The organism is Streptococcus sp. HF-1907, assembly GCF_015594605.1.
Lineage (GTDB): Bacteria > Bacillota > Bacilli > Lactobacillales > Streptococcaceae > Streptococcus.
Genome location: NZ_JADNQT010000001.1, coordinates 346,029 through 390,148, shown reverse-complemented (window position 1 = coordinate 390,148; position 44,120 = coordinate 346,029). Strand labels below are relative to the sequence as shown.

Annotated in this window: 39 protein-coding genes and 2 pseudogenes (1 of these 41 only partly in view); 28 read left to right on the top strand and 13 right to left on the bottom strand. The window is 40.7% G+C overall.

All coding sequences use genetic code 11. The features are described from left to right. Window positions 1-72 (bottom strand): annotated as a pseudogene (locus IYQ92_RS01805) (transposase); the annotation flags it as partial. A 158-nt stretch (window positions 73-230) separates the two neighbouring features. Between IYQ92_RS01805 and IYQ92_RS01800 the strand changes: the two are divergent. The 6 genes from IYQ92_RS01800 to IYQ92_RS01775 all read left to right on the top strand — a co-directional run bounded on the left by IYQ92_RS01800 (window position 231) and on the right by IYQ92_RS01775 (window position 5,644). Further along, window positions 231-2,393 carry a Tex family protein gene (locus IYQ92_RS01800; RefSeq protein WP_195675045.1) on the top strand — a complete coding sequence of 721 codons (2,163 nt, stop codon included), beginning with the start codon at window positions 231-233 and terminating at the stop codon, window positions 2,391-2,393. Then, the gene (locus IYQ92_RS01795) at window positions 2,380-2,817 is read left to right on the top strand and encodes a SprT family protein (protein WP_195675044.1); all 438 of its coding nucleotides are present in this window, start codon (window positions 2,380-2,382) and stop codon (window positions 2,815-2,817) included. The genes IYQ92_RS01800 and IYQ92_RS01795 overlap by 14 nt, the downstream gene beginning before the upstream one ends. 84 nt (window positions 2,818-2,901) lie before the next feature. Next, the gene (locus IYQ92_RS01790) at window positions 2,902-3,171 is read left to right on the top strand and encodes a PspC domain-containing protein (RefSeq protein ID WP_195675043.1); all 270 of its coding nucleotides are present in this window, start codon (window positions 2,902-2,904) and stop codon (window positions 3,169-3,171) included. Window positions 3,172-3,531: 360 nt separating this feature from the next. Next, entirely contained in the window at window positions 3,532-4,464 is a 933-nt protein-coding gene (gene hprK / locus IYQ92_RS01785; protein WP_195675042.1) for an HPr(Ser) kinase/phosphatase, read from the top strand. Continuing rightward, complete coding sequence (gene lgt, locus IYQ92_RS01780) at window positions 4,461-5,234, top strand: prolipoprotein diacylglyceryl transferase (RefSeq protein WP_195675041.1); 774 nt, start codon at window positions 4,461-4,463, stop codon at window positions 5,232-5,234. The genes hprK and lgt overlap by 4 nt, the downstream gene beginning before the upstream one ends. A 14-nt stretch (window positions 5,235-5,248) precedes the next feature. Then, window positions 5,249-5,644: a DUF948 domain-containing protein gene (locus tag IYQ92_RS01775; protein WP_195675040.1), complete on the top strand. Its 396-nt coding sequence runs from the start codon at window positions 5,249-5,251 to the stop codon at window positions 5,642-5,644. An 81-nt stretch (window positions 5,645-5,725) separates the two neighbouring features. Here IYQ92_RS01775 and IYQ92_RS01770 read toward each other — a convergent pair. Further along, window positions 5,726-6,942: pseudogene (locus tag IYQ92_RS01770) on the bottom strand (IS110 family transposase). A 314-nt stretch (window positions 6,943-7,256) separates the two neighbouring features. Here IYQ92_RS01770 and IYQ92_RS01760 point away from each other — a divergent pair. After that, window positions 7,257-7,718 carry a YtxH domain-containing protein gene (locus IYQ92_RS01760; protein WP_195675039.1) on the top strand — a complete coding sequence of 154 codons (462 nt, stop codon included), beginning with the start codon at window positions 7,257-7,259 and terminating at the stop codon, window positions 7,716-7,718. A gap of 64 nt (window positions 7,719-7,782) precedes the next feature. Here IYQ92_RS01760 and IYQ92_RS01755 read toward each other — a convergent pair whose 3' ends face one another. Continuing rightward, window positions 7,783-8,070 (bottom strand): DUF3270 domain-containing protein, encoded by a 288-nt coding sequence (locus IYQ92_RS01755; protein WP_195675038.1) that lies wholly within the window; start codon window positions 8,068-8,070, stop codon window positions 7,783-7,785. A gap of 161 nt (window positions 8,071-8,231) precedes the next feature. Between IYQ92_RS01755 and IYQ92_RS01750 the strand changes: the two genes are divergently transcribed. The 3 genes from IYQ92_RS01750 (at window position 8,232) to IYQ92_RS01740 (ending at window position 11,284) form a co-directional block, all read left to right on the top strand. Then, a complete protein-coding gene (locus IYQ92_RS01750) occupies window positions 8,232-9,158 on the top strand; it encodes a peptidase U32 family protein (protein ID WP_195675037.1) in 927 nt (308 codons plus the stop codon). Between the two features lie 243 nt (window positions 9,159-9,401). Beyond that, window positions 9,402-10,691, top strand: coding sequence for a peptidase U32 family protein (locus tag IYQ92_RS01745; protein ID WP_195675036.1), 1,290 nt, complete (start codon window positions 9,402-9,404; stop codon window positions 10,689-10,691). A gap of 368 nt (window positions 10,692-11,059) precedes the next feature. Further along, window positions 11,060-11,284: a YdbC family protein gene (locus IYQ92_RS01740; RefSeq protein ID WP_195675035.1), complete on the top strand. Its 225-nt coding sequence runs from the start codon at window positions 11,060-11,062 to the stop codon at window positions 11,282-11,284. Window positions 11,285-11,328: 44 nt separating this feature from the next. Here IYQ92_RS01740 and IYQ92_RS01735 read toward each other — a convergent pair whose 3' ends face one another. The 4 genes from IYQ92_RS01735 to lysS all read right to left on the bottom strand — a co-directional run bounded on the left by IYQ92_RS01735 (window position 11,329) and on the right by lysS (window position 17,394). Continuing rightward, window positions 11,329-11,874 carry a biotin transporter BioY gene (locus tag IYQ92_RS01735; RefSeq protein WP_195675034.1) on the bottom strand — a complete coding sequence of 182 codons (546 nt, stop codon included), beginning with the start codon at window positions 11,872-11,874 and terminating at the stop codon, window positions 11,329-11,331. A gap of 84 nt (window positions 11,875-11,958) precedes the next feature. Beyond that, the gene (locus IYQ92_RS01730; RefSeq protein WP_195675033.1) at window positions 11,959-13,305 is read right to left on the bottom strand and encodes an Nramp family divalent metal transporter; all 1,347 of its coding nucleotides are present in this window, start codon (window positions 13,303-13,305) and stop codon (window positions 11,959-11,961) included. 139 nt (window positions 13,306-13,444) lie between these two features. Next, entirely contained in the window at window positions 13,445-15,799 is a 2,355-nt protein-coding gene (locus IYQ92_RS01725; protein WP_195675032.1) for an HAD-IC family P-type ATPase, read from the bottom strand. Between the two features lie 104 nt (window positions 15,800-15,903). Then, the gene (lysS, locus tag IYQ92_RS01720; RefSeq protein ID WP_195675031.1) at window positions 15,904-17,394 is read right to left on the bottom strand and encodes a lysine--tRNA ligase; all 1,491 of its coding nucleotides are present in this window, start codon (window positions 17,392-17,394) and stop codon (window positions 15,904-15,906) included. A gap of 233 nt (window positions 17,395-17,627) precedes the next feature. On the opposite strand from lysS, the gene IYQ92_RS01715 reads away from it, so the two are divergent. The 3 genes from IYQ92_RS01715 to IYQ92_RS01705 all read left to right on the top strand — a co-directional run bounded on the left by IYQ92_RS01715 (window position 17,628) and on the right by IYQ92_RS01705 (window position 20,573). Continuing rightward, on the top strand, window positions 17,628-18,842 hold the full coding sequence (locus tag IYQ92_RS01715; protein ID WP_195675065.1) for a LysM peptidoglycan-binding domain-containing protein: 1,215 nt from the start codon (window positions 17,628-17,630) through the stop codon (window positions 18,840-18,842). A 13-nt stretch (window positions 18,843-18,855) separates the two neighbouring features. Then, complete coding sequence (locus IYQ92_RS01710; RefSeq protein ID WP_195675030.1) at window positions 18,856-19,335, top strand: hypothetical protein; 480 nt, start codon at window positions 18,856-18,858, stop codon at window positions 19,333-19,335. Between the two features lie 335 nt (window positions 19,336-19,670). Beyond that, window positions 19,671-20,573, top strand: a complete 903-nt coding sequence (locus tag IYQ92_RS01705; RefSeq protein WP_195675029.1) for an HAD family hydrolase — start codon at window positions 19,671-19,673, stop codon at window positions 20,571-20,573. Window positions 20,574-20,640: 67 nt separating this feature from the next. On the opposite strand, the gene IYQ92_RS01700 is transcribed toward IYQ92_RS01705, so the two are convergent. From IYQ92_RS01700 to IYQ92_RS01685, 4 genes are all read right to left on the bottom strand, one after another. After that, on the bottom strand, window positions 20,641-21,258 hold the full coding sequence (locus IYQ92_RS01700) for a histidine phosphatase family protein (protein WP_195675028.1): 618 nt from the start codon (window positions 21,256-21,258) through the stop codon (window positions 20,641-20,643). A gap of 21 nt (window positions 21,259-21,279) precedes the next feature. Beyond that, window positions 21,280-21,759 carry an aminoacyl-tRNA deacylase gene (locus IYQ92_RS01695; protein ID WP_195675027.1) on the bottom strand — a complete coding sequence of 160 codons (480 nt, stop codon included), beginning with the start codon at window positions 21,757-21,759 and terminating at the stop codon, window positions 21,280-21,282. A 64-nt stretch (window positions 21,760-21,823) separates the two neighbouring features. Next, window positions 21,824-22,654 carry a peptidoglycan recognition family protein gene (locus IYQ92_RS01690; protein ID WP_229311259.1) on the bottom strand — a complete coding sequence of 277 codons (831 nt, stop codon included), beginning with the start codon at window positions 22,652-22,654 and terminating at the stop codon, window positions 21,824-21,826. A gap of 197 nt (window positions 22,655-22,851) precedes the next feature. Continuing rightward, window positions 22,852-23,706, bottom strand: a complete 855-nt coding sequence (locus IYQ92_RS01685) for a glycoside hydrolase family 25 protein (RefSeq protein ID WP_195675026.1) — start codon at window positions 23,704-23,706, stop codon at window positions 22,852-22,854. Between the two features lie 232 nt (window positions 23,707-23,938). On the opposite strand from IYQ92_RS01685, the gene IYQ92_RS01680 reads away from it, so the two are divergent. The 4 genes from IYQ92_RS01680 to IYQ92_RS01665 all read left to right on the top strand — a co-directional run bounded on the left by IYQ92_RS01680 (window position 23,939) and on the right by IYQ92_RS01665 (window position 27,497). Beyond that, complete coding sequence (locus tag IYQ92_RS01680; protein WP_195675025.1) at window positions 23,939-25,042, top strand: vitamin B12 independent methionine synthase; 1,104 nt, start codon at window positions 23,939-23,941, stop codon at window positions 25,040-25,042. A 170-nt stretch (window positions 25,043-25,212) separates the two neighbouring features. Next, complete coding sequence (locus IYQ92_RS01675) at window positions 25,213-26,337, top strand: 5-methyltetrahydropteroyltriglutamate--homocysteine S-methyltransferase (protein WP_195675024.1); 1,125 nt, start codon at window positions 25,213-25,215, stop codon at window positions 26,335-26,337. A gap of 265 nt (window positions 26,338-26,602) precedes the next feature. Continuing rightward, window positions 26,603-27,127: an ECF transporter S component gene (locus tag IYQ92_RS01670; protein ID WP_195675023.1), complete on the top strand. Its 525-nt coding sequence runs from the start codon at window positions 26,603-26,605 to the stop codon at window positions 27,125-27,127. Further along, window positions 27,111-27,497 carry a DUF4430 domain-containing protein gene (locus IYQ92_RS01665; protein WP_195675022.1) on the top strand — a complete coding sequence of 129 codons (387 nt, stop codon included), beginning with the start codon at window positions 27,111-27,113 and terminating at the stop codon, window positions 27,495-27,497. The genes IYQ92_RS01670 and IYQ92_RS01665 overlap by 17 nt, the downstream gene beginning before the upstream one ends. Before the next feature lie 39 nt (window positions 27,498-27,536). On the opposite strand, the gene IYQ92_RS01660 is transcribed toward IYQ92_RS01665, so the two are convergent. Together IYQ92_RS01660 and pepF are read right to left on the bottom strand one after the other, a co-directional pair. After that, entirely contained in the window at window positions 27,537-28,013 is a 477-nt protein-coding gene (locus tag IYQ92_RS01660; protein WP_195675021.1) for a glutathione peroxidase, read from the bottom strand. Then, window positions 28,006-29,805 (bottom strand): oligoendopeptidase F, encoded by a 1,800-nt coding sequence (gene pepF, locus IYQ92_RS01655; protein WP_195675020.1) that lies wholly within the window; start codon window positions 29,803-29,805, stop codon window positions 28,006-28,008. The genes IYQ92_RS01660 and pepF overlap by 8 nt, the downstream gene beginning before the upstream one ends. Window positions 29,806-30,093: 288 nt before the next feature. Between pepF and ppc the strand changes: the two genes are divergently transcribed. From ppc to IYQ92_RS01600, 11 genes are all read left to right on the top strand, one after another. Next, the gene (ppc, locus tag IYQ92_RS01650; protein WP_420705736.1) at window positions 30,094-32,808 is read left to right on the top strand and encodes a phosphoenolpyruvate carboxylase; all 2,715 of its coding nucleotides are present in this window, start codon (window positions 30,094-30,096) and stop codon (window positions 32,806-32,808) included. Between the two features lie 141 nt (window positions 32,809-32,949). Further along, on the top strand, window positions 32,950-34,218 hold the full coding sequence (gene ftsW, locus IYQ92_RS01645; RefSeq protein WP_195675018.1) for a cell division peptidoglycan polymerase FtsW: 1,269 nt from the start codon (window positions 32,950-32,952) through the stop codon (window positions 34,216-34,218). A gap of 75 nt (window positions 34,219-34,293) precedes the next feature. After that, window positions 34,294-34,803, top strand: coding sequence for an RNA polymerase sigma factor (locus tag IYQ92_RS01640; protein WP_195675017.1), 510 nt, complete (start codon window positions 34,294-34,296; stop codon window positions 34,801-34,803). Beyond that, window positions 34,787-35,782, top strand: coding sequence for an anti sigma factor C-terminal domain-containing protein (locus tag IYQ92_RS01635; RefSeq protein ID WP_195675016.1), 996 nt, complete (start codon window positions 34,787-34,789; stop codon window positions 35,780-35,782). Before IYQ92_RS01640 ends, IYQ92_RS01635 begins: the two co-directional genes overlap by 17 nt. Window positions 35,783-35,939: 157 nt before the next feature. Then, window positions 35,940-37,136 (top strand): elongation factor Tu, encoded by a 1,197-nt coding sequence (gene tuf, locus IYQ92_RS01630; RefSeq protein ID WP_195675015.1) that lies wholly within the window; start codon window positions 35,940-35,942, stop codon window positions 37,134-37,136. A gap of 188 nt (window positions 37,137-37,324) precedes the next feature. Beyond that, the gene (gene tpiA / locus IYQ92_RS01625; protein WP_195675014.1) at window positions 37,325-38,083 is read left to right on the top strand and encodes a triose-phosphate isomerase; all 759 of its coding nucleotides are present in this window, start codon (window positions 37,325-37,327) and stop codon (window positions 38,081-38,083) included. A 148-nt stretch (window positions 38,084-38,231) separates the two neighbouring features. Further along, the gene (locus IYQ92_RS01620) at window positions 38,232-38,924 is read left to right on the top strand and encodes a phosphoglycerate mutase (RefSeq protein ID WP_195675013.1); all 693 of its coding nucleotides are present in this window, start codon (window positions 38,232-38,234) and stop codon (window positions 38,922-38,924) included. A gap of 129 nt (window positions 38,925-39,053) precedes the next feature. Next, window positions 39,054-41,096: a penicillin-binding protein PBP2B gene (pbp2b, locus tag IYQ92_RS01615; protein ID WP_195675012.1), complete on the top strand. Its 2,043-nt coding sequence runs from the start codon at window positions 39,054-39,056 to the stop codon at window positions 41,094-41,096. Window positions 41,097-41,113: 17 nt separating this feature from the next. After that, window positions 41,114-41,710 carry a recombination mediator RecR gene (recR, locus tag IYQ92_RS01610; protein ID WP_195675011.1) on the top strand — a complete coding sequence of 199 codons (597 nt, stop codon included), beginning with the start codon at window positions 41,114-41,116 and terminating at the stop codon, window positions 41,708-41,710. A gap of 154 nt (window positions 41,711-41,864) precedes the next feature. After that, entirely contained in the window at window positions 41,865-42,911 is a 1,047-nt protein-coding gene (locus IYQ92_RS01605; protein WP_195675010.1) for a D-alanine--D-alanine ligase, read from the top strand. Window positions 42,912-43,080: 169 nt separating this feature from the next. Continuing rightward, window positions 43,081-44,120, top strand: partial view of a UDP-N-acetylmuramoyl-tripeptide--D-alanyl-D-alanine ligase gene (locus IYQ92_RS01600; protein ID WP_195675009.1) — the 5' portion only. Its footprint extends 328 nt past the window's final position; 1,040 of the gene's 1,368 nt are visible here — the first part of the coding sequence; its start codon is at window positions 43,081-43,083; the stop codon falls past the right edge of the window.

Genomic DNA, 44,120 nt, shown 5'->3' with positions numbered 1-44,120 from the left:
AAGCTGTCTAAAGCTCTCTCCTTGCTTTCTCAATTCATATATTTGAACTTTATCTTCATAAGTTAATTTCATTATAAAACACCCCAAAAGTTAGATTTTTTCTGTCTAACTTTTGGGGTGCAGTTCAATTATGCCGTTTTTATTTTGCTCTCATAAAAGCATACGGACTGATATTTGTAAACTGCCAGATTTTCCTCTTCAGCCCCATTTTATGCTATAATAGACACACTATGGAAAACACAAACACTACACAAATCGCCCAGGATTTGGGCATCAAGGCATCGCAGATTGATAAGGTTTTGGAGTTAACGGCTGAGGGCAACACCATTCCTTTCATCGCGCGTTATCGTAAGGAAATGACGGGAAACTTGGATGAAGTTCAGATTAAGGCTATTATCGATTTGGACAAATCCTTGACTAACTTGGCTGACCGCAAGGCGACGGTGCTGGCTAAGATTGAAGAGCAGGGTAAGCTGACTCCTGAACTCAAAAAAGCTATCGATGAAGCGACTAAGCTGGCAGATGTTGAGGAACTTTATTTGCCCTACAAGGAAAAACGTCGCACCAAGGCTACCATTGCCCGCGAAGCTGGACTTTTCCCGCTGGCTCGTCTCATTTTGCAAAATAAGGCAGAGCTTTTGACAGAAGCGCAAGCCTATGTCACAGAAGGCTTTGAAACTGCCGATAAAGCCCTAGCTGGCGCAGTCGATATTTTGGTCGAAGCTTTCTCTGAAGACAACAAGCTCCGCTCATGGGTCTATAATGAAATTTGGTCTTACAGCTCGCTAGTGTCAAGCGCCAAGAACGAAAGCCTAGACGACAAGCAAGTCTTCAAAATCTACTATGATTTCGCTGAAAAAGTCGGCAAACTCCAAGGCTACCAAGTCCTGGCCCTCAATCGTGGGGAGAAAATGGGTATTCTTAAGGTCGGTTTTGAGCATAATATCGACAAAATGCTGCGCTTCTTTGCCGTGCGCTTCAAGGAAACCAACCCTTATATTGACGATGTGATTGCTCAGGTCATCAAGAAGAAAATTGTCCCAGCCATGGAACGCCGTGTCCGCAGTGAGTTGTCAGAAACAGCAGAAGACGGGGCTATTTCTCTCTTCTCAGAAAACCTGCGTAACCTTCTCTTAGTATCACCGCTGAAAGGTAAGATGGTGCTAGGCTTTGACCCGGCCTTTCGTACAGGTGCTAAGCTAGCGGTCGTTGACCAGACTGGAAAACTCATGACCACCCAAGTCATCTATCCAGTCCCACCAGCCAATCAAGCCAAAATTGCACAATCTAAAGTTGATTTGGCAAATCTCATCAAAGAATTCGACGTGGAAATCATCGCCATCGGTAACGGAACAGCTAGCCGTGAGTCAGAAGCCTTTGTGGCAGAGGTTCTCAAGGACTTTCCACAGGTCTCTTACGTCATCGTCAATGAAAGTGGTGCTTCAGTTTATTCAGCATCAGAGCTAGCCCGCCACGAATTTCCAGATTTGACCGTTGAAAAACGCTCAGCCATTTCCATTGCCCGTCGTCTTCAAGACCCATTGGCAGAGCTAGTTAAGATTGACCCCAAGTCTATTGGTGTCGGTCAGTACCAACATGACGTCAGCCAGAAAAAACTGGCTGACAACCTAGACTTCGTAGTTGAAACCGTAGTTAACCAAGTCGGCGTCAACGTGAATACAGCCAGCCCAGCCCTCCTTCAACACGTGTCAGGACTTAACAAAACCATTTCTGAAAACATCGTCAAGTACCGTGAAGAAAATGGGGAAATCAAATCTCGTGCTGAAATCAAAAAAGTCCCAAGACTCGGTGCTAAATCCTTTGAACAAGCAGCAGGTTTCTTGCGTATTCCAAATGCCAAGAATTTCCTAGACAACACTGGCGTTCACCCAGAATCTTACCCAGCAGTTAAAGAACTTTTGGCTCAACTTGATATTAAAGAAGTTGACGGAGAAGCAGCTAATAAGTTGAACAGTCTTGACTTGGCAACTACTGCTGAAAAATTAGGCATCGGTCAAGAAACCCTTAAAGACATCATCGCTGATTTGCTTAAACCAGGTCGTGACCTCCGTGATGATTTTGATGCGCCAGTCCTTCGTCACGATGTTCTTGATGTGTCTGACCTCAAAATTGGTCAAGAACTACAAGGAACCGTCCGTAACGTTGTCGATTTTGGTGCCTTTGTTGATATCGGGGTTCACGAAGATGGACTTATCCACCAATCTCGCATCATTGAGCGCAAACGCGACAAGAAAACAGGCAAAATGCCCCCAATGCCGCACCCAAGCAAGTATTTGTCAGTCGGTGACATTGTCACTGTCTGGGTAGTCGAAGTAGATGCTGAGCGCAGCCGTATCGGACTCAGCCTTATCAAACCAAATGGACTTGACTGAGTACGTTCGTAGGGTTTCCCAGCAGGACTTCGGCAAGGAGTTTAAGCACACTGCTCTGTGGAACTCACGCCTGCGTTCGACGGGTGGGCGCTTTTTCCCAGCGAATGGCCATCTTGACTTCAATCCCCACCTCTATGCGGAACACGGCGCAGCCATTTTCCGCCAAATCGTCCGCCATGAACTCTGCCACTACCATCTCTACTTTGAGGGCAAGGGCTACAAGCACGCAGATAAGGATTTTAAGGATTTACTTAAGCAGGTCGATGGCTTGCGCTATGCTCCCAAAAGTGCCAAAGCTAGCGCCATACATCACACTTACCGCTGTCAGTCCTGTGACCAGCTCTACCAACGCAAGCGCCGTGTCGATACCAAGAAATACAGATGCGGAAAATGTGGTGGCAAACTTATCAAAATTCAAGCATAAAAATCGGTCTCAGGACCGATTTCTTTTTTGAGGGAAATTTAATAGAATAGAAGCATAGGAAATGTATAGAAAGAGGATGAGCTCATGAAATCAAGCTTTTATAAAAAACGCCAAGGTAAGCTGGTGTGCGGGGTTGTTGCAGGTCTGGCCGATAAGTACGGTTGGGATATTGCAGTAGCGCGCGTGCTAGCAGGGCTATTGATGTATTTTACAAAGTTTGGCTTTATACTCTACATCTTGTTGGCTGTCTTTCTTCCTTACAAAGAAGATTTAGACGAATACAATTATGGTCAAGGTCCTCGCAAACGCAAGGATGCTGAGGTTGTTGATGATAAGGACGGCTGGTTCTGGTAAGTTGCATAATCTCCTCAAACTGCTAGAATCATTCCCAGAGTTTCTAAAAAACAGGATAGAAAACTCACGATGACAGAGTTAGGTTGATAAGCCTAGCTCTTTTATTATTGATGGCAAATAGAGCAAATATAGTGAGCTAAACAAGATATTTCGCCCTAGTATAAATTGGTGGTTGAAATCATTGATAAACTTGCTACGTTAGAAAATATCAAAATAAAAAACGAGCATAGAGTTTCTTTTCAGAAAAGACAGTAATCGCTTACTATTACATGGTTTTATGATATAATGTAAGCAACTAATAGTGTAATCGTCAGTGGATTTTCACGATGTGAAATGAAAGTGGCAGTAGAAGGAGGCTACATGGCAGTTACTGTAAAAATGCTAGTCGATAAAGTCAAATTGGATGTTGTTTATGGCAATGATGACTTGCTAGCTAAGGAAATTAAAACAGCTGATATCTCACGTCCTGGACTTGAAATGACAGGCTATTTTGACTATTATTCACCAGAGCGTGTGCAGCTTTTAGGGATGAAAGAATGGTCTTATCTGATGGCCATGACAGAGCATAACCGCTATCAGGTATTAACGGAGATGTTTCGTCCAGAACCCCCAGCCATCGTTATTGCGCGTGATTTGGAAATTCCAGAGGAAATGTACCGAGCAGCCAAGGAGAATGGCATTGCTGTTTTGCAAAGTCATGTGCAGACCAGTCGCTTGTCGGGTGAAATGTCTTTGTATTTGGATTCTTGCCTAGCAGAGCGGACCAGTGTTCACGGTGTACTCATGGACATCTACGGTATGGGGGTTCTCATTCAAGGTGACTCTGGTATCGGTAAGAGTGAGACAGGTCTTGAATTGGTGAAACGCGGTCACCGTCTGGTAGCTGATGACCGAGTGGATATTTTTGCTAAAGATGAAGAAACCCTTTGGGGAGAACCAGCTGAAATTCTCCGTCACTTGCTTGAAATTCGTGGTGTCGGTATCATTGATGTCATGAGTTTGTATGGAGCTAGTGCTGTTAAGGATTCATCACAAGTGCAGCTTGCTATCTACCTTGAAAATTTCGAAACGGGCAAGGTTTTTGACCGCCTCGGTAATGGCAATGAAGAGATTGAATTGTCTGGTGTTAAAATTCCACGTGTTCGCATCCCTGTTAAAACTGGTCGTAACATGTCCGTTGTTATTGAAGCGGCAGCCATGAATCATCGTGCTAAGGTTATGGGATTTGATGCCACTAAGACATTTGAAGACCGTTTGACCAAATTGATTAGCCAAAATGAGGCTAGCAAATGATCAATCCAATAGCCGTTCAACTTGGTCCCTTCGCCATTCGCTGGTATGCCATCTGCATCGTGTCAGGCTTGATTTTAGCTGTTTACCTAGCTATGAAGGAAGCGCCGAGGAAGAAGATTGACCCTGATAGCGTCATTGATTTTATCCTGATTGCTTTTCCCTTAGCGATTATCGGAGCACGAGCCTATTATGTCGCCTTTGAGTGGTCTTATTATGCCAAGCATCTGGATGAGATTATCGCCATTTGGAACGGGGGAATTGCTATCTACGGTGGCTTGATTACGGGGGCTATCGTTCTGTTGGTGTTTTCTTATAACCATCTGATTAAGCCTTTGGACTTTTTGGACATTGCTGCGCCGGGAGTCATTATTGCGCAAGCTATGGGCCGTTGGGGAAATTTCATCAACCAAGAAGCCTACGGTAAAGCCGTCAAATCATTGAATTACCTGCCAGACTTTATCCGCAAACAAATGTATATCGACGGTGCCTACCGCGTCCCCACCTTCCTTTACGAATCATCTTGGAATCTGCTTGGTTTCATCTTGATTATGTCCTTGCGTCACCGTAAGAATTTCTTGAAGCAAGGAGAGGTTATCTTCTTTTATCTCATTTGGTACGGTTGCGGGCGATTTGTCATCGAAGACATGCGCACGGATAGCTTGTATTTCATGGGCTTGCGCGTATCCCAATGGGTATCAGTTGTTTTAGTCATCGTGGGGTTAGTTATGACCATTTACCGCCGTCGTCAAAAAGAGATTCCATATTATTAAGTTAAAGGAGTATTATGATTGAAATTGCAGTCTTGATTATCGCTATTGCCTTTGCAGTGCTGGTAGTCTATCTTGTACTTACCTTGAGGAAAGTAACAGAAGCAGTCGAAGAAACCAAGTCAAGCATCCAAGTCTTGACTAGCGATGTGAACGTTACCCTACATCAAACCAATGAAATCTTGGCTAAGGCTAATGTTTTGGTTGAAGATGTTAATGGCAAGGTGTCAACTATTGACCCACTGTTTGTTGCCATTGCTGATTTGTCAGAAAGTGTTTCTGATTTGAACTATCATGCTCGTAATTTGGGGCAAAAAGCTGGTAGTGCAACGGTTAATGCTACCAAAGCTGGTTCGGCATTTGCTATCGGTAAAGCAGCCTCAAAATTATTCCGTAAGAGAGGAGAAGTTTGAAAAAAATAAGGACTAATTGATTTATTGTTTACCCTGATTTTGAGCACACTAAAGAGAGGTCTTGAAACCTGATTTTTGACATTAATTGACATTGAATCCGTGTTGTTGTGCAAAACGAATAGCGTCTTGAATAGACATTGTTTTGTCAGGATTTCTGATTTCGGTTAGTCCTTGTAGAAGAGGATTGTAATTTTCTTGTTTTAAGAGGACTTGGTAAATAGAAACGGGTAATCTTCGGCAATAGCGATAACTGCTTTTCGGTATCCACGGCGCTTCTTGAGTTTAAGATACTTATTTCTCAATTCTGAATGCTTGTCAGACTTGACGACAGCGTTGGCAATTTGAACCAGGAAGGGTTTGAGGTATCTCCCACCTTTAGAAATACGAGTAGAGTATTTCCTCCCAGCACTTTCATTGTTAGCTGGGACTAAACCTGCCCAAGAACAGAGTTTTCCTGCAGAGTCAAAGAATGTCATGTTTGCACCGATTTCAGAGATGACTCGAAGAGCAGAAAGTTCCTCTTTGAAACCAGGAACGGTTTGGATAAGTTCAACCTCTTGGCTATATTCAGCCCCTAGTTCCCGAATCATCTGCTCTAAATCCTCTTTACAAATAGCGAGAGCATCGTAATGAGCTTTGATAACTCTGATTTTCTCAGCTTGTTCAGGTGTTAAGGCACCTTCCATAGCGATTTCCAAGTCTTGGAGTTTATTCTTCATTCTCTTGTGAACCAGTTGCTCAATGTTTGGTTTGTTTTCCGAATTGTCAAGGATGCTTTTGATAATAGCTTGAGCACTTTTTCCGAACACATCGGAAACGACACTTGCAATTTGAAGGTTAGACCAAGTGAGACAATTTTGATAACGATTTTTCTCACTGACTTGAAGCTGTGTTAATTTCATGCGATAGCGAAAGAGGTCACGAAGTTGTCTGATTTTTAGCGGAGGGATAAAGCTAGAAGCCACTAAGTCGTGCTTAAAGAGGTCAGCTATCCACTGAGCATCTTTCTTGTCGGTCCTCTTTCCTCAAATCGCTTTGACATACTTGGGATGAGCCAAGCAGATATTGCAGGCTTCTTCGAGGATATTGAAAACAGGAATCCAGTACTTACCAGTCGATTCCATACAGACATCGAAGCAGGAATAATACTCCAACCAATCGCGTAGCTGAATGAGACCATTGGTAAAGGTTGAGAAGCGTTTACGATGGTACTCAGTGATTCCTTGCTTGTTGGTGATGACAATAACCGCTACGACAAAGGTTTTATGGACATCAATCCCACAACAATTAGGGTAAATAAGATTAACATGAGGGGTCTCCCTTCACTAAATAATTGAGAAGCCCCTATCCCTTGACTGTTCTTCCCTTTCACAAACGAGTCGCTTATCCAATTATAAGTTTACGTGCTCTTAGTCACAGTTAGTTGTGCTTGATAGGAAGAACTACACCTATGAACATGCGAGGTAGTGGCTATACCACTCACTTATTCACTTCCCCGTGATTTGTAATAGTGATAGAATTTCTCAACTCTATTGTAAACTAAAATAAAGAGCACAACACCTTTTCATTTAGTGTTGTGCCTTGAGTGAAACGAAAGGAATGAATTATAAGAATGAATAAATTTGTTAAAAATCTAATCGTAGGTGCCGCTTCAGGTGCAGCGGCAGCTTATTTCCTAACAACTGAAAAAGGAAAAGAATTCAAACAACGCGCGGAAAATGCCTATAAGGCCTACAAAGAAAATCCTGATGAGTATCATCAAATGGCAAAAGAAAAAGCCAATGAATATTCAACATTGGCTAAGGATACCTTTAACGATTACAAGGAAAAATTTGAATCAGGCGAGTTGACAAAAGAAGATGTCCTCTCAGCTGTCAAAGAAAAAAGTGACGAAGTGGTAGATTTCGCTTCTGACCTTGTGTCACAAGTCTCTTCAAAATTCTCTGATATCAAAGACAAGGTCGTTGACGATGAGGTTAAAGAAGAAGCACCAGCTAACGACGATATCATCATCGACTACACTGCTGATGAAGTAGAGGAGAAAGATAACAAGGAAGACAAACCAGCTGAATAAGAAAAAAGACTTGAGGTTCTTACTTCAAGTCTTTTTTGCAACAAAAAAATAAACCCCGAAGAGTTTATTGCTTTAATAGAGACCAAATGAATGCTGTAACAGCAGAGTTGATAGCTAAGCTGGATAGTAGGGCTAGGACAAATGCCCACATAGCTGATAAATTCAAGACAAGTAATAAAAAGGCGATTAAAACCGTAGTGACACTGAACAAAGCAATGCGAGCGAAGAACACAAGCTCACGCAACTTAGCACTATTACTATTAAATTCTTGGAACTCTTTATACTTTGGGCTAGCATCAGGTTGCAGATTTTCTTGCTCGTCATCATGATGCTGCTTTAATGGTGCAGGCATAGCTTTCTCCTTTTGATACTAGCCTATCATACCATAAAGAAAATCATTTGTCATCCTTTTTTGGAAATGGAAGGGCTTTCGCTCTCTTCATTTTTCATTTTGCTAAAAATCTCGGATAAGAACCCTCTCTTTCTTTTGAAAAATCTGCTATAATATAAGTTATGGAAAAAATTATTATTACAGCTACAGCTGAGTCAATCGACCAGGTCAAAGAACTTTTGGCTGCTGGCGTTGACCGCATTTATGTCGGTGAGGAAGACTACGGCTTGCGTCTTCCACATAATTTTACCTATGAGGAACTACGTCAAATCGCAGAGCTGGTACATGATGCTGGCAAAGAGTTGACCGTCGCATGTAATGCCCTCATGCACCAAGACATGATGGATAATATCAAGCCATTCCTTGATTTGATGAAGGAAATTAAGGTTGATTATCTCGTTGTCGGTGATGCCGGTGTCTTCTACGTGAATAAGCGTGATGGTTACAACTTCAAGCTCATCTATGATACTTCTGTCTTTGTGACGTCAAGTCGTCAGGTAAACTTCTGGGGACAGCACGGTGCTGTTGAAACAGTTTTGGCCCGCGAAATTCCTTCAGCAGAGTTGTTCAAACTCTCTGAAAATCTTGAATTTCCAGCTGAAATCCTTGTTTACGGTGCTTCAGTCATTCACCATTCTAAACGTCCTTTGCTACAAAATTACTACAATTTTACGCACATTGACGATGCCAAAACACGTGAACGTGGGCTCTTCTTAGCAGAACCAAGCGACCCAGAAAGTCATTATTCTATCTATGAAGACAAGCATGGTACTCATATCTTTATCAACAATGACATCGATATGATGACTAAGTTAACTGAACTTGTAGACCACAATTTCACACACTGGAAGCTTGATGGCATCTACTGCCCAGGGCACAACTTCGTTGAGATTGCTAAAATCTTTGTGGAAGTTCGTCGTTTGATGGAAGCTGGCCAATTTACCCAAGACCAAGCCTTCTTATTTGATGAACAAATTCGTAAACTTCATCCAGCAGGGCGCGGTCTTGATACTGGATTCTATGAATTTGATCCTAATACCGTAAAATAGTTTTCGATTTCTTACTTGCTATGAGAGAGTTTTCTATTTCAGGGCATAGCAAGTTACTTGAGACTCATTGAAGAGCTACTGGGTAACTTTTTCAACTGAGTCAGGTGTACTGAAAATACACCGCTATCTACTTTTTACTTTAAACATTGTCAGAGTTAGTCGACAGCTAGCTCTGCTATGACATGGTCTTTAGACCATGTTGTGAAGAATTATCTTTTATCTTGAAAATAGGAGAACATTTTAATGTCAAATACAACTAAAAAACGTCCAGAGGTCTTGGCGCCTGCTGGGACACTTGAAAAATTGAAAGTCGCTGTCGATTACGGTGCAGATGCTGTTTTCGTTGGTGGACAACAATACGGTTTGCGTAGCCGTGCGGGGAACTTCTCAATGGAAGAACTCCAAGAAGGGATTAACTATGCCCACGAACGTGGTGCCGACGTCCACGTTGCGGCTAACATGGTTACCCACGAAGGAAATGAAGAAGGTGCCGGTGAATGGTTCCGCCAATTGCGTGATATGGGTCTAGATGCAGTTATCGTATCAGATCCTGCCTTGATCATGATTTGTTCAGAGTACGCACCAGGGCTTAATATCCATTTGTCAACACAAGCTTCATCAACAAATGCTGAAACTTTCGCTTTTTGGAAGGAAATGGGCTTGACACGTGTTGTTCTTGCGCGTGAAGTCTCAATGGAAGAGCTTGCTGAAATCCGTAAGCGCACAGATTTGGAAATTGAAGCCTTCATTCATGGCGCTATGTGTATTTCTTATTCAGGTCGTTGTGTCCTTTCAAATCACATGAGCCATCGTGATGCCAACCGTGGTGGTTGTTCACAATCGTGCCGTTGGAAATATGACCTTTATGATATGCCATTCGGTCAAGAACGTAAATCCCTTAAGGGTGAAATTCCAGAACCATTCTCAATGTCAGCTGTAGACATGTGTATGATTGAAAATATTCCAGACTTGATTGACAACGGTGTTGATTCAATGAAAATTGAAGGTCGTATGAAATCAATCCACTACGTATCAACAGTAACAAACTGTTATAGAGCCGCTGTTGACGCTTACTTGGAAAGCCGTGAAAAATTTGAAGCCATTAAAGACGATTTGATTGATGAATTGTGGAAAGTAGCCCAACGTGAGTTGGCGACTGGTTTCTACTACCAAATACCAACTGAAAACGAACAATTGTTTGGTGCCCGCCGTAAAATTCCTCAATACAAATTTGTGGGTGAAGTCGTTGCTTTCAACGAAGATAATATGACAGCGACAATCCGTCAACGTAACGTTATTCTTGAAGGAGACCGTGTTGAATTTTACGGACCAGGTTTCCGTCACTTCGAATGCTTCATCAAAGATCTTCATGATTCTGAAGGAAATAAAATTGACCGTGCACCAAATCCAATGGAATTGCTTACTATTACAGTTCCACAAGCGGTGCAGCCTGGTGACATGATTCGTGCCTGCAAAGAAGGTCTTGTAAACCTCTACAAAAAAGATGGTTCAAGTCAAACAGTACGTGCATAATTAGCTAAAGAGAGTGGGACAGAAATCGGTAAGACGAAGTCTTCGATTTTCCCTCACGTCTTTATTTCTCGGTTCGGGCTGAAATAGTCTTTTCCCAGACTGTTTCACTTCCACCTCCGCAAAGTTGAGTAGGTCTCTAAGTGCTGGTTTATCAGCGCTTAGATGCCACTCAACCACTGCGACTCACAATTAGTCTGTACGAAAAATGAAAAGGTTGAGATTCTTCTCTCAACCTCTTTTATCTCCAAAGACCTATCCTAATTCATCAAAACTTGCTAAAATAGACTTACCATATTTTTTTGAAAAAATATCAAAAAATTACTTCTTTTTAAAATCTTTTACGAATAAGAAGATAGGAGGAAAAAATAATGTCAGAATTTACTTTTAAGATTGAAGAACACTTGCTTACTCTTTCAACCAGTGAAAAAGGTTGGACAAAAGAACTTAACCGCGTTAGCTTTAATGGTGGTGAGCCTAAATGGGATATCCGTTCTTGGAACCCAGACCATACTAAGATGGGCAAAGGGGTGACCTTGACTAACGAAGAATTTAAAATTATCTTAGATGCTTTCCGTGGTAATGGAGGGTATTAAGAATAAAAACAGCTATGGCTTGTTAACTGAGCCATAGCTGTTTTTTATGCTTTGAAATAATTGGTTTGTTTGAGACTTCTGAGAAGAGGTTGTCTTAACAGGACAATGAGAGTGATTTTCAGCGCATCTGATAATAAAAACGGCAGAGCACCTACTAGGAAGGCTTGTTGCCAAGTCAGATTGGCTAGGAAATGTAGGCTAGCAATACCGCAAGCGTAGACGAGAATGGTTCCTAAGAGATTTCCAAGGATAAGATTTAAGAGGTTTGCGTTACGCTTGACCATGGCAGAGCAGACGACTGCATAAGCCAAAAATCCCCAGAGAAAGCCAGCAGTTGGTCCAACCAAAGTAGCAAAACCGCTGGTACCTCCTGCGAAAACAGGTAAGCCAATTGCACCCAGTCCTAGATAAAGGAGGTTGGCGCCAAAGGCCTCTTTTGGTCTTAATAAGCTTGCCAGTAAGCCTACCCCCAGTGTTTGTAGGGTGAAGGGGACAGTACCCACAGGAACAACAATTTGTGAAAGCACAGCAATCATTGCTGCACCTAGTGCGATGATTAAAAGTGATGAAAGATTGGATTTATTTACCATAATTTACCTCGAAAACAAAATGAGTTAACCTTATTAAAAACTAAGGTTAACTCATTTTATCTCACTGTCTGAAATCTGTCAAGTTCAGAATAAACTCCAAATCAATCTTAGGTTGAGCAAGGTCAAAATAGTTGCCACAAGGTAACCTAGAATGGTGTTCCACTTGGCATTGACAAATTCTCCCATGATTTTCTTGTTGGATGTGAAGTAGACCAAAGGGTAGATGGAAAATGGCAGAGCCACAGAGAGGAAGACTTGTGAATAGACAATTAATTGGTCTAAGGTCTTTTCTTGTTGGCCAAATAGCAGTGCCACAATCATGACAGGGACTAGAGCAAGCAGACGAGTCACTAAACGAATAATCCATTGAGGCATCCGAAGATGAATAAAGCCTTCCATGACAATTTGCCCGGTGAGGGTTCCTGTGATTGTCGAATTTTGACCGCTGGCTAGCAGAGCTATGGCAAATAAGATTGAGAGGAAGGAGCTTGCAACAGCCCCAGCAATATGGTTATCCGCGAGGGCATTATACATCTGCGCGAAGGCGCTGATGTCACTAGCATGACCGTAAAAGAGGGATGCCCCCAAAATCAAGAGGAGGGAATTGACGATGAAGGCCAGTGTCAGCTGGATGTTGGAATCCCAAGTCATGAAGGAAACAGCCTTGCGAATGGATACCTTGTCCTTGTAGTTGACTTTTCTGGTTTGGGACAGAGAGGAGTGGAGGTAAAGATTGTGTGGCATGACGGTGGCACCGATGATACCTAGCGCCAGTGTCAGCCTGCTATTAGCGCTGCGATTGGCAAAATCAAAGATTCTAGGACTTGGGATGAAGCCTTCGACCATGGCTGCTAAATCTGGTTTTGAGACGATAACCAAGTAAAGGAAGATAACTAGAATCGTCATAATCAAGGTTGACACCAGAGCTTCAATTTTTCGGACGCCTAGCTTCATCAAGAGTAAAAGAAGGAAAACATCCAAAATTGTGATGAAAATGGAAAAGAGCAAGGGCCAACCAAATAGGAGGTGAAGGGCAATACCAGAGCCGATGACTTCAGCCAAATCGGTTGCCATCAAGGCCAATTCGATGATGACAAATAAAAGATAGCGGAGAGGTTTTGGCAAATAGGAGGCAGTTGCCTGTGACAAATCTTGTCTGGTGACGATGCCTAATTTTCCTGCCATTTGCTGCAACTGCATGGCCATGAGAGAGGAAAGGAGGACAACTGAGAGCAAGAGGTAACGATAAGTAGCACCACCTACGACGCTGGTAATCCAGTTACCAGGGTCCATATAGCCGACTGCTACTAAGGCGCCAGGACCTAAAAAGGCTCGCAAAGTTCTCAGAAATGAACTATTTTCCGGGACATCAACACTCTGGTTGACCTCACTGAGTGATTTTTGGGGTTCTTGTATGTTTTGGGTTTCCATGAGGAAGACACTTTCTAACTTATTTTGATTTAATTATAACATATTTCCAGAACAATGTTAAGCATACTTAATTTTTATAAAAAGGACACCTATATAAACTAAAAAAGCTAAATCAAGGATTCAACTTTTGTGATGATTATTAAATTTTTGCTTGGTCTCTTTGCTCAATATAGCGATCAGCCACAATGAAAATGATGACTGATAGGACTAGCAAGGTAATGAAAACTGGGAAGGTACTTGCGTTTATTAATCCAATGCTTAGGTATTTTTTTAGGAGAATAGCTGTGCTGATAAAGCCCAACAATGACCAGAAGAAGATGAGACCAGACTTCCACCAGTTGAGCGGCCAGTAAGCCTTGATAACAGATAAGATACTGATAAGTCCGAGTAGATAATAAGAAATGGTATTGAGGTCAATTTGACTCCAGCCAAGCAGTGGGGCTAGAATATTAGCAACTAAAACGCTGAAGCTGATGAGTAGTCCACCAGGTAAAGCTAGTCTGATAGCATGACCGAGGAAATCTTTTTCAACATGCTTATTGTTGCGCTCAAAACTTAAAACAAATGGTGGGAAGCCGTCAATGAACTGACTAACCAAGGTTAATTGCAGAGGCATGAAAGGGTAGACCAACAGGTATTTGGGACCTGCCACAACACTCAGTATACAAATGATTGCAATCGCAAATGAATAAACGGATTTGATGAGGAAAATTGGAGATACTTTGGCAATGTTATTGACCACACGGCGTCCTTCAAAGAGAATTTCAGGAACATCGTTGAAGTCAGATTGCAGTAGCACTAAATTTGAAACTTGTCTTGTTGCTGGGTCACCTTCGGCCATAGCAATGGAGCAATCAGCTTCACGAAGGGCTAAAATATCATTGACCCCGTCACCAGTCATGGCAACAGTACGACCAAGGCTCTTTAATTTTTGCACGATTTGTTTTTTTTGTTCGGGCGTAACGCGACCAAAAATAGTAGTTGTCGCTATAGCAGCATCAAGCTCATCATAGCTTAATGTTGAGCAATCCAAGTAACGTTGGTAAGAATCAAAACCTGCTTTACGGGCAATATTTGATACGGTCACGGGATTGTCCCCAGAAATGATGCGGAGGTCCACCTCTTGGCTCTTGAGATAATCAAGGGTCTTTTTAACCCCTTTACGAATAGGGTCAGAAATCACAATAATCCCCAGCAAGGTTAGGTCAATCGGCAAGATAGATTGACCAGACGAAATGGCCTTCTTACTGTGGCATAAAGCCAACACACGAGCCCCTTCTTCTTGTCCCTGACGCATTTCTGTAGTTCTTTCTTTAGTCAAAAGTTCGGGCGCACCTAGAAAGACACTGCCAAGCTCTGCAAAGGAAATCGCTCCCCACTTACGTCCACTTGAAAATGGGATGCTGTCTACAACTGTAAAATCACTTTGACGGTCGCCAAGGTATTGGCGGATAGCTTGCGCTGTGGGATTTTGGTCCTCACTAGCAGTCATATAAGCAGTAAGGTAATCCTCAAAATGATAAGCACCGATAGAAGGCATGTAAGAGATGGACTTCTCAACAGACATTTTCCCTTCGGTGATTGTCCCAGTCTTATCAAGACAAAGTGTGTCAACGTGTGCAAGAGTCTCTACCGAATACATCTCTTGCACCAAGACATTTTTCTGACCTAATTTTAAAACGGCAGTCAGTAAGCTACTGATAGTTAGTAGGGCGATTCCTTTAGGCAACATCCCCAGCATAGGCGCAGCCGTGTAAATAACAGCTTCCTTAACAGGGATGGCTTTGACGAAAATTGCTTCAAGCAGAAGAATGACTCCAAAAGGTAGCAGAATCTTTCCTGTAAATGAAGCAATCTTATCCAAGGAACTGATGATTTGAGACTGTGTCGGCTTGTATTGCTTGGCAGCGCGCATGAGCTGTGCAGCGTAATTATCATCACCGACCCTCGTCAAAATCACATAGATATGCCCGCTGGTTAGGTAACTACCAGATAGCACCTCAGCCCCCTTATCTTTTTTGACAAAATCGCTTTCGCCAGTCAGCATGGCTTCGTTGACTTCTGCAAAGCCTGCAATAACTTTTCCATCGCTAGGAACTTGCTCTCCAGCAGATAGTTCAATCAAGTCTCCCAAAACTAATTCTTCAGCCTTAATCTTGACTGTTTTGCTATCTCGAATAGTTCTCACAGGCTCTTTGCTGAGTAGATTCAGCTTGTCAACCATCCACTTGGCACGAATCTCAACCAAGATACCAGAAAGAGCATTGACAAGAATTCCCAGCATGAAAACCATATTTGACCATGCCCCAACCAATCCCAAAATGATGGCGATAATCAAGTTGAGTAAGTTGAAAAGCGAGAAAGCATTGCGCTTGATAATAGACCAATAATCATTTTGATTGACTTGAGTTATTTTATTAAGTTGGTCAGCGTGATAGGCTTCTTGCACCTCTGAATTCGACAGACCAGTAAAAGTTGTGACATCTTGTTTCATGTAACTAGTATAACATAATTGTCATATAAACTGCTTACAGAACTGTCATAATTGTGTCATAAAGGCATCAAAAAACACCAGCACTTAGGCTAGTGTTTGAGGTATTATTTCATCGTTGGGAACAACAAAACGTCACGAATAGTTGTTGTATCTGTCAACAACATGCAGAGACGGTCGATACCGATACCGAGTCCACCTGTTGGTGGCATACCGTATTCGAGTGCCTCAACGTAGTCGTAGTCAATGCCTGTCGCTTCGTCGTCGCCAAGTTCTTTGGCAGCAGCTTGCGCTTCAAAACGTGACAATTGGTCAATAGGGTCGTTCAACTCAGTGAAGGCGTTAGCATACTCTTTCTTAACAATGAAGAGTTCGAAACGGTCTGTGAATCGAGGGTCATCTGCATTTTTCTTAGCAAGTGGTGAGACTTCAACTGGATGTCCGTAAACAAAGGTTGGTTGAATCAAGGTTTCTTCAACAAATTCTTCAAAGAAAGCATTGATGATGTGTCCAACAGTGTTGAAGTGTTTTTCAAGTGGGACATTTTTCTCAGCAGCAAGAGCTTGCGCTTCTTCTAAGGTCATTTCTTTCCAGAAGTCTACACCAGTAACTTCTTTAATGGCATCAACCATGTGAACACGTTTGAATGGCTCGTTGATTTTGATTTCTGTACCTTGATAGATGACTGGTTCGTCACCTTTAACAGCTTTAGCGGCATGTTGGATAATACCTTCTGTCAAATCCATGATGTCTTGGAAATCAGCATAAGCTTGGTAAGCTTCGATAGAAGTGAATTCAGGATTGTGAGTAGCATCCATACCTTCGTTACGGAAGATACGTCCAATTTCATAAACGCGCTCCATACCACCAACAATAAGGCGTTTCAAGTGCAACTCAGTTGCGATGCGAAGCACCATATCGATATCTTGGGCGTTATGGTGAGTGACGAATGGACGAGCTGCAGCCCCACCAGCCTCGTTGTGAAGAATAGGTGTTTCAACTTCTAAGAAACCATTGCTATCCATATAACGACGGATTTCAGAAATGATTTTTGAGCGAGTAACAAAACGTTCGAAACTTTCACGATTTGAAATCAAATCAAGGTGACGTTTGCGGTAGATAGTTTCCACATCAGTCAAACCATGGAATTTTTCAGGAAGTGGGCGAAGGGCTTTAGACAAGTGAGTGATGTGGGTAGCTTTAATAGAAAGTTCTCCCATATCTGTACGCATGACTTCACCTTCGATACCGAGGAAGTCACCAAGGTCTGCTTTTTTGAAGATTTGGTAGTTTTCGTCACCGACCGCATCTTTACGTACGTAGATTTGGATTTGACCATCACGGTCTTGGATGTGGGCAAAGCCAACTTTACCTTTACCACGTTTTGTCATCAGACGACCTGCAATAGTAGCAGTATCGTTGATTTCGTGCAATTCTTCTTTCGTTTTATCAGCGTATTTATCTTTTAATTGACCAGATGTAGCTGTGCGTTCGAATCGCTTACCAAAAGGGTCGATTCCTTGTTCAGCCAAGGTCGCCATTTTTTCACGACGGACAATCTGTTGATCGTTTAATTCTTCCATGTGTTGATTTGACATGTTAGTCCTCCATAAAATAGTCGTTATCATTATAGTAGTTATCATTGTATCATAAATATCCCTCTAAAGATAGGAGAAATGGTCGAATGTCAGAGGGAAAATTCTCTATTTTTAGAAAAAATAGAGAGATAGCATTAATCTTTGATTAGAAAGTTACAGAATTTATTGACAAATCTATTAAGCCAGGTGTCCAATATCAGTGGAAGTTTCGTATTTAATAAGGAGAATATATGATGAAAAAGAAAAATTATGTTAGTAAGGCCCTTATGTTTGGTGCATTACTAGCACCTATTGGGATGCCAACAGTATCTGTTTTGGCAGATAGCTTTTATCAAAATCAAACAAGTGCTCATGCCGCTGACATCACAAACTGGATTGCTAGCACACCTGAACAAATTACAAATAATCTGACAACTCAAAACATCAATCCAAAACAATTGAATGGTCAACAATACGTCATTCAATGGGGAGATACTTTGTGGGGAATCTCTCAAGCTACTGGTATTTCAGTTGAAAAATTAGCTTACGATAACAATATTCAGAATATTGACCTTATCTATGCAGGTGATGTTCTCATCTTGAATCGTGATGGTCAAGTACCAACAGATTACCATGTGACTGGTAGTGGTCATCGTTGTGCTAACTCTAAAGTAGTTATCAACAACTACTATGGAGACCACAACCGTGTTGTCATCAAAAATACGACGTTTGTATCTGATGACCACTCTAAGAACACTGTTATCTATGCACCAGATAATTCTGACAACAGTCTTTCATTCTCAAATACTAACAATAACTCAGGTGACAAAGATACCAAAGATTCTAAAGATAGCAAGGATTCATCTTCATCATCATCAGAATCTAAGGAATCTAAAGATGCTTCATCAAGTACAGAAAGTTCTAAGGAAAAAGAATTGTCTGATGACGCTTTCCAAGATAAGGTTCAAAGCGAATTCGAACAAGTTTATCAACAAAAACGCTCAGGTAGCCGCCCAGCATGGTCTTTCTTCTCACATGTGACTGACACAGCAGGTGGTAACACTGAAGATAAGAAAGATGCTGAAAGCACAGCTCTCTACCGTCAAGGTGAAACACCTAAAGCAGAAGATATCGTTGATGGACCAAAAGATGGTGCCAAAACTGAATCTAATGCCAAGGCTCTTGCAGAAAAAATCTATGATGCCCTTAATAGAGACAGCAAGATGTCAGATTTAATCAAGGCAAAATATGCGCAAATTAAGGTAACTTACCAACGCGATAAATGGACCTTCAACATTGACGTTTACAAAGAAAAAGAAAGCTCATCATCAAGCTCTGAAAAATCATCTGAATCTAAGAATTCTTCAAATGATGATTCTCAAACAGAATCACGCATGAGCTCAAGTTCTTCAAGTCATAGTGATTCAGACTCAGATGCAACTTTTGATGATCTAAATGGTGATAACTAGAGAGGGGCACAGCATGTCAAAGAGAAATATCATTATTAGTGTGATTCTTGCCTGCCTTGTGATTACGGGTACTGGTTTCGGTGCTTTCTATTATTGGGGCACACACCATTTAGATAGTGTTGTACCTGGTAAGGTTTATCAATACTCAAGCTCACTAAACGGTGAGGTCAATAGCCGTGTCATGTATGTTGCCTTCCAAGAAGGTGGTAACAAGGCGATTGTCGGTCAGGACCGTACAACTGTTCTTAATGCCACTAAAAGTCAAGACGCTTTTGACAAGGCCTACAATGATCAATCAGCTAAATGGGAATATAGCGTAACGAAAACAACGCTTACCCTTGGTAAAAAAGAAAATGATCAAGTGTCACAATGGCAATATAACGAGGTCTTTGCTTATGGTGACCACTTCACATCAAAAGACTTTTTCTACCAAATCGCTAAAGGCGGTCAAGGTGAAGTTAAACAAAAAATGACCTTTAAAGAAATTCAATAAGCATTAGATTAGTTCAAAATGCTTGAAGGTTTGGGATCTGGTGTTCCAAACCTTTTTTAATGGCTCAACACCTTTAGAAAATAGACTAGATTTCCTAAGAGAAGTGAAGCGGAAAATTGAAAAGATAGATTAAAAACGATATAATAAAGCTGTTTGGGCAGTTGCATGCAGGTCAAAAAAGACAGGCAGGACTGGCTATGGACGGTTGACCTAAAGCTAACTTTTGCTGGGCTGAGAAACAGTTAGAAGGCTGGCTACTTTTTCTGTCAGTCAGTGTACTTACTAATGTGTTTAAGTCCCTGGAGAAGAGAATTGAATCAAGAAAGAATGGACAGATGATTACCTCTATTGTTTTTGACGTTGACGATACTATTTATGACCAACAGGCGCCTTATCGTATTGCCATGGAAAAATGCTTTCATGACTTTGATATGGCACACATAAATCAAGCATATATTCGTTTTCGCCACTACTCTGATGTTGGTTTTCCACGTGTAATGGCTGGTGAGTGGACAACCGAGTATTTCCGTTTTTGGCGCTGTAAAGAGACACTTTTGGAGTTTGGATACCGTGAAATTGATGAAGCGACAGGTGTGCATTTTCAAGAAGTTTACGAACATGAGCTAGAAAACATCACCATGTTGGATGAAATGCGTATGACCCTTGATTTTCTCAAATCAAAAGGTGTACCAATGGGGATTATTACAAATGGTCCAACTGAGCACCAATTGAAAAAGGTTAAGAAGCTCGGTCTTTATGACTATGTGGATCCCAAACGTGTCATTGTCAGTCAAGCAACAGGATTTCAAAAACCTGAAAAAGAAATCTTCAACTTGGCGGCAGAGCAGTTTGGCATGACCCCTTCAACAACGCTTTATGTTGGGGATTCATACGATAATGATATCATGGGAGCCTTCAATGGTGGCTGGCATTCAATGTGGTTTAATCACCGTGGACGTAGCTTGAAGCCTGGTATTAAGCCAGTTTACGATGTTGCTATTGACAACTTCGAGCAATTGTTCGGTGCGGTCAAGGTCCTGTTTGATTTACCAGATAATAAGTTTATTTTTGACGTCAATGATAAGAAAAACCCTGTTCTTGAAATGGGAATCAACAACGGTCTCATGATGGCAGCAGAACGCTTGCTTGAAAGTAACATGAGTGTTGACAAGGTGGTCATTTTACTTCGTTTGACACCACAACAAGAAAAAGTACTTCGCATGAAGTATACGAAATAATTAAAGAGGACTCGGTAGTAAAACTGAGTCCTTTTACTATTTAATAAACTGATACAGAAACAGTTTATTAAAGATAAGACTTATCATTCCAATCAAGACAAGTGAAATGAGTGAAGTCCTTAGTTTCTAAAATGGTGAGGCTGGCATTGTCAAGTCCACCGTTGCGACGTAAGTCACCGAGCTCATAACCCAATAAACTACGTATTGAGGCAGTTAAGTTAGCGCCATGACCAACCATTAAGACATTTTCAAAGCCTTGGTTTTGGCAAGATGCCACCAACTCTTGCACACGGTGAGTTGTTTCATAAACCGTCTCCGCCTCAAAAATATCGGGCTTAAAAAGAGCGAGATTATGGCGAAAAGCATCCATTTGCTTGGGGTAAATAGCAGTCATGGTAGTGATTTTACAACCTTCTAATTTGCCTAGATTCCATTCACGTAGATTTTTAGTGAGCGTGATGGCAGTTGGCTGACTATTTTCCTGCATCAATAGCTGCGCGCTATGACGAGCACGAGGAAGGTCACTTGAAAAGACCGCATCGAAATGGATATCAGATAAGTGACGCCCCAATAATTCTAGTTCTAGGATAGCTTCCTCTAGCAGAGACGAATCTCCATTTGCACCTTGGAAACGCCCTTCAAGATTCCATTGTGTTTTACCATGTCGGACAAAATAAAATTTCATATCTCATAAACCTCGTTAGTTTTATTCTTTTAAATCGGCAAATTCAGCTTGGACAAAGTCAGCTAGAATTTGACTATCAACACGAATAGAGCGACCGAGTTCACCAGCTGAAACAATCATTTTTCCCTTTTCAAGAGCAACCGTATCGATAAATATTGGAAATTGATGTTTTTGGCGAATACCGACCGGATTATTAGCGCCGTGGACATAGCCAGTCGTTTTTTGGAGATCCTTTTGAGGAATCATACTGACCTTTTTATTACCTGAGACCTTAGCCAATTTTTTCTCAGAAAGATGCTCGGTAATCGGAACAATCCCGATAAGAGGACCAGTTTTATCACCAATCAGAGCCAAAGTTTTAAAAATATCCTCACGATTGATATCTTCAGGAAGCTCCCCCTCTAAGCCATTAAAACTAAGACTATCATGGTCAATTTTAGCCTTGTCTAAGATTTGGTCGACAAGAGTTTTTTTCAATTTTACTTTTGATTTTTTTGCCACAAGCAACTCCAATCTTTCATATTTTCTAACAATCTCGTGAACGTTCTCCCCTTCATTATACCATTTACAAGCTATTATAGTAAGCCTGAATTAGTTCTATAAAGTCGTCAACATCATAGTCAACGCCAAATAATTGTTTGGCTGTCGATGACCAATAATCTGTTGGGTCAACGTGGTCTGTGCCACCCAGATAAAGCGAAACCATTTCATGGGTCCAAACAGTGCCAGAGCCATCTTTTTGCCCCTTAGTGACTGGTAAATGGTAGGTTTTGAGCATGAGAGCACTGTAATAAGCAGCATTTGCTAGTTGATTTGCAAAATAGGCTTGGGTATATACATGTGTCATTTCAAATTGAATGTAGTAGGGATTGGCTTTAGCCCCAGCTCCCTGAGCCATTTGACCTACATTGGCAATGTTTAAAATTTGACTTGAATCAATGAAAGTATGAACAAAAACGCCCGTTTCCTCATAAGAAGATTTCATATAGCTAACTTCAGCAGCAATCGTAGAGTCTTCCGTCCCTGTATCATGGATGACAATTCCTTTGGGATTACCCGAAGCGGTTTTGTAGCTAGATTGAGAGAAACCTTCATCCTTACTTTTGACCTTAACTTTAGGGTATCCCAGCTGGGTGACGTATTGATTGATAGTATTGGTTTGATTGAGAGTTAAAGAATCAGCCTTAACAAAATAGGTTTTATTACTGGCCGTAATCTTGGCAAGAAGAACCCTTTTGCCTTGCCGTTTAGTCAATTGGTAGTTCTTGACAGACACTGTTTGCGCCTGAAGTTTCTTAGAATTCAGTGAAAAATGACTGGCATAGACGACAGTATTATTAGCAATGGAAGCTGTCGCTGAAGTCGAGTAAGATTTGGTGACCCGAAAAACAAACAACCAGTGGGCCTGATAAAATGAAGAGCGGGCTAAAAAGACCAAGTAACAATTTCCAATTTAATCTTTTCTGACGTCGTTGGCGCCGTGATTGAGTTCCAGTTTTAGACATGGTGCTAAGCATAGCATAAAAAGCTAAAAAATTCTTTAATTAAGGTTACAAAAAAGATGCTGAGTATTCTCAACATCTGTCGTTTCATCTATTTTTTATCAACACTACCAAAGAGTTTCTTGTAGGTTTTCTTAGCATCCTTATTCACCGCAATTTGGTTCAGGTCTAAAGGATTACTAAATCCGTTAAGATAACCTTGTGAGGTGTACTGATGCAAGTCGTAATCGAGCTCAGTCTCAGGAGCAGCTTCATAGTAACCAGAATCGCTACCATAGGTAGGAATCCATACAGCATCAAAACCTTTGACAGATATTCTCTGCTCAGACATGAAGTAGGTTCCAATATAAATTCCAACATTCTTAGCACCCAAACGTTTGAGCTCTTCACGAAAGGCTTTGACCCCCTTATTCATATCGGTCATCGTCTGTTCTTCAACGTCAATCCAGTAGTAGGTCGGATTATAAGGAGATGCTGATTTATAAAAAGTTCTGGCTTCAGCTTTCATTTCTTTAACGCTTGACCCGAGTGCATAACTGTAAACGGCAACGGGAACCTTGCGCTTTTGTAATTCTTTAATGTGTGTCTTAAATGATTTATCAACTCCGGTCGTGTAGGCGGCATTATTGTCCACAGTGATTTGAGAACCTCCATAAACTCGAACAATGGCACCAGAAATATTTTTTGATAAAGTGTCATAATCAATCTCACTAGGAAGTTGCCAACCAGAAAGGTCGATAATTGGATTAAGAACAAACTCTTCTTTTTGGGATGATGTGGTTGTTCTTTTCTTCTTACTAGAGCTACTCACTTTCGGAATACTGTTACTCGCGTCAGCCAGTTGTCGCTTGAGTATGGCATCCGAAGAAAATTTACCGATAATTAAAATAAGAGCGAGTAAACCAAGAAAAATGATGACCACAATAGGCTTAATTCTTCTTCTCATTATTGATATTGTAACGTAAAAGCCCTAAAAAATCAAAGTTTACAGGCTTATTTACTTTATTTTAAAAAAGCGGTTGCTTTTTGTTATAAATGTTACGAAAATGTCATAATAAAAAAATATTTCAAAAGATGTTATAGATATTAACTATAACAAACAATAAAAAATATATATTTTACACCTATATCTGACAGTGGTAGAATAATGGCAACAAAAGTAATTGAGGTATTAATTAATGACAAAAATACATTTTCATTTTGACCATGTAGGAAGCTACCTTCGTCCGCAAGAATTGAAAGAAGCTCGTGAGCAGTTTTCAGAAGGAAAAATTAGTCAATCAGACTTGCTAGCAGTTCAAGACAAGCTTGTAAAAGATCTCGTTCATCACGAAGTTGAAAATGGCCTTCAAGTGGTTTCAGATGGTGAGTTCGGTCGCTCTTGGTGGCATTTGGACTTCCTTTGGAACCTAACAGGACTTGAAAGCTATCTTCAAAAGGATTCTTATAAATTCCACGGAGCAAAAACACGTACAACCAATGTTCGTATCAATGGAAAAATTGCTGAGAATCCAGAACACCCATTTTATCGTGATTTCCAATACCTCAAATCAATCACACCAGAAGGGGTTACACCAAAAGTAACCATTCCAAGCCCAAGTCTCTTGTTCCGTGATAACCGTTCTGACCAAGCTTTGGACCATTATGACACGTGGGAAGCTTACCTTGACGGTTTGGCTCAAGCTTATCACGATACTATTCTTCACTTTTACGATTTGGGTGCACGCTATGTGCAATTGGACGACACAACTTGGGCATTCTTGATTCAACAATTGTCTCAAGGTAGTGCTGAGGAAAAAGCACAAGCTGAAAAAAATGCTAAAGATGCTGTTTACTTGATTAACAAGGCTTTAGAAAATCTTCCTGAAGATTTGACAACAGCTACGCACATCTGCCGTGGTAATTTCCAATCGACTTACCTTTTTGAAGGTGGCTACAATGTTGTTGCAGAATATCTTGGTCAATTGAACTACGATATTTTCTTCCTTGAATACGATGACAGCCGTTCAGGGGACTTCTCACCACTTGCTACTATCTGGAATAACCGTCCAAATGTAGAGCTGGTTTTAGGTGTTATCACATCTAAGAAACCAGAATTGGAAGATATTGATGCAGTTATTGCGCGTATCAATGAAGCTGCACAGACTGTTCCACTTGAAAATCTAGGTATTTCAACCCAATGTGGCTTTGCTTCTACCGAAGAAGGAAATATCTTGACAGAAGAAGACGAGTGGAAAAAATTACAACTCATCAAAACGATTACAGACAAAGTTTGGGGATAATTTGACTAGAGAGGGCAACCTCTCTTTTTTCTTGTCCAGATATAGTTTAAAACTATATCTAAAAATAATTATATAGTCAAAAACTATAACAATAGATATAAAATATATATTTTACAGCTATACCAAAGATTGATAAAATGAGTTCAACAAATAAATAAAGAGGTAATCACATGACTAAAAAATACATTGAACACGTTGGCTCATTTCTTCGTCCAAAGGCTTTGCAAGAAGCTCGTGCAGGTTTTGAAAATGGAACTGTTACAGCTGAAGAATTAAAAGCAGTTGAAGATCAAGCCATCTTTGATTTGGTGGATAAACAAATTGTTGCGGGACTTGAAAAAGTGACAGATGGGGAATTCCGTCGTTCATACTGGCATTTGGATTTCTTCTGGGGATTCCAGGGTGTTGACCATGTCCAAGCAGCAGAAGGCTATCATTTCCATGGTGAAACAACCAAGGCTGACTCAGCAATTGTAGCGGGTAAAATTTCTGGTCAGAATCATCCTTTCGTTTCAGCTTATCAATTTTTGGCAAAAGCGGTAGAAGGCAAAGGTGTTGAAGCGAAATATACGATTCCTGCGCCAGCTCAATTTTACTTTGAATTGATTCGTGATGCAGAGCATGTTGAGCGACTCGCAGAGATATATCCTAATTTTGACGAGCTCCGCCAAGACATTAAAGCAGCCTACTTACAAGTTATTGATGATTTGGTAGCATCAGGTTTGAAAACTCTTCAAGTTGACGACTGTACTTGGGGATGTTTGGTTGATAAAAACTTCCTAGATGGTTGGGGAGCAGCTCAAGGAAAAACAGGAGAGGAAGTCCACAAGGAATTGTCACATCTCTTCTTAACTTTGAACAATGATGTTTATCAAAATGTTCCAGAAGGACTGACAGTTAACACTCACGTTTGTCGTGGTAATTTCCATTCTACTTGGGCTTCATCAGGCGGTTACGAAGCTGTTGCAGCAGATTTGTTTGGCAAGGAGGCTGTATCGTCTTACTTCCTAGAATTTGACACCGAACGCGCAGGTGGTTTCGAGCCTTTAGCAGAAGTAACAGAAGGCAAAGTTGCTGTGCTCGGTCTGATTACGACTAAAGATGGTCAATTAGAGGACAAAGAAGCTGTTATCGCTCGTATCCATGAAGCAGAAAAATACCTACCCTTGGAACAATTGTGGCTATCAACTCAATGTGGCTTTGCGTCAACAGAAGAAGGAAATACCCTAACAGAAGAAGACCAATGGGCTAAATTAGCTTTGGTAAATGATATTATCAAAGAAATTTGGGAATAGGGAATAATAGTAAAAAAGAGAGTGGAACAGAAATCGGTAAGACGAAGTCTTCGATTTTCCCTCACGTCTTTATTTCTCGGTTTGGGCTGAAACAGTCTCTCCCCAGACTGTTTCACTCCCACCTCCGCACAGTTGAGTAGGTCTCTAAGTGCTGATTTATCAGTGCTTAGATGCCACTCAACCACTGCGACTTGAGATTAGTTCAGACAAAATAAAGAGAGGTTAGGGAGTTTTATCCTAACCTCTTTTACTATATAATAGACCTATGACAGTTTCAAAATCTTTACAGCATCTCACTCGAATTGCTATTTTATCAGCACTCTGTGTGGTTCTCCGCTATGCCTTTGCAAGTTTGCCCAATGTGCAACCTATCACAGCTATCTTCCTCATCAGTTCGGTGAGTTTGGGATTAACAGATAGCATTTCAATAATGGCTATCACGATGCTCGTTTCTTCATTTCTGATGGGATTTGGTCCCTGGGTTTTCTGGCAAATTCTTTCATTCGCTCTTATCCTATGCCTTTGGAAATGGCTTTTATACCCACTGACAAAAGTCTTGAAATTTGGTAAAATAAATGAAGTTGTGCCTCAAGCACTGCTGGCGGGGATGATGGGGATTGTTTATGGGGTGGTCATTGATTCTTTTTATGCCTTCATTTATAGCATGCCTTGGTGGACCTATGTTTTAGCGGGGGCTAGTTTCAATTTAGCGCACGCCCTATCGACAATCCTCTTTTATCCCCTCATTTTACCTATTCTAAGGAGATTTTATCATGAAAAAAGTTTTTAATCTGCTGCTGGTCGGACTCATGTCCCTTGTTTTGGTCGCCTGCGGCAATAGCGGTGCTACAAAGACAAGCGCCAGCTCATCGGCTGAAAGCCTAAAAATCCAACTCGTCGTTAAAGAAGATACGAATACGATTGATGAAAAAGTGACTGCGGACAAAGGTGACACGGTCATGGATGTTCTCAAGGACAACTATAAGGTTGTTGAAAAAGATGGTTTCATCACCTCAATCGACGGCATCAGCCAAGACGAAAAAGCCGGTAAATATTGGATGTTCAAAGTTAACGGCAAAATGGCACCAAAAGCTGCGGACAAAATCAAAGTCAAAAACGGCGATAAGGTTGAATTTTACCAAGAAGTTTATAAACAATAATCTAAATAAGAGATGCTCGAGTGGGCATCTCTTATTATCTTAAAGAAACTTCTTGATAGCTTCTTCAATTTTTCTTGGTTCTGTCTTAGATGAAAAGCGTTTGACAACATTGCCCTCTCGGTCAATTAGAAATTTAGCAAAGTTCCATTCAATACGTTTACCGAGTGGACCAGAAGCTTGGTCCTTTAGCCAGACATAGAGCGGGTCAGCTTCTTTTCCGTTAACTTTGATTTTGGCAAAACGTGGGAAGCTTGTTTGGTAATTTAGACTGCAAAAGTTATTGATTTCCTCAGCAGTTCCTGGTGCTTGCCCAGCAAATTGATTGCAGGGAAAATCCAAAATTTCAAAGCCGTATTGGCGGTAGTCGTCGTATAGTTTTTGGAGACCTTCGTATTGTGGTGTCAATCCACAACCTGTGGCAGTGTTGACGACAAGAGTGACTTTTCCCTTGTAATCAGCTAGCGCGATCTCATTGCCATCCTGCCCTTTAACAATAAAATCGAAAAGACTAGTCATGGTCAATCTCCTTTGAATAAGCGATGATTTGGTCCACAGTATCGGACAAGAAAGTAATGGTGTCGCGGAGCGGTTTGTCTGTTGAAATGTCGGCGCCAATCAGGAGAGCAGTGTCAAGTGGTGTACGGCTTCCACCTGATTTGAGGAATTCCAGCCAATCGCTAGCACCATTCGGATTGTTCTTGAGATTGAGGTAGCCGGCGGTCGAGATGACCAAGCCAGCAGAATAAGTGTAGCTGTAAAGTCCCATGTAGTAGTGAGCTTGACGCATCCAAGTGAGGGCTGCATCGTCATCAATTTCTACGGCGTCACCCCAGAATTGAGTCAGAACTTCTTTCATAATGGTGTTGAGTTGTTCGGTACCGAAAGTTCCACCTTCCTCAATAAGGCTGTAAACTTTGCGCTGGAAGGCAGCTTCAAGTAAGTGCGTGATAAAATTGTGGAAGTAAGTGTCTGTCAAACGATGGGCAAGTGCGAAGCGTTTTTGACGAGGGCTGTCAAATTGATGCTCCAAGTAGTCACTGAGGAGTAATTCATTAAAGGTCGAAGGAGCTTCAACATAATAAGTTGACATGTGTGTGTTGAAATAACTTTGATGGTTATCAGAGAAAATGAACTGACCAGAGTGTCCAATTTCGTGGATTAGGGTATAAACATCACTCATACGACCAGTCCAGCTCATGAGAACATAAGGGTGCACCTTGTAAGGGTTGGCAGCATAACCACCTGAATCTTTGTTAGCATTGGCAGCGAAGTCTACCCAACGCTCTGTCTGATAACGTTCCACTTCCTGAGCGTATTCTTGACCAAGTGGCGCAACGGATTTCATGACTAAATCATAAGCGTCGTCGATGGAAATTTCAGGATTGAGGTCATTATCAATATCTAATTTCCAATCGGCAAAGGTCATTTTTTCAAGACCATTGACTTGTGCCACGTGTTTGAGGAATTTCTGCGCCACAGGACCAAAGTCATTCATGATGAGGTCAATTTGACGGTCAAACATGGCACGGTCCACCTCTTGGTCAGCCAATAGGTAATCAAAAACAGAATCATAGCCACGCATGTCCGCAATCAATTTTTCAGATTTGACTTTAGCTAGGTAAGCAGCGGCAGCAGCATTTTGATGTTGACGAAGTCCTTTTGAAAAAGAACGGAAAGATTTTTCACGAATCTCTGAATTTTCATGGTTTTGGAAGAAATTTTCATAGGTTACAAAGCTATTTTTGTAGACCTTGCCATCCACCTCAAAGTCGTCCATCTCAAAATCGCCAGCGCGCATCTTAGTGTAGATATCGTAAGGTGCCCCGAGCACTTCGTTGAGATTTGTAAGAGCCTTTTCCACTTCAGGACTGAGCAAGTGTTCTTTTTGGATTTTAGCCTGACGAATGGCTGCGCTGAAGTAGGGATTTCTTTCTAGCTCATTTAAAACAGCAGTGTCTGCACTTGCAAGTGCCGTGTCAAAGAATGAAAGGGCTACCCCAGCCTTTGTTTCGAAGTCAGCGCCAGCTTGCGCAATTTGCGCAAATTCCTCACTCGAAAAATCAGAGGTTTGAGGCATAAAAGCATAAGTGCCAATGTGGCTCATTTGAATGTAAATCTGTTCAATTTCCATGAGGGCAGCCGTGAAATCCTCTGTTGTACGAAGCTTATTTTCATAGTTACGCTTGAAAGTGTCAATATCGGCTAAGGCCTTTTCGATAGCTAAAAGAAAATCCTGACGGTCTTTATAAAGAGCAGTTAAATCCCAAAGTTCGTTTTCGGGAAATTCTGAACGGTGTTTAAGTTCCATAAATAGTCTCCTTGAATTAGTTACTCTTAGTAGTATAGCAGAAAATGAAGAAATTCGAAAAGGTTTTCAAACAGAAAATGGGAAAAAGACGAACAAAAGTCAGAAAATTCCTACGATAATTGACAATTATATTTACTTTTAGATAAAAAGTGGTATGATATTAAGTAATACTTGAGGAGAGGAAGTGAACATGTGACAATTGGGAAACTTGAAAGTAGTCATAACGACGCTATTGTTACAGAAGAAGTTGGAATTCTAAAAGAATTATTAGAAGAAACCACACGCAAAATGGTTGGCCAGGAAGCTTTCCAGAAAATCGAAAAATTAGTCGATTTGTCAGCGAGTAATCAGTATAAGGAACTAGAAAAAGTTATTGCGACACTGACTAATGATGAAATGGTCATTGTGTCTCGTTACTTTTCAATCTTACCATTGTTGATTAACATTTCAGAAGACGTTGACTTAGCCTATGAGATCAACTACAAAAATAATACCAAGACAGATTATCTCGGTAAATTGTCATCAACGATTGATATGGTTGCTGACAGTGATAAGGCTAAAGAAATCTTGGAAAACGTTAATGTGGTGCCAGTTCTGACAGCCCATCCGACCCAAGTACAACGTAAAACAGTCTTGGAGTTGACCACTAAGATTCACGATTTATTGCGTAAGTACCGTGATGTCAAGGTAGGTACTGTTAATGAAGAAAAATGGATGGCTGACCTTCGTCGTTACATTGAAATCATCATGCAAACAGATACCATCCGCGAGAAAAAATTAAAAGTTAAAAATGAGATTACCAACGTCATGGAATACTATAACCGTTCCTTGATTAAGGCAATCACAAAATTGACTATGGAGTACAAAAAGTTGGCGGCGCAAAAAGGTCTTCAACTTGAAAACCCCAAACCTATCACTATGGGAATGTGGATTGGTGGTGACCGTGATGGTAACCCATACGTAACAGCAGAAACCCTCCGTTTGTCAGCTATGGTTCAAAATGAAGTCATTATCAATTATTATATTGAAAAATTAAATGGCTTATACCGTACTTTCTCGTTGTCAACTACCTTGACGCAGACAAGTCCAGAAGTTGAGCGTCTAGCTAGCCTATCTGGCGATACCTCAATTTATCGTGAAAATGAGCCATATCGAAAAGCTTTTAATTATGTTCAATCAAAATTAGTTCAAACCCTTCTTAATCTGCGACTTGGAAAGCAAAATCGATCACTTGTTGAGGGTAATGCCTTTTTAGGTCGCCAAACGGGCTCAACGGTTGTTGGTCAGTATGTTAAAACGCATTTATCACAGGCTGTTTCAGAGATTCAGACTGAGGAATTGCCAAGCTACAGGACAGCTGCTGAGTTTAAAGCTGACTTGGAAATCATCAAAGATTCTCTTCTTGCAAACGGTGAAGAAGTCTTACTAACAGGAGATTTTAACGAATTATTACAAGCTGTTGATGTCTTTGGTTTCTACCTTGCAAGTATCGACATGCGTCAGGATTCAAGTGTTCACGAAGCATGTGTAGCCGAACTCTTAAAATCCGCTAACATTGTTGACGATTACAGTTCCCTTTCTGAAGATGAAAAATGTCAAGTTCTCTTGAAAGAATTATTGGAAGATCCAAGAACCCTATCTTCAACTCACGCTGAAAAATCTGAATTACTCCAAAAAGAATTAGCCATTTTCAAAGTAGCACGTGAATTGAAGGACCAACTCGGTGAAGAAGTCATCAAGCAACATATCATCTCGCACACTGAGAGCGTGTCAGATATGTTTGAATTGGCTATCATGCTTAAAGAAGTTGGTTTAGTTGATACTGAAACAGCTCGTGTTCAGGTTGTTCCTCTATTTGAAACCATCGAAGACTTGGAAAATTCCCGGGCTATTATGACTCAATATTTGGAATATGACCTCGTTCAAAAATGGATTGCTTCTAAAGGAAATTACCAAGAAATCATGCTAGGTTACTCTGATAGTAACAAAGACGGCGGTTACCTTTCATCAGGTTGGAGCCTTTATAAAGCTCAAAACGAATTGACTCAAATCGGTGAAGACCATGGTGTTAAAATCACCTTCTTCCACGGTCGTGGCGGTACTGTTGGTCGTGGTGGCGGTCCATCATACGAAGCTATCACTTCGCAACCATTCGGTTCTATCAAAGATCGCATCCGCTTGACAGAGCAAGGCGAAATTATTGAAAATAAATATGGTAATAAGGACGCTGCTTACTACAATTTGGAAATGTTGATTTCAGCTTCTGCTAACCGCATGGTGACCAATCAATTGACTGACCCTAACGAAATTGATGGCTTCCGCGAAGCTATGGATGGTATCGTTGCTGATAGTAATGTTATCTATCGTGATCTTGTATTTGGAAATCCTTATTTCTATGATTATTTCTTTGAAGCAAGTCCAATTAAGGAAGTCTCAAGTCTTAACATTGGGTCTCGTCCAGCTGCTCGTAAGACCATCACTGAAATTTCGGGTCTTCGTGCTATTCCTTGGGTATTCTCATGGTCACAAAGTCGTGTCATGTTCCCAGGATGGTATGGTGTTGGCTCTGCTTTTAAACACTTCATCGATAAGGAAGAGGGGAATTTAGCTAAACTCCAACACATGTATCAAACATGGCCATTCTTCACTTCTCTACTGTCCAATGTCGACATGGTTTTGTCAAAATCAAACATGAACATTGCTCTACAATATGCACAGTTAGCAAAGAAAGAAGAAGTCAGAGATGTCTTCAACCATATTTTGAATGAATGGCAACTTACTAAAGAAGTTATTCTAGCTATTGAGCAACACGAAGACTTGTTGGAAGAAAGTCCAACCCTTCGTGCCAGTCTTGACTACCGTTTGCCTTACTTTAATGTTTTGAACTATGTTCAAATTGAATTGATTAAACGTTTGCGCAATAATCAACTTGATGAGGATTATGAAAAACTGATTCATATCACCATCAACGGAATTGCAACAGGCTTGCGTAATTCAGGCTGATAAATTTAATGAAGTCGAGCTGTCTCGGCTTCATTTTTTACCTATTTTGGCAACTAAGCGCCAGCCATTCTTTTACATTGCTTTAGAAAGATGATATAATGCTAATTGATTGTTTCGTAAGGATAGAAAGTAGAAATTATTATGAAAATTGATAAGAGGCATCTTTTAAATTACACGATTTTGATACCTTATTTGATTTTGTCGGCTCTTGGTCTTATTGTCATCTATTCAACAACTAGCACGAGTCTAATTCAGAGCGGTTTGAACCCTTTTAAGTCGGTTATCAACCAAGGTGTTTTTTGGATTGTTAGTTTGATGTCCATTACTTTCATTTATAGGCTGAGGTTGAATTTCTTAAAAAATTCCCGAGTCTTGACCGTTGTTATGTTAGTTGAGATTCTGTTGCTGTTGATAGCACGATTCTTTACTCAGCGTGTTAATGGTGCACATGGTTGGATTGTTGTGGGGCCCGTTAGTTTTCAGCCTGCCGAATATCTGAAGATTATTATTGTTTGGTTTTTAGCTTATACCTTCGCTCGGCGTCAGCAATTGATTGCAACCTATGATTATCAGGCTTTGACTAAACGAAAATGGTACCCACGCAAGTGGAGTGACTTGAAAGACTGGCGCGTGTATGCTCTGGTTATGGTTGGTCTTGTAGCAGCTCAGCCTGACTTGGGAAATGCGACTATCATTGTTTTGACAGCTATTATTATGTATAGTGTGAGTGGTATTGGTTACAGGTGGTTTTCATCTATTTTAGGGCTTATTGTTGCTGGGTCTAGCTTGCTTCTAGGTTCTATTTATTTGATTGGTATTGAGACTGTCAGCAAGGTTCCAGTTTTTGGTTATGTCGCTAAACGTTTCAGCGCCTACTTTAATCCCTTCAAAGATTTGACAGATTCAGGTCACCAATTAGCCAATTCTTATTACGCTATGAGCAATGGTGGGTGGTTTGGCTTAGGATTGGGAAATTCGATTGAAAAAAGAGGCTACCTACCAGAGGCAACAACAGACTTCGTTTTTTCAATTGTCATAGAAGAACTTGGTGTCATTGGTGCAGGATTTATTTTGGCCTTGGTATTCTTCCTAATTCTTCGTATCATGTATGTCGGTATTAAGGCAAAAGACCCCTTTAATTCAATGATAGCTTTGGGAATTGGCGGAATGTTGCTCATCCAAGTATTCGTAAATATTGGTGGTATTTCAGGATTGATTCCATCAACTGGAGTTACCTTTCCCTTCTTATCTCAAGGAGGGAATAGTTTACTGATTCTTTCGGTTGCCATCGGTTTTGTTCTTAACATTTCTGCTAATGAAAAACGCTCAGCCATTTTACAAGAGGCTGAAGAAGTCTATGAGCAGACTGTTCAAAATGAAAAAGTGGTTAACATTAACGATTTTCAATAATCTCAAAAACTAGGTGCTTTGCCTAGTTTTTTTGTAACCTTTTGTCTGCGTATTCGTTATACTAATGAAGAGGGGGTGAGGCTGATTAAACTGGATGATTATGAAAAAGAATTGATAGGATATGCGCAAGAAATAGTTTATTATTTACAAAAATCAGGAGTGGCTAACGAGACCGCAAAAGATATCAGCCAAGATGTTCTAGTCAAAATGCTAGAAACCCATCCGATTTTGTCAAAAGATAAAATAAGGGCTTGGATGTACCGCGTTGCCATCAGGAAATATATTGATACTTATCGCCGCGACAGGCTCTATTCTGAAATTTTACAGAGAGAATTTTTCAAAAAAGAAGAAGTTATCGAAATAACTAAACCAGACTATCAGCCACTTTATGACGCAATCCATCAATTAAAGAAGGACTACCGACTCGCCTTGGATTTATTCTATTTTCAACAGCTGACAATTAAAGAGATTGCTAATCTACTAGGAAAGTCGGTGGCTGGTGTTAAAGTCACCCTCATGCGAGGGCGTCATCAATTACGACGTGAATTAGAAAAGGAGGGCTACTCTTATGAAGACTTCAAATGATTTTAAAACCATCGCTAAGCGAAGTAAATGGAAGAATCGAGTTAAAACAATCTTATTGACGCTCTTAATTTTAGGAATAAGTTATGTTGGTACCCGTATGCTAACAGGACGATTAATTAGCCAACAAGCCTGGGAAATTGTTCACCAAATAGAGTTAACGGAGAATGTAGCCTATCCCAATATTTCAACCTATACTTGGTCAGCCGATGGCGGTGATATGTTTCATGGAGGTATCAAATGGCGTCAGGCAAAAAATATTGATGGAGTAGAAGTAGGATATTCTGAAAATAGCGTATCTTTCAATATTTTAGGTCAAACATCAGGTCTTATTTTTGACCACGATCCGGGTAAGTACGCTGCAAATGGTACCCGCTATAATTTGAAAGAAAATCAAAAGATTCCACAATTTTACAATCGCAGAGCCAAATCAAGTAAAAGTACCACTGTAGCAAAATCAAGGCGAGAATTGGCTCTTGTCAAGAATATGCCAAACCAACTGGTTGAGATGGCTATCACTTTTGATAAACCTTATCAATTAAAAGACATCAAGCAGATGCTACCTAGTAATCTAAAGACAAATTGGTACTGGATTGGCACGACATCAACTGGTGATTCAAGTGTATGGCATGAAAGTGACTTATTCGGCGCTAGTGCTGAAAGTCTCAGTCAGTCTAGTAAAGGTAGTCCAATAGACAGCAGAAATTTTTTGAGTCAGTTGAAAGCATATCAAAAAAATAATAAAGGAAAATCAACCTACAATAATGTTGCTCCATCAGATGACATTACACGCTACCTAAAAACTTTTCGTAAAATTGACATGAGCAAGTCATCAGACGTAGACAGGCTGAAGTTCTCAGGTGTTATCTTGACAGGAAAGGCTGAGAATTTTGAGCAACTAAATAGCAAAACTTGGATTTATGCATCTTCGATAGGCATGACTATACCTAATCAGCCATATTATCAGCTAGAAAAGCAATAAATAGACCATGTTGAAGAGATAGGAAGAGTCTAAAATTTGTAAAAAGCAAAGTAAACTCTTGCAATTTTAATATAATTTGTTAAAATAGTAAAGTAAAGTTAGACTGTATTGCCTACCGTCTATCTATAAAATATATTTTATTGGAGGCTTTTCCTAAATGGCAAAAGAAAAATACGATCGTAGTAAACCACACGTTAACATTGGTACAATTGGACACGTTGACCATGGTAAAACTACTTTGACTGCAGCTATCACAACTGTATTGGCACGTCGTTTGCCTTCAGCAGTTAACCAACCTAAAGACTACGCTTCAATCGATGCTGCTCCTGAAGAACGCGAACGCGGTATCACAATCAACACTGCACACGTTGAGTACGAGACTGCTAAACGTCACTATGCTCACATCGACGCTCCAGGACACGCGGACTACGTTAAAAACATGATCACTGGTGCTGCCCAAATGGACGGAGCTATCCTTGTAGTAGCTTCTACTGATGGACCAATGCCACAAACTCGTGAACACATCCTTCTTTCACGTCAAGTTGGTGTTAAACACCTTATCGTCTTCATGAACAAAGTTGACTTGGTTGACGATGAAGAATTGCTTGAATTGGTTGAAATGGAAATCCGTGACCTTCTTTCAGAATACGATTTTCCAGGTGACGATCTTCCAGTTATCCAAGGTTCAGCTCTTAAAGCCCTTGAAGGTGACACTAAATATGAAGATATCATCATGGAATTGATGGATACTGTTGATGAATACATTCCAGAACCAGAACGTGATACTGACAAACCATTGCTTCTTCCAGTCGAAGATGTATTCTCAATCACTGGTCGTGGTACTGTAGCATCAGGACGTATTGACCGTGGTACTATCCGTGTCAACGATGAAGTTGAAATCGTTGGTATCAAAGACAAAATTCAAAAAGCAGTTGTTACTGGTGTTGAAATGTTCCGTAAACAACTTGATGAAGGTCTTGCAGGGGATAACGTTGGTGTTCTTCTTCGTGGTATCCAACGTGATGAAATCGAACGTGGTCAAGTTCTTGCTAAACCAGGTTCAATCCACCCACACACTAAATTCAAAGGTGAAGTTTACATCCTTTCTAAAGAAGAAGGTGGACGTCACACTCCATTCTTCAACAACTACCGTCCACAGTTCTACTTCCGTACAACTGACGTAACTGGTTCAATCGAATTGCCAGCAGGTACTGAAATGGTTATGCCTGGTGATAACGTTACTATCGACGTTGAATTGATCCACCCAATCGCCGTTGAACAAGGTACTACTTTCTCTATCCGTGAAGGTGGACGTACTGTTGGTTCAGGTATCGTTTCAGAAATCGAAGCTTAATTTTAATTAAGTTCCCAAATAACAATTAGAGTCAGACAACTCATATTGTAAAGGGTCTCTTCGGAGGCTCTTTTTGTATGTTATTGCGATTTTAAGCAAAAATATCAGAAAAAACCTCGTGAATCTTTTAATAAGCTCTAAAATATGGTAAAATATGTAAGTAAATAAAAAAAGAAGAGGTATGTGAAATGTCACGTAAACCATTTATCGCCGGTAACTGGAAAATGAACAAAAACCCACAAGAAGCTAAAGCTTTTGTGGAAGCAGTAGCAAGCAAATTGCCTTCAGCTGATCTTGTTGAAGCTGGTATTGCAGCTCCTGCAGTAGATTTGTCAGCTGTTCTTGAAGCTGCAAAAGGTTCAGCTCTTAAAGTTGCTGCACAAAACACTTACTTTGAAAATGCAGGTGCCTTCACTGGTGAAACTAGCCCACAAGTATTGAAAGAAATGGGTACTGACTACGTAGTAATCGGTCACTCAGAACGTCGTGACTACTTCCACGAAACAGACGAAGATATCAACAAAAAAGCAAAAGCTATCTTTGCTAACGGTATGCTTCCAATTATCTGCTGTGGTGAATCACTTGAAACTTACGAAGCTGGTAAAGCTGGTGAATTCGTAGGAGCACAAGTATCTGCAGCTTTGGCTGGTTTGACAGAAGAACAAGTTTCTTCACTTGTTATCGCTTACGAACCAATCTGGGCTATCGGTACTGGTAAATCAGCTACTCAAGACGACGCTCAAAACATGTGTAAAACAGTTCGTGACGTTGTTGCTAAAGACTTCGGTCAAGCAGTTGCTGACAAAGTTCGCATCCAATACGGTGGATCAGTTAAGCCTGAAAACGTTGCTGAGTACATGGCTTGTCCAGACGTTGATGGTGCCCTTGTTGGTGGTGCATCACTTCAACCAGAAAGCTTCTTGGCACTTTTGGACTTCGTTAAATAAGACTATTTAATTGAGAAAAAGGTGAACTAGTGTTCTAGTTTGCCTTTTTGATTTTATCTGGGTTTAGACTAGATTTTTTGCCTATTTTTTTGTAAAATAGAAAGAGTAAGTATTGGCTTTTAGCCAAAAATAAAAGGAGAATTATCTAATGGTAAAATTGGTATTTGCACGCCATGGTGAATCTGAATGGAACAAAGCTAACCTTTTCACTGGTTGGGCTGACGTAGACCTTTCAGATAAAGGAACTCAACAAGCGGTCGATGCTGGTAAATTGATTAAAGAAGCTGGAATCGAATTTGACCTTGCTTTCACTTCAGTTCTTAAACGTGCCATCAAAACAACTAACCTTGCTCTTGAAGCATCAGACCAACTTTGGGTACCAGTTGAAAAATCATGGCGTTTGAACGAACGTCACTATGGTGGCTTGACTGGTCAAAACAAAGCTGAAGCTGCTGAAAAATGGGGTGACGATCAAGTTCACATTTGGCGTCGTTCATACGATGTATTGCCACCAGCGATGGCAAAAGACGACGAACACTCTGCACACACAGACCGTCGTTATGCATCACTTGATGATTCAGTAATTCCAGATGCCGAAAACTTGAAAGTTACTTTGGAACGCGCACTTCCATTCTGGGAAGATAAAATCGCTCCAGCACTTAAAGATGGTAAAAATGTATTTGTAGGTGCACACGGTAACTCAATCCGTGCACTTGTAAAACACATCAAACAATTGTCAGACGACGAAATCATGGACGTTGAAATTCCAAACTTCCCACCATTGGTATTCGAATTTGACGAAAAATTGAACATTACTAACGAGTACTACCTCGGTAAATAATGTTTAGGAAAAGTTCGGGATTTTCCCGGCTTTTTCTTTTCTGCAAAAAAATGATTTTACGATTTGTGTGACAGTTCCATTTGATTTTGTGATAAAATAGAAGTCAGAGTTTTTTAAAACGAGGGTGACATGTCTAGAAGATTTAAGTGGCGAAAGCTAGTAATTGAAAAGCAAAAAGTGAGTATTTCAAGACGGATCAACTTGCTATTTTTTATTGTGGTGAGTCTATTTACCATATTAGTACTGCGATTAGCTTATATGCAAATTCAGCATCAAGAATTTTATAAAAAGAAATTGACAGCTTTGACGACTTATACGGTCAAATCCTCGGGAGCTCGTGGGCAAATTTATGATGCTAAGGGTGTTGCTCTGGTGGAAAATGAGGAGAAGCCAGTGGTCGCTTTTACGCGTAGCAACACGATGACAGCAGAGGATATTAAAAAAATCGGTAAGAAATTATCGGCCTATGTCGATTTAACAGAGACAACAGTGACTGATCGTCAAAAACGTGATTATTATTTGGCTGATTCTAGTGTCTATAAAAAAGTTGTTGCATCATTACCAAGAAGTAAAAAATACGACAACTATGGCAATTCTTTAACCGAGTCAACTATCTATTCAAACGCTGTCGCTGCGGTATCGGATGATAAAGTGAATTACTCTGATGATGAGTTAAAATTGGTTCACTTGTTTAGTGAAATGAATGCGGCAACGACCTTTGGGATGGTCAAATTAACCACAGCTGATTTATCGGAAGACCAGATTGCCTACATCACGGCCAATAAGTACAAATTTGATGGGATTTCTATCACAACCAAATGGAATCGTAAGGATGTCGATAGCTCTCTGTCAGATGTTATTGGTACCTTGTCTACTGAAAAAACAGGCTTGCCTAAGGAAGAAGCGAAAGCCTATTTGAAAAAGGGCTATTCCCTCAATGACCGTGTCGGAACATCCTATCTAGAAAAGCAATACGAGTCAGATTTGCAAGGTAAGCGCACTGTGCGTAAAATTACGGTTAACAAAAAAGGCAAAATCACGAGCGATAAAACCACTTCTGAAGGTGGCAAAGGCGACAATCTTAAGCTGACTATCGATTTAAAATACCAAGAAGCAGTTGAAAATATTTTGAAGCAATATTTTAGTTCAGAATTGTCAAGTGGCAGGGCGACTTACTCAGAAGGCGTGTATGCTGTCGCTTTAGAACCATCGACAGGAAAAGTATTGGCGATTGCTGGCTTGAAAAATAAGGACGGCCAAACTGAAGCTGATAATCTGGGGACCATCACCGACAACTTCACCCCTGGTTCAGTTGTCAAGGGGGCAACGATTTCGTCTGGCTGGGAAAATAATGCCCTTTCAGGAAATGAAGTCCTCTATGACCAAGAAATTGCGGGTATTAAGTCTTGGTTTACAAGCGGTTTAACACCAATTTCTGCTGTTCAGGCCTTGGAATATTCTTCAAATACTTACATGGTTCAGATTGCCCTTCGCATGATGGGACAAGACTACAAGACTGGTGATTCATTGATGACGGGCGACTACAAAAAAGCAATGAAGGCTCTTCGTGCGACCTATGCTGAATATGGTCTAGGGACTAATACTGGCTTGGACCTACCAGAATCTGAAGGTTATAGCCCATCTGATTATAGCCTCAGCAGTACTTTGATGGAATCCTTTGGGCAGTTTGATGCTTATACCCCAATGCAGTTGGCTCAGTACATCTCGACAGTTGCCAATGGAGGAACTCGTATTTCACCACATATTGTTGACGGTGTTTATTCCAGCTCAGATGATGGCGGTTTAGGGAATCTTGTTCGTCAAGTGACAGGGGAAAAATTGAATCAAGTCAATATCTCAGCAGACGAGATTGGAATTATCCAAAATGGTTTCTACAATGTGGTTAATAGTAGTAGTGGCTATGCTACAGGTACAACGATGAGGAGCTCAGTAACAACCATTAGCGGTAAAACTGGTACAGCTGAAACTTATGCTAAGAACAGCTCAGGTGATTCGGTGTCTACTTACAATTTGAACGCTATAGCCTATGATACTAATAAAAAAATCGCTGTTGCTGTCATGTACCCACACGTTACAACAGACGATACCAAAGTCCATCAAAATATTGCCCGAGATATGATTGACACTTATGTGTCCAATTTCGCAAATTAAAGAAGAAAGGTGATAACATGCTTTATCCAAGTCCAATTGCAAAATTGATTGATAGTTTTTCAAAATTACCAGGTATTGGCATTAAAACAGCTACCCGCCTAGCTTTTTACACCATCGGCATGAGTGATGAGGATGTCAATGAATTTGCCAAAAATCTACTGGCAGCTAAACGTGAGTTGACTTATTGCTCAATTTGTGGAAATTTGACAGACGAAGACCCTTGTCAAATCTGTACCAGCGATAGTCGTGACCGCTCAACAATTCTTGTTGTAGAGGACAGTAAGGATGTCTCTGCTATGGAGAAAATCCAAGAATACCATGGCTTGTATCATGTTTTGCACGGCTTGATTTCCCCTATGAATGGGGTCGGTCCTGATGATATCAACCTCAAATCGTTGATTACCCGCCTGATGGATAGCGAAGTCTCAGAGGTCATCGTGGCAACTAACGCAACAGCTGATGGTGAAGCGACTTCTATGTATATTTCACGCGTCTTGAAACCTGCTGGAATCAAGGTTACCCGCCTTGCTAGGGGGCTAGCAGTCGGTTCAGATATTGAATATGCTGATGAAGTAACCCTGCTTCGCGCTATCGAAAATCGTACAGAATTATAGAAAATAGGTGCTCAGCGCCTATTTTTTTAATAACAGTCAGCTCTAGTGAATATTTTTACTGTTTGTGATAGTTGTTACAAAGGATTTTTGAAACTTTTATCAAAATGTGGTATGATATTAGAGCAAATTTAGTTTGAAAGAAAAGAGAATTACCATGTCTAAAGAAACACTTGTCTTGCTTTACGGTGGGCGTTCTGCTGAACGCGAAGTGTCAGTTTTGTCAGCTGAAAGCGTCATGCGTGCCGTTAATTACGATAAATTCTTTGTGAAAACCTATTTTATTACACAAAATGGTCAATTTGTTAAAACTCAAGAATTTGATACAGTACCGTCAGTTGATGAAAAATTGATGACAAATGCCACTGTTGATTTGTCAAAAGCAATTCGTCCGAGTGATATTTATGAGGAAGGAGCGGTCGTTTTCCCGGTTCTTCATGGTCCAATGGGAGAAGATGGTTCTATCCAAGGCTTCCTTGAAGTCCTTAAAATGCCTTACGTTGGGACAAATATCTTGTCATCAAGTGTAGCTATGGATAAAATTGCAACTAAACATGTCCTTGAAAGTTCTGGTGTGCCACAGGTTGCTTATGTGACTTACGTTGAAGGTAGCAATTTAGATGCAACGATTGCTAAAGCCAATACGGAATTGACTTATCCATTGTTTGTTAAGCCTGCTAATATGGGTTCTTCAGTTGGTATTTCAAAAGCTGATGACGAAGCGGGTCTCCGCTCTGCCATTGCGCTTGCGCTCAAATACGATAGCCGTATCTTAATCGAACAAGGTGTCAACGCTCGTGAGATTGAGGTTGGTATTTTGGGAAATACTGACGTGAAAACAACTCTTCCTGGAGAAGTCGTCAAGGATGTGGCCTTCTATGATTACGATGCCAAATATATCGATAACAAGATTACCATGGACATCCCTGCGAAGATTGATGAGGCTGTCATGGCAGAAATGCGTAATTATGCAGCTATTGCCTTCCGTGCTATTGGTGGTTGCGGTTTGTCACGCTGTGATTTCTTCCTGACAGAAGATGGTAATATTTACCTCAATGAGTTGAACACCATGCCCGGTTTCACTCAATGGTCAATGTACCCACTCCTTTGGGAAAATATGGGACTTAGCTATTCAGACTTGATTGAAAAGCTAGTTGACCTTGCCAAAGAAATGTTTGAAAAACGTGAAAGTCATTTGATTTAAAAGAATTCAATAATGAAGTTGAAGACTCGGTTCTGTATGGAGCGGGTCTTTTCCTATCTGAATGATTAAGTTCAGTAGATCTATACTGATAAAATATGTTATAATTGACTTATCTTACCGTTTTATAGATTTCCAGTTTTGGGATAAGAATACAAAAGAAGGATAAAAGATGAAATTAAGTTTGCATGAAGTTGCCAAGGCTGTTGGCGCAAAAAATCAAATCTCGGAATTTGATGACGTTCCTCTGAGTCAGATTGAATTTGATAGTCGCAAGATTCAGGCGGGAGATTTATTCCTACCTTTGAAGGGTGTACGTGATGGTCATGATTTTATCACGACTGCTTTTGAAAATGGAGCAGTAGCAACATTCTCTGAAAAAGAATTAGCAGGTGTCCCTTATATCTGGGTTGATGACAGCCTAAAAGCTTTTCAAGATTTAGCAGCTTATTATATTGAAAAAATGCGCGTGGATGTTGTGGCGGTCACGGGTTCTAATGGGAAAACGACGACTAAGGACATGATTGCAGCTATCCTTGCAACGACTTACAAAACTTATAAAACACAGGGCAATTACAACAATGAAATTGGTCTTCCTTATACGGTGCTCCATATGCCAGAAGACACTGAAAAAATCGTTCTTGAAATGGGACAGGACCATCTCGGTGATATTCATCTTTTGTCTGAAATTGCCAAGCCCCACATTGCAGTGGTGACCTTGATTGGCGAAGCGCACCTAGAATTCTTTGGTAGCCGTGAAAAAATCGCTCAAGGAAAAATGCAAATCGTGGACGGTATGGACTCAGATGGTATTTTGATTGTTCCAGGCGACAGCATTGTTGACCCCTATCTTCCTGAAAATCAAATGGTCATTCGCTTCGGGGATGGGCAAGAGTTGATGGTTACAGAACTCGAGGAAAGAAAAGATTCATTGACTTTCCGAACAAATGTTATCGACCGTCAGTTGACCCTTCCCGTCCCAGGAAAATACAATGCCACAAACGCTATGGTAGCAAGTTATGTCGGAAAACTACTGGCTGTCTCTGATGATGATATTGCTGACGCTTTGGAGAACATTGAGCTGACCCGCAACCGCACAGAATGGAAGAAAGCGGCAAATGGTGCAGACATTCTGTCAGACGTTTATAATGCCAATCCAACAGCCATGAAGCTGATTTTAGAAACTTTCTCTGCTATCCCAAATAATGAAGG

Excerpts from the sequence above, each read along its gene's own strand:
- pbp2b (WP_195675012.1), top strand. The coding sequence starts at position 39,054 with ATGTCTAGAAGATTTAAGTGGCGAAAGCTAGTAATTGAAAAGCAAAAA.
- IYQ92_RS01735 (WP_195675034.1), bottom strand. The coding sequence starts at position 11,874 with ATGGTAAATAAATCCAATCTTTCATCACTTTTAATCATCGCACTAGGT.
- IYQ92_RS01680 (WP_195675025.1), top strand. The coding sequence starts at position 23,939 with ATGACAAAAATACATTTTCATTTTGACCATGTAGGAAGCTACCTTCGT.
- IYQ92_RS01710 (WP_195675030.1), top strand. The coding sequence starts at position 18,856 with ATGTCAAAGAGAAATATCATTATTAGTGTGATTCTTGCCTGCCTTGTG.
- IYQ92_RS01605 (WP_195675010.1), top strand. The coding sequence starts at position 41,865 with ATGTCTAAAGAAACACTTGTCTTGCTTTACGGTGGGCGTTCTGCTGAA.
- ppc (WP_420705736.1), top strand. The coding sequence starts at position 30,094 with ATGGTTGGCCAGGAAGCTTTCCAGAAAATCGAAAAATTAGTCGATTTG.
- tpiA (WP_195675014.1), top strand. The coding sequence starts at position 37,325 with ATGTCACGTAAACCATTTATCGCCGGTAACTGGAAAATGAACAAAAAC.
- IYQ92_RS01685 (WP_195675026.1), bottom strand. The coding sequence starts at position 23,706 with ATGAGAAGAAGAATTAAGCCTATTGTGGTCATCATTTTTCTTGGTTTA.
- IYQ92_RS01725 (WP_195675032.1), bottom strand. The coding sequence starts at position 15,799 with ATGAAACAAGATGTCACAACTTTTACTGGTCTGTCGAATTCAGAGGTG.
- IYQ92_RS01670 (WP_195675023.1), top strand. The coding sequence starts at position 26,603 with ATGACAGTTTCAAAATCTTTACAGCATCTCACTCGAATTGCTATTTTA.
- IYQ92_RS01715 (WP_195675065.1), top strand. The coding sequence starts at position 17,628 with ATGAAAAAGAAAAATTATGTTAGTAAGGCCCTTATGTTTGGTGCATTA.
- IYQ92_RS01675 (WP_195675024.1), top strand. The coding sequence starts at position 25,213 with ATGACTAAAAAATACATTGAACACGTTGGCTCATTTCTTCGTCCAAAG.
- IYQ92_RS01665 (WP_195675022.1), top strand. The coding sequence starts at position 27,111 with ATGAAAAAAGTTTTTAATCTGCTGCTGGTCGGACTCATGTCCCTTGTT.
- pepF (WP_195675020.1), bottom strand. The coding sequence starts at position 29,805 with ATGGAACTTAAACACCGTTCAGAATTTCCCGAAAACGAACTTTGGGAT.
- IYQ92_RS01790 (WP_195675043.1), top strand. The coding sequence starts at position 2,902 with ATGAAATCAAGCTTTTATAAAAAACGCCAAGGTAAGCTGGTGTGCGGG.
- IYQ92_RS01755 (WP_195675038.1), bottom strand. The coding sequence starts at position 8,070 with ATGCCTGCACCATTAAAGCAGCATCATGATGACGAGCAAGAAAATCTG.
- IYQ92_RS01795 (WP_195675044.1), top strand. The coding sequence starts at position 2,380 with ATGGACTTGACTGAGTACGTTCGTAGGGTTTCCCAGCAGGACTTCGGC.
- IYQ92_RS01730 (WP_195675033.1), bottom strand. The coding sequence starts at position 13,305 with ATGGAAACCCAAAACATACAAGAACCCCAAAAATCACTCAGTGAGGTC.
- IYQ92_RS01705 (WP_195675029.1), top strand. The coding sequence starts at position 19,671 with ATGATTACCTCTATTGTTTTTGACGTTGACGATACTATTTATGACCAA.
- IYQ92_RS01620 (WP_195675013.1), top strand. The coding sequence starts at position 38,232 with ATGGTAAAATTGGTATTTGCACGCCATGGTGAATCTGAATGGAACAAA.
- tuf (WP_195675015.1), top strand. The coding sequence starts at position 35,940 with ATGGCAAAAGAAAAATACGATCGTAGTAAACCACACGTTAACATTGGT.
- recR (WP_195675011.1), top strand. The coding sequence starts at position 41,114 with ATGCTTTATCCAAGTCCAATTGCAAAATTGATTGATAGTTTTTCAAAA.
- IYQ92_RS01775 (WP_195675040.1), top strand. The coding sequence starts at position 5,249 with ATGATTGAAATTGCAGTCTTGATTATCGCTATTGCCTTTGCAGTGCTG.
- lgt (WP_195675041.1), top strand. The coding sequence starts at position 4,461 with ATGATCAATCCAATAGCCGTTCAACTTGGTCCCTTCGCCATTCGCTGG.
- IYQ92_RS01750 (WP_195675037.1), top strand. The coding sequence starts at position 8,232 with ATGGAAAAAATTATTATTACAGCTACAGCTGAGTCAATCGACCAGGTC.
- IYQ92_RS01800 (WP_195675045.1), top strand. The coding sequence starts at position 231 with ATGGAAAACACAAACACTACACAAATCGCCCAGGATTTGGGCATCAAG.
- hprK (WP_195675042.1), top strand. The coding sequence starts at position 3,532 with ATGGCAGTTACTGTAAAAATGCTAGTCGATAAAGTCAAATTGGATGTT.
- IYQ92_RS01660 (WP_195675021.1), bottom strand. The coding sequence starts at position 28,013 with ATGACTAGTCTTTTCGATTTTATTGTTAAAGGGCAGGATGGCAATGAG.
- lysS (WP_195675031.1), bottom strand. The coding sequence starts at position 17,394 with ATGTCAAATCAACACATGGAAGAATTAAACGATCAACAGATTGTCCGT.
- IYQ92_RS01760 (WP_195675039.1), top strand. The coding sequence starts at position 7,257 with ATGAATAAATTTGTTAAAAATCTAATCGTAGGTGCCGCTTCAGGTGCA.
- IYQ92_RS01635 (WP_195675016.1), top strand. The coding sequence starts at position 34,787 with ATGAAGACTTCAAATGATTTTAAAACCATCGCTAAGCGAAGTAAATGG.
- IYQ92_RS01700 (WP_195675028.1), bottom strand. The coding sequence starts at position 21,258 with ATGAAATTTTATTTTGTCCGACATGGTAAAACACAATGGAATCTTGAA.
- ftsW (WP_195675018.1), top strand. The coding sequence starts at position 32,950 with ATGAAAATTGATAAGAGGCATCTTTTAAATTACACGATTTTGATACCT.
- IYQ92_RS01740 (WP_195675035.1), top strand. The coding sequence starts at position 11,060 with ATGTCAGAATTTACTTTTAAGATTGAAGAACACTTGCTTACTCTTTCA.
- IYQ92_RS01745 (WP_195675036.1), top strand. The coding sequence starts at position 9,402 with ATGTCAAATACAACTAAAAAACGTCCAGAGGTCTTGGCGCCTGCTGGG.